The organism is Flectobacillus roseus, assembly GCF_030056595.1.
GTDB classification, from domain to species: Bacteria; Bacteroidota; Bacteroidia; order Cytophagales; family Spirosomataceae; genus Flectobacillus; species Flectobacillus roseus.
This window is the reverse complement of sequence record NZ_JASHIF010000009.1, coordinates 173014-230684: the sequence shown is the minus strand read 5'-3', so window position 1 is coordinate 230684 and position 57671 is coordinate 173014. Positions and strand designations below refer to the sequence as shown.

Annotated in this window: 56 protein-coding genes and 1 other RNA gene (2 of these 57 only partly in view); 11 read left to right on the top strand and 46 right to left on the bottom strand. The window is 38.8% G+C overall.

Annotation, left to right across the window (positions count from 1 at the left end; translation table 11 throughout):
- Window positions 1–1530, top strand: partial view of a glycosyltransferase family 117 protein gene (locus QM524_RS11895; protein WP_283344767.1) — the 3' portion only. 1440 nt of this gene lie to the left of the window's left edge; 1530 of the gene's 2970 nt are visible here — the last part of the coding sequence; its start codon lies beyond the left edge, outside the window; it ends in the stop codon at window positions 1528–1530.
- Window positions 1531–1895: 365 nt separating this feature from the next.
- Here the strand turns inward: QM524_RS11895 and dnaJ are convergent, their stop codons facing one another.
- From dnaJ to QM524_RS11880, 3 genes are all read right to left on the bottom strand, one after another.
- Complete coding sequence (gene dnaJ / locus QM524_RS11890) at window positions 1896–3053, bottom strand: molecular chaperone DnaJ (protein WP_283344868.1); 1158 nt, start codon at window positions 3051–3053, stop codon at window positions 1896–1898.
- A gap of 45 nt (window positions 3054–3098) precedes the next feature.
- On the bottom strand, window positions 3099–3647 hold the full coding sequence (locus QM524_RS11885) for a nucleotide exchange factor GrpE (RefSeq protein ID WP_166577111.1): 549 nt from the start codon (window positions 3645–3647) through the stop codon (window positions 3099–3101).
- A gap of 145 nt (window positions 3648–3792) precedes the next feature.
- On the bottom strand, window positions 3793–7761 hold the full coding sequence (locus tag QM524_RS11880; RefSeq protein ID WP_283344766.1) for a sialate O-acetylesterase: 3969 nt from the start codon (window positions 7759–7761) through the stop codon (window positions 3793–3795).
- 245 nt (window positions 7762–8006) lie between these two features.
- On the opposite strand from QM524_RS11880, the gene queG reads away from it, so the two are divergent.
- Window positions 8007–8951 carry a tRNA epoxyqueuosine(34) reductase QueG gene (gene queG / locus QM524_RS11875; RefSeq protein WP_283344765.1) on the top strand — a complete coding sequence of 315 codons (945 nt, stop codon included), beginning with the start codon at window positions 8007–8009 and terminating at the stop codon, window positions 8949–8951.
- Between the two features lie 60 nt (window positions 8952–9011).
- Here the strand turns inward: queG and QM524_RS11870 are convergent, their stop codons facing one another.
- Window positions 9012–10037, bottom strand: coding sequence for a GntR family transcriptional regulator (locus QM524_RS11870; RefSeq protein WP_166549137.1), 1026 nt, complete (start codon window positions 10035–10037; stop codon window positions 9012–9014).
- Between the two features lie 670 nt (window positions 10038–10707).
- On the opposite strand from QM524_RS11870, the gene QM524_RS11865 reads away from it, so the two are divergent.
- Window positions 10708–11562, top strand: a complete 855-nt coding sequence (locus QM524_RS11865) for a substrate-binding domain-containing protein (protein ID WP_283344764.1) — start codon at window positions 10708–10710, stop codon at window positions 11560–11562.
- 117 nt (window positions 11563–11679) lie between these two features.
- Window positions 11680–15756, top strand: coding sequence for a hybrid sensor histidine kinase/response regulator transcription factor (locus QM524_RS11860; RefSeq protein ID WP_283344763.1), 4077 nt, complete (start codon window positions 11680–11682; stop codon window positions 15754–15756).
- 240 nt (window positions 15757–15996) lie between these two features.
- Here QM524_RS11860 and QM524_RS11855 read toward each other — a convergent pair whose 3' ends face one another.
- Entirely contained in the window at window positions 15997–16989 is a 993-nt protein-coding gene (locus QM524_RS11855; protein ID WP_283344762.1) for a zinc dependent phospholipase C family protein, read from the bottom strand.
- Window positions 16990–17098: 109 nt separating this feature from the next.
- Complete coding sequence (locus QM524_RS11850) at window positions 17099–17593, bottom strand: GNAT family N-acetyltransferase (RefSeq protein WP_283344761.1); 495 nt, start codon at window positions 17591–17593, stop codon at window positions 17099–17101.
- A gap of 70 nt (window positions 17594–17663) precedes the next feature.
- On the opposite strand from QM524_RS11850, the gene QM524_RS11845 reads away from it, so the two are divergent.
- Window positions 17664–18275: a hypothetical protein gene (locus QM524_RS11845; protein WP_095162483.1), complete on the top strand. Its 612-nt coding sequence runs from the start codon at window positions 17664–17666 to the stop codon at window positions 18273–18275.
- A 66-nt stretch (window positions 18276–18341) separates the two neighbouring features.
- Here the strand turns inward: QM524_RS11845 and QM524_RS11840 are convergent, their stop codons facing one another.
- The gene (locus tag QM524_RS11840) at window positions 18342–18983 is read right to left on the bottom strand and encodes a hypothetical protein (protein WP_283344760.1); all 642 of its coding nucleotides are present in this window, start codon (window positions 18981–18983) and stop codon (window positions 18342–18344) included.
- A 159-nt stretch (window positions 18984–19142) separates the two neighbouring features.
- On the opposite strand from QM524_RS11840, the gene QM524_RS11835 reads away from it, so the two are divergent.
- From QM524_RS11835 to QM524_RS11815, 5 genes are all read left to right on the top strand, one after another.
- Window positions 19143–19655: a metallophosphoesterase family protein gene (locus QM524_RS11835; RefSeq protein WP_095162487.1), complete on the top strand. Its 513-nt coding sequence runs from the start codon at window positions 19143–19145 to the stop codon at window positions 19653–19655.
- 247 nt (window positions 19656–19902) lie between these two features.
- Window positions 19903–20274, top strand: a complete 372-nt coding sequence (locus QM524_RS11830; protein ID WP_095162490.1) for a co-chaperone GroES — start codon at window positions 19903–19905, stop codon at window positions 20272–20274.
- 867 nt (window positions 20275–21141) lie between these two features.
- On the top strand, window positions 21142–23205 hold the full coding sequence (locus QM524_RS11825) for a TonB-dependent receptor family protein (protein ID WP_283344759.1): 2064 nt from the start codon (window positions 21142–21144) through the stop codon (window positions 23203–23205).
- A gap of 193 nt (window positions 23206–23398) precedes the next feature.
- Window positions 23399–23797, top strand: a transfer-messenger RNA (tmRNA) gene (ssrA, locus tag QM524_RS11820).
- 88 nt (window positions 23798–23885) lie between these two features.
- Window positions 23886–25088 carry a tyrosine-type recombinase/integrase gene (locus QM524_RS11815; protein ID WP_283344758.1) on the top strand — a complete coding sequence of 401 codons (1203 nt, stop codon included), beginning with the start codon at window positions 23886–23888 and terminating at the stop codon, window positions 25086–25088.
- 2 nt (window positions 25089–25090) lie between these two features.
- Here QM524_RS11815 and QM524_RS11810 read toward each other — a convergent pair whose 3' ends face one another.
- Window positions 25091–28972 carry a phage tail tape measure protein gene (locus tag QM524_RS11810; protein ID WP_283344757.1) on the bottom strand — a complete coding sequence of 1294 codons (3882 nt, stop codon included), beginning with the start codon at window positions 28970–28972 and terminating at the stop codon, window positions 25091–25093.
- 138 nt (window positions 28973–29110) lie between these two features.
- On the opposite strand from QM524_RS11810, the gene QM524_RS11805 reads away from it, so the two are divergent.
- Window positions 29111–30412 carry a hypothetical protein gene (locus QM524_RS11805; protein ID WP_283344756.1) on the top strand — a complete coding sequence of 434 codons (1302 nt, stop codon included), beginning with the start codon at window positions 29111–29113 and terminating at the stop codon, window positions 30410–30412.
- 50 nt (window positions 30413–30462) lie between these two features.
- Here the strand turns inward: QM524_RS11805 and QM524_RS11800 are convergent, their stop codons facing one another.
- The 38 genes from QM524_RS11800 to QM524_RS11615 form a co-directional block, all read right to left on the bottom strand.
- A complete protein-coding gene (locus QM524_RS11800) occupies window positions 30463–31005 on the bottom strand; it encodes a hypothetical protein (protein WP_283344755.1) in 543 nt (180 codons plus the stop codon).
- Entirely contained in the window at window positions 31005–32378 is a 1374-nt protein-coding gene (locus tag QM524_RS11795; RefSeq protein ID WP_283344754.1) for a hypothetical protein, read from the bottom strand. Before QM524_RS11795 ends, QM524_RS11800 begins: the two co-directional genes overlap by 1 nt.
- Window positions 32375–34450, bottom strand: a complete 2076-nt coding sequence (locus QM524_RS11790) for a DUF5977 domain-containing protein (protein WP_283344753.1) — start codon at window positions 34448–34450, stop codon at window positions 32375–32377. The genes QM524_RS11795 and QM524_RS11790 overlap by 4 nt, the downstream gene beginning before the upstream one ends.
- 1 nt (window position 34451) lies before the next feature.
- The gene (locus QM524_RS11785) at window positions 34452–34928 is read right to left on the bottom strand and encodes a hypothetical protein (RefSeq protein WP_283344752.1); all 477 of its coding nucleotides are present in this window, start codon (window positions 34926–34928) and stop codon (window positions 34452–34454) included.
- Between the two features lie 17 nt (window positions 34929–34945).
- Window positions 34946–35776 (bottom strand): hypothetical protein, encoded by an 831-nt coding sequence (locus tag QM524_RS11780; protein WP_283344751.1) that lies wholly within the window; start codon window positions 35774–35776, stop codon window positions 34946–34948.
- Window positions 35770–36162 carry a hypothetical protein gene (locus tag QM524_RS11775; protein ID WP_283344750.1) on the bottom strand — a complete coding sequence of 131 codons (393 nt, stop codon included), beginning with the start codon at window positions 36160–36162 and terminating at the stop codon, window positions 35770–35772. The genes QM524_RS11780 and QM524_RS11775 overlap by 7 nt, the downstream gene beginning before the upstream one ends.
- Window positions 36159–36437: a hypothetical protein gene (locus QM524_RS11770; RefSeq protein ID WP_283344749.1), complete on the bottom strand. Its 279-nt coding sequence runs from the start codon at window positions 36435–36437 to the stop codon at window positions 36159–36161. Before QM524_RS11770 ends, QM524_RS11775 begins: the two co-directional genes overlap by 4 nt.
- A 1-nt stretch (window position 36438) precedes the next feature.
- A complete protein-coding gene (locus QM524_RS11765) occupies window positions 36439–36723 on the bottom strand; it encodes a hypothetical protein (RefSeq protein ID WP_283344748.1) in 285 nt (94 codons plus the stop codon).
- Between the two features lie 37 nt (window positions 36724–36760).
- Window positions 36761–37081 (bottom strand): hypothetical protein, encoded by a 321-nt coding sequence (locus QM524_RS11760; protein ID WP_283344747.1) that lies wholly within the window; start codon window positions 37079–37081, stop codon window positions 36761–36763.
- The gene (locus tag QM524_RS11755; protein WP_283344746.1) at window positions 37059–37700 is read right to left on the bottom strand and encodes a glycoside hydrolase family 108 protein; all 642 of its coding nucleotides are present in this window, start codon (window positions 37698–37700) and stop codon (window positions 37059–37061) included. Before QM524_RS11755 ends, QM524_RS11760 begins: the two co-directional genes overlap by 23 nt.
- A gap of 16 nt (window positions 37701–37716) precedes the next feature.
- A complete protein-coding gene (locus tag QM524_RS11750) occupies window positions 37717–38691 on the bottom strand; it encodes a DUF6712 family protein (protein WP_283344745.1) in 975 nt (324 codons plus the stop codon).
- Between the two features lie 2 nt (window positions 38692–38693).
- Window positions 38694–38888 (bottom strand): hypothetical protein, encoded by a 195-nt coding sequence (locus tag QM524_RS11745; protein WP_166549113.1) that lies wholly within the window; start codon window positions 38886–38888, stop codon window positions 38694–38696.
- Window position 38889: 1 nt separating this feature from the next.
- Window positions 38890–40185 carry a hypothetical protein gene (locus tag QM524_RS11740; protein WP_283344744.1) on the bottom strand — a complete coding sequence of 432 codons (1296 nt, stop codon included), beginning with the start codon at window positions 40183–40185 and terminating at the stop codon, window positions 38890–38892.
- Between the two features lie 10 nt (window positions 40186–40195).
- Entirely contained in the window at window positions 40196–40540 is a 345-nt protein-coding gene (locus QM524_RS11735; protein ID WP_283344743.1) for a hypothetical protein, read from the bottom strand.
- A gap of 215 nt (window positions 40541–40755) precedes the next feature.
- Window positions 40756–42303, bottom strand: a complete 1548-nt coding sequence (locus tag QM524_RS11730) for a hypothetical protein (RefSeq protein WP_283344742.1) — start codon at window positions 42301–42303, stop codon at window positions 40756–40758.
- On the bottom strand, window positions 42278–42805 hold the full coding sequence (locus QM524_RS11725) for a hypothetical protein (RefSeq protein ID WP_283344741.1): 528 nt from the start codon (window positions 42803–42805) through the stop codon (window positions 42278–42280). The genes QM524_RS11730 and QM524_RS11725 overlap by 26 nt, the downstream gene beginning before the upstream one ends.
- A 70-nt stretch (window positions 42806–42875) precedes the next feature.
- On the bottom strand, window positions 42876–43901 hold the full coding sequence (locus QM524_RS11720; RefSeq protein WP_283344740.1) for a S1 family peptidase: 1026 nt from the start codon (window positions 43899–43901) through the stop codon (window positions 42876–42878).
- 33 nt (window positions 43902–43934) lie between these two features.
- A complete protein-coding gene (locus tag QM524_RS11715; RefSeq protein ID WP_283344739.1) occupies window positions 43935–44510 on the bottom strand; it encodes an AAA family ATPase in 576 nt (191 codons plus the stop codon).
- On the bottom strand, window positions 44507–44716 hold the full coding sequence (locus tag QM524_RS11710) for a SymE family type I addiction module toxin (protein WP_283344738.1): 210 nt from the start codon (window positions 44714–44716) through the stop codon (window positions 44507–44509). Before QM524_RS11710 ends, QM524_RS11715 begins: the two co-directional genes overlap by 4 nt.
- Window positions 44717–44775: 59 nt before the next feature.
- Window positions 44776–44940 carry a hypothetical protein gene (locus QM524_RS11705; protein ID WP_283344737.1) on the bottom strand — a complete coding sequence of 55 codons (165 nt, stop codon included), beginning with the start codon at window positions 44938–44940 and terminating at the stop codon, window positions 44776–44778.
- A 293-nt stretch (window positions 44941–45233) separates the two neighbouring features.
- A complete protein-coding gene (locus tag QM524_RS11700; protein WP_283344736.1) occupies window positions 45234–46010 on the bottom strand; it encodes an N-6 DNA methylase in 777 nt (258 codons plus the stop codon).
- Window positions 46011–46048: 38 nt separating this feature from the next.
- Window positions 46049–46744 (bottom strand): hypothetical protein, encoded by a 696-nt coding sequence (locus tag QM524_RS11695; RefSeq protein ID WP_283344735.1) that lies wholly within the window; start codon window positions 46742–46744, stop codon window positions 46049–46051.
- A gap of 126 nt (window positions 46745–46870) precedes the next feature.
- Window positions 46871–47383, bottom strand: a complete 513-nt coding sequence (locus tag QM524_RS11690) for a hypothetical protein (protein WP_283344734.1) — start codon at window positions 47381–47383, stop codon at window positions 46871–46873.
- 2 nt (window positions 47384–47385) lie between these two features.
- Window positions 47386–48327, bottom strand: a complete 942-nt coding sequence (locus QM524_RS11685) for a hypothetical protein (protein ID WP_283344733.1) — start codon at window positions 48325–48327, stop codon at window positions 47386–47388.
- 15 nt (window positions 48328–48342) lie between these two features.
- On the bottom strand, window positions 48343–49074 hold the full coding sequence (locus tag QM524_RS11680; protein ID WP_283344732.1) for a GREB1-related protein: 732 nt from the start codon (window positions 49072–49074) through the stop codon (window positions 48343–48345).
- A complete protein-coding gene (locus QM524_RS11675; RefSeq protein ID WP_283344731.1) occupies window positions 49065–49685 on the bottom strand; it encodes a ParB N-terminal domain-containing protein in 621 nt (206 codons plus the stop codon). Before QM524_RS11675 ends, QM524_RS11680 begins: the two co-directional genes overlap by 10 nt.
- 7 nt (window positions 49686–49692) lie before the next feature.
- Window positions 49693–50388: a hypothetical protein gene (locus tag QM524_RS11670; RefSeq protein WP_283344730.1), complete on the bottom strand. Its 696-nt coding sequence runs from the start codon at window positions 50386–50388 to the stop codon at window positions 49693–49695.
- 15 nt (window positions 50389–50403) lie between these two features.
- Complete coding sequence (locus QM524_RS11665; protein ID WP_283344729.1) at window positions 50404–51060, bottom strand: hypothetical protein; 657 nt, start codon at window positions 51058–51060, stop codon at window positions 50404–50406.
- A gap of 21 nt (window positions 51061–51081) precedes the next feature.
- Window positions 51082–51303, bottom strand: a complete 222-nt coding sequence (locus tag QM524_RS11660) for a hypothetical protein (protein ID WP_166549098.1) — start codon at window positions 51301–51303, stop codon at window positions 51082–51084.
- A gap of 200 nt (window positions 51304–51503) precedes the next feature.
- Entirely contained in the window at window positions 51504–51998 is a 495-nt protein-coding gene (locus tag QM524_RS11655) for a hypothetical protein (protein WP_283344728.1), read from the bottom strand.
- Window positions 51999–52047: 49 nt separating this feature from the next.
- Window positions 52048–52218, bottom strand: coding sequence for a hypothetical protein (locus QM524_RS11650; protein ID WP_283344727.1), 171 nt, complete (start codon window positions 52216–52218; stop codon window positions 52048–52050).
- Between the two features lie 27 nt (window positions 52219–52245).
- Window positions 52246–52941, bottom strand: coding sequence for a hypothetical protein (locus QM524_RS11645; protein ID WP_283344726.1), 696 nt, complete (start codon window positions 52939–52941; stop codon window positions 52246–52248).
- Window positions 52942–53030: 89 nt separating this feature from the next.
- Window positions 53031–54041: a hypothetical protein gene (locus tag QM524_RS11640; RefSeq protein WP_283344725.1), complete on the bottom strand. Its 1011-nt coding sequence runs from the start codon at window positions 54039–54041 to the stop codon at window positions 53031–53033.
- Between the two features lie 68 nt (window positions 54042–54109).
- Window positions 54110–54658: a hypothetical protein gene (locus tag QM524_RS11635; protein WP_283344724.1), complete on the bottom strand. Its 549-nt coding sequence runs from the start codon at window positions 54656–54658 to the stop codon at window positions 54110–54112.
- A 41-nt stretch (window positions 54659–54699) separates the two neighbouring features.
- On the bottom strand, window positions 54700–55569 hold the full coding sequence (locus QM524_RS11630; protein ID WP_283344723.1) for a S49 family peptidase: 870 nt from the start codon (window positions 55567–55569) through the stop codon (window positions 54700–54702).
- Between the two features lie 70 nt (window positions 55570–55639).
- Window positions 55640–56038, bottom strand: coding sequence for a DUF1353 domain-containing protein (locus tag QM524_RS11625; protein WP_283344722.1), 399 nt, complete (start codon window positions 56036–56038; stop codon window positions 55640–55642).
- Window positions 56028–56447: a hypothetical protein gene (locus QM524_RS11620; RefSeq protein ID WP_283344721.1), complete on the bottom strand. Its 420-nt coding sequence runs from the start codon at window positions 56445–56447 to the stop codon at window positions 56028–56030. Before QM524_RS11620 ends, QM524_RS11625 begins: the two co-directional genes overlap by 11 nt.
- 52 nt (window positions 56448–56499) lie before the next feature.
- Window positions 56500–57671, bottom strand: partial view of a phage head spike fiber domain-containing protein gene (locus QM524_RS11615; protein ID WP_283344720.1) — the 3' portion only. 568 nt of this gene lie beyond the right edge of the window; the window shows 1172 of its 1740 coding nt (coding positions 569–1740); its start codon lies beyond the right edge, outside the window; it ends in the stop codon at window positions 56500–56502.

Genomic DNA, 57671 nt, shown 5'->3' with positions numbered 1-57671 from the left:
CCTTTAATTTTAGGATTATTAGGTTTCTATCTTTTATATCGTAAAAATGAAAAAGATTTCTTAGTAACTATTCTGATGTTCTTACTGACAGGTTTGGCATTGGTTGTATTCCTAAACTCGCCACCAACTGAGCCACGTGAGCGTGACTATATTTATGTAGGTTCGTTCTATTTCTTTGCTATCTGGATTGGTTTGGGTGTGATGCAATTGGCAGAGTGGTTGACAAAGTTCTTGAAAAATGGTGCTTCGAGTGGTATTGCTGCTACAGCGCTTTCTGCGATTGTTCCTGTGATATTGATTCAGCAAAACTGGGATGACCACGATAGAAATCACCGTTATCACCAAGTAGATTTTGCGAGAAACATGTTGAACTCTTGTGCTCCGAATGCTATCCTATTTACAGGAGGAGATAACGATACATTCCCATTGTGGTATGTGCAAGAAGTAGAAGGCTTCCGTACAGACGTACGTGTTTGTAACTTATCGTTGTTGGGTACAGATTGGTATATCGATCAAATGAAACGCAAAACGTATGAGTCTCAGGCTTTGCCGATTTCATTGTCAAAAGATCGTTTCTTGGAAGGTGTTAATGACCAAATCTTGTTTTACGAAAACCCTAACGTAAAAACAGGAATCAATTTACAAGAGTACATGAAATTGGTGAAGGATGATAATCAAGCAATTAAAGTACCTTTGCAAGATGGTTCAATGATCAATACGATGCCTTCTGAAACAGTATTTCTGCCAGTGAATGTAGACCAAGTGAAAAAATCTGGTATTGTTCCAAAAGATATGGACCAGTTCTTAACTGATCAGATTAGCTGGAATGTAGGTAAAGGTGGGATTATGAAGCCAGAATTGATTCAATTAGACATTATTGCTCAAAACGCAGCTGAAGGTTGGAAACGTCCAATTTACTTCGCTACAACATTGGCAAGCAGTAGCTATTTGAATATGAAAGAATTTATGCAGTTGGAAGGTTATGCTTATCGTTTGATGCCATTTAAAGTTCCTGGTGCGAAAGATGGCTTTGTCAACACAGACATCATGTATAACAACATGACTACTAAAATGGCTTGGCGTGATTTGGATAATCCTAAAACGTATTATCATTCAGATTTCTATTTGGAAGTACCAGTAGTGACGGCACGTTTGAGCTTCTTGAGATTGGTAGACCAATTGGTACGTGAAGGTAAATTGCAAAAGGCAAAACAAGCGTTGGATTACGAAATGAAGGTAATGCCTGATAAAACGATTCCTTACGATCAGTTGAGTGCAAATTATGTAGCTTTATACTTGGCAGTAGGAGACAAGAAAACCGCTCTTCAGATTGCTGATACAATGATGAATCGTAATAATAAAGCGTTAGATTACTATTTGACAGAACGTCGTGGTAGCGATGCTAGAGAAATTCAAACAGCATTGTACGAAATGCAGATTATCGTCAATGGCTTGAAAGAAGCTAAAATGCCTGAAGCAGCTAAATATGAACAAATGTTTAATAGTCAGTTGCAAAAAGCTAGCTTATAGTTCAATCATAATATGAATCATTATTGAGCGAATTAGCGATTATGTTAAAATTTGTATTCTTGCAGTAGAGACGCAATGATTGTGTCTTACACAGAATAAAAATATCACATAGTAGTATTAAAAAAGGGTACGGGAAATATTTTCCGCACCCTTTTTTAATGAAATTAATAACATTATTCTTGTCTCAGGATTTAAGATAATGCATAGTTTATGAAAGTCTTGACAAAGAAAAAGGGTTCGATAACAAAACTGTTATCGAACCCTTTTTTGTAATTAAGTAATAGAAAAGATATAATTAGAATTATATCTGCGTTATGCATTTATTCTAATAACTGATATACTAGTCTCTAATAACTCCCTTTTACTTAATTAAAAAAGTCTTTCATTTTTTCGAAGAAAGATTTTTCACCTTTACTTGGCTTTGGTGCAAAGTTTGGTGAATTTTTTAATTTTTCAAGAATATCTGTTTCTTCTTTACTCAATGTTTTTGGGGTCCAAATATTCACATGAATAAGCTGATCGCCTGTACCATATCCATTGATTTCTTTGATACCTTTACCTTTTAGTCGTAGGATTTTACCCCCTTGCGTACCTGCTTCAACTGAAATACGAGCTTTACCTCCGATTGTAGGAACCTCCACAGAAGTACCTAAGGCAGCATCAGCAAAGTTTAGATACAATTCGTAAATAACGTTGTTGCCATCACGGTGTAATATTTCATGTGGTTCTTCCTCGATAACAATCAACAAATCACCTGCTACACCACCACGAGGAGGCACGTTACCTTTGCCACCCATCGACAATTGCATACCTTCGGCTACACCAGCAGGAATTTTGATTGGAATAATTTCTTCTTCAAGCACACGACCTTCACCAAAACAAACCTCGCAACGAGTTTTGATCATCTTACCTTCGCCATTACAAGTAGGACAAGTAGAGGTAGTTACCATTTGTCCTAACATGGTTTGTTGAACACGGCGCACCTGACCCGAACCACCACAAGTTTGACAACCTTGTACTTCTGTACCATTTTTGGCACCATTACCAGTACAAGCCTTACAAGTTACATGGCGTTTTACCTTGATTTTCTTCTCAACACCATTAGCGACTTCTTCAAGGTTTAATTTTAATTTGATACGAAGGTCAGATCCTTTGCGCACACGGCGACCACCACCGCCTCCACCGCCAAACATATTGCCAAATGGACTACCATCACCAAAAATATCTCCAAACTGGCTGAAGATATCTTCCATGTTCATACCGCCACCATACGCACCACCGCCACCTGCAGCACCACTCATACCTGCGTGTCCAAAACGGTCGTATTGCTGACGTTTTTGTTGATTTGATAATACCTCATACGCCTCAGCAGCCTCTTTGAAGCTTTCTTCAGCCTGCTTATCGCCTGGGTTTTTATCTGGGTGATACTTAATCGCAAGCTTACGATACGCTTTTTTGATTTCGTCATCGCTGGCAGTTTTGCTTACGCCAAGTACCTCATAATAATCTCTTTTTGCCATGATTTTATAATAGATAATAATGCCAATGTGGCATTATGTCATGATATGTTAGTTAGCCACTACAACTTTTGCAAATCTAATTACCTTGTCATTGAGGTAATATCCTTTTTCGATTACATCGAATACTTTACCTTTATCTTCCTCTGTAGGAGAAGGGAATTGGGTAATAGCCTCGTGTAAATCTGGATTAAATACATCACCTTTTGCGTCCATTGGTTTTAAGCCTTTGCTGGTAAGCGCATGATTTAGCTTATTGAAAATCAAAGTAACGCCTTCTGAAATTTCGCCTTCTTGTGCATTCGCAACTGCTCTTTCGATATCGTCAACCACAGGAAGAATATCTCTGATTACTCCTTCAGATGCTGATTGAATCATATCCAATTTTTCTTTTGCAGTACGCTTACGGAAGTTATCAAAGTCAGAATATAATCTAATATATTTATCTTTCAACTCTGCCAATTCGATGGATAAATTCTCTAATTGACTAGCTTCTTTATTTTCTACTTCTGGAGTATTTTCTTCTGTTCCGACTGTCTGATTGTCAGTATCTTGTTGTAAAACTTGTTCTTCCGCCTGTAATTCCTCTTTATTTTCCATATTCAGTGAACTTTTCGCTTTATTTTTAATTTTCTGAAAAATGTTCAATTTTTTTGCCATTTCATGATTTCTGCCAACTTGGCAGATTTAGAGAATTACAAAGTTACGGCTTTTCTCCCGAATGTCAGTTTTCAGTTGAAAAGTTTTAAGGATTCTGAATGAGCTGGAATTTTATTGTGTGCCAGACATTTCCTGATTGACAATTAATAAGGTAATTGCCAGAAGGTAAATTTGATAAATCTAGCTCTTTTTCAGTGCTTTGATTTAGCTTAGCATTGTAGTTTTCACGTCCTAAATAATCTATCACACGTAGCTCGCCAGAGTAAGGTTTTTCAAACTTTACTATAAACTTCCCATTATTGGGGTTAGGATACAATAGGGTTTTGCTAAAACTTGGGTCGTCAAATCCTAAAATAATCAAGGTTGTAGCAGTGGCAAAGGCATAATTAGATTCAGAGAAACTTGAAAAAGCCTTAATTCTGTAATTATACGTGGTATTCGCTTCAAGTTTAGTGTCTGTGAAAGTTATGGTATTACCATCGGTTTTGGTCAAGACTTGAAAACTATTATTGCCTGCGTCTTTTTCAATTTGATAGGTGTTGGTACCACCGATATTATCCCATGTCAATTTAATACTAAATTCACTTGCGGCTGTTGCTTTAAGTGCCGGAGTATTAAGTAATGCCGGCGTTTTTATTTCCAGCATTGTATAGGGTGACTCGGTTACTGTATTCTTACTTTTGATTCGATATTGATACGTGGTATTAGCGGTAAGATTGATATCAGCGAATGAATTTGTTCCAGCATTGGGCTGAAGTATTACTGTGTAGTTTGATACATCGGGTGTTTTACGTTCAAGTATAAAACCAGTAACGTCAGAGTCAATAGTTCCCCAATTTAATTGATTTGCATTATAGTAAGTTGCATTTCCTGTGAAGGTTGGAGCTTTTAGAGCATTGAAAGTAAGTGCTGTTATAGAGCTGTATGGCGATTCGGACGCCGCTGAGATAACTTTAGCCTTGACAGTGTACTGCGTTTTGTCCTCCAAACCAGTGAATGACACACTCAGTGTGGTGCCCGAAACAATATTCTGTTTTAGTAAAGTATTATTACCTGGCTTATAGATTTCAATGATATAGCTCGTTGCGGTTGCAATAGCTGGCCAAGTAATATCCAGAGAAGTAGCTGTTACTTTGCTGACTGACAGCACAGGACTATTTAAGGCATCAGCAATTGGAAAGTCTTTGAAACTATATGCTGTTAGACCTTGTGAGTTTTTGAGAAATGGACCATTAAATGTTACTCTCGTATCGAATGTATTACCACTAGAAGGCATGAAATCTGGAAGATAAGTCAACGTCTTGGCAGAACTACTGGTATTACTAGTGAGTGTCAGACGGTTTTGATTGACACTTCCGCTACCAATATCAGCTGACGATTTATCTTGATAAAAGTAAAAACGCATCTCATATTTATTACCATTTTGGTCTACATCGTTCGGCCATACGAGGGTTTGTCCTTCTTCAAAAATGACTGCAACTTCTTTCTTGTTGGCATCAGTGTAAAAAGCTTTCTGAACCTGTGGGCTGGTTGAAATACTAGCCTTAGTGGTGGCATACAAATCATTGTTGATGGTATTCCAAAGAGTATTGGCTATTTGCGTATAACCTTCTAATGAATATTGACCTGAAACGCCATTAAATCCATCGTAACCTAGACTTGAAAATACCTTTGTATTGGCGTAGTTATTAGCAATAGTTCTCTGGAAATCACGCATTTTACCAGCATCTTGCACTCCATTGTAATAAATATTACTCTGGAAGGTATAAAGTGGGATAGTGCTAGGAAAATCACTCCTTAGACGTTTGTAAAGTTTATCAAACTCATTAGGAAAGGAAGTACTGGCGGCACTACGCGCCTCAACATCTCCTCCCCACCAAAAGGCAGCTTTGAGCTGGATACCAACTCCAGCTTTTTTTACCCTATATAATAATCGCCCGTAAACAGTGCTAATGTCATCGCCAGATGAATTAGTAATGTTTTGCTGTGAAAGAGGTGTCGATATTGCAGACTCATTGATAATGGTACTAGGAATACCATATTGCTCAGCTAATTTTCTTTGAAGTTCCATAGCCCAAACACCAACTTCTGAACGAACATCTCCGCTTATTTTCCATGTTGTATCAGACAAAGCATAATTGGTATTTGCTTTTGAACCAAAAGTTCGGCAATAAGGACTGTAGTAGTTGTAGGTTACAGTATTATTTTCGCTATGCCATGCTTTTGCATTATTTTGTCCCATCACTGTAAAGAAATCTCCCGATGCCAAATCGGTTCTTGTAGCCAGCAAAACAGAGTCAGAGCCTGTTATGGCATAGATACTGAAGCCATAAGTAGCTAGTTCAGCTTTGATAGTAGTTTTTAAACTAAAATCAGTTTTGCCATTGTTGTAGTTCAATGCCGCTTTGGTATAGCTATAATTGACACTACTTCTTTTGGTTAAAATAGAGACATAATCATACTTTATTGGAGCTTCTTGTAAGCTAGCCTTTACCTCTATTTCAGAAGTATTATTGCTGTTACGAGGAAACATCTGTAAGTTTTGAGGAATTTTACTAAATGAAATAACAGGGTCTGTATTGCCTGGAATCACGTTTTTGGGGTCATACTCTCCAATAGGATATTGATAAAAACTAAGCGCACGCATTCCTGACTGGTTGGTGATATATGGACCCACATATGGAAACAAAGGGTCTCCTTTATTCACAATAGGGGGTAAGTAGCCAATTGTAGTAGAGGGATTGGTATTGTATAAATCAAATAAGATAGCATTTTTGTAGATAGTCCATGATTTGAAATGCCCGTTTGTTCCATTGAGATAAAAAAAATCTATCATGTTCAAGCCATTAACATTTTCTGGCCATTTGAGTGATTGTCCTTTCTGAAAAATAACGGCAATCTGATTTCTTTGAGGTGTGGTATAATAGGCCTTTTGTATATTTGGCGCAGAGAAGTTTCCGTCGTCCATGGCACCTAAAATATCTCGTTTATACAGTCGAAATAATTCGTTTGCATTTTGTTGATAACCAAGTGTAGAATAATGAAGTCCATCAAAGCCTGTGGTACCAATAGATGGCACCACATCAACAAGAGCATTTTCAATACCAACCTGTCGCTGTTCTTCTCTTACCGAGGGAGCATATCCTATGGCATTCTCGATAATATCAATTTGAAAGAGATAGGCTTTTTTGATTGATGGTAAATCTTGTGCTAGATTGGATAGCGTGATATTGAAGTATTTTTTGAAATCACTACCCTCTCCGTAGGCTTCGCTTTCTCCCTGTCTATAGATAAATGCTTTTACTGCATTTTGCAATCCTGCTTTTTGTATTCTGTATAATAATCTGCCATAGGTATTAGTTAAATCTGCTGGGTTGGACGCTGTTCGGTTGGCGTGTTGCTGTGCGTTGCTCCAATGTGTGCCACCGTTAATAAGGCAGGTTGGAATGCCATAATTGTCCAAAATAAGTTTTTGTAGTTCAAATCCCATGGTTCCGACATTGTAATCATAACCATTTTGGTTAGACAATGTCCAAAGTGTGTCTGCGGGGTTATAATTGGCAGTATTAAAGGTATCAGTGATTTTTCCGAAGGTTCTACAAAATGGATTTGTTCGAGTTTCTGTAAAAAAGCAAGTTGAGTTAGACTGACCCGTAATCACAATCACTTCCCCTGAAACTACGTTGCCAACACTTGTTACCAAAGAAGAGTCACCAGATGATAATACTTGATAGATGCTGAAATCATAATTGGCTTGCTCTGATTTTATGATAAGGTTGCTGAAACTAAAACTTCCTTTTCCAGAGATATAACTCACATTAGCTTTTTGGTAATTATATTTTTGAGCATTTCGGTTAATAAGTACTGAGTAGTAACTCACATTGGCTCTGGTAGTACTCCCACTGATAGGGACGGTACTTTGACCACTTACATTTCGTGGATATAGTTGATAATCTCGTGGTAGTGCTGAGAAATTTGTACCGCCAATAACTTGTCCTATAGAATTTAGTGAACATAAGAATAATATCGATAGGAGTAATAAACTTCGCTTCATACAATTGATGATTTTATATGCTTGATAAATAATTTGATATGGGTACTAATAAAGACATCTTTTATTGGAGAAAAGATGTTTCTAAAGCTAAAAAAAATGGAAATTGGCAGCAAGAGATGTGAAATAACTAACCTATGGCATTAGAGATAACTGAAACTCTATCAAAATTACAGATTATCACCTGATTTTTCAAGTTTCACAATTCCAAACTACCTTTGTAATAGAACAAACGGGCTTTTGATATTATGAACCAACTTCGACAACATCATACTCAACTCATCAAAGAACAAGCAAAATTGCTTGGATTTGATTTTTGTGGGGTATCAAAAGCTACTTTTTTGGAAGAAGAAGCACCTCGATTAGAAAAGTGGCTAAACAATAATTATCATGGTGCGATGACTTACATGGAAAATCACTTTGATAAACGTCTTGACCCTCGTTTGTTGGTCGATGATGCTAAGTCGGTGGTGTCGTTACTTTATAATTATTACCCAGAGGAAAAACTTTCTGAAAACGAGGAGGACTATAAAATCTCCAAGTATGCCTACGGAATGGATTATCATTTTGTGATAAAAGACAAACTCAAACAGTTGCTTGATTTTATTCAAGAAAACATTGGTGAAGTAGGAGGGCGTGCTTTTGTTGATTCTGCCCCTGTCATGGATAAAGCATGGGCCAAAAAGTCAGGCTTAGGCTGGGTTGGGAAAAATGCTAATTTGATCAATAAAGGTCACGGTAGCTTTTTCTTTATTGCAGAACTCATTATCGATTTGGAGCTAGAACCTGACGGTCCTGTCAAAGATTTTTGCGGTACTTGCAAACGTTGTGTAGAAGCTTGTCCGACCGAGGCGATCGTAGAACCTTATGTGGTTAATGGTTCAAAATGCATTAGCTATTTTACCATTGAACTCAAAGACGCAATTCCTATCGAAATGAAAGGTAAATTTGATAATTGGATGTTTGGCTGTGATGTTTGCCAAGATGTTTGTCCTTGGAATCGTTTTTCAAAACCACATAAAGAACCCCTTTTTAATCTACACCCCGACTTGAAAGATTTTACCAATAAAGATTGGGAAGAAATAACCACAGAGGTTTTTAATCAAGTTTTTAAAAAATCTCCAGTCAAACGAACCAAATTAGAGGGACTGAAAAGGAATATTGATTTTATTGGTTGGAATGACAAAAAATAAGGCACAAAAAAAAGCAACAATCCAAGGGAAAGTTGCTTTATTATTTTCTAATATACCTTATTATAATGAATTTCTTAAAATGATTTGCATTGGCATTTGTGTGCTAGTTTTTTTGCCCTCAACCACAACAGATGCTGCTATTTTGCCAACTTCCTCTAATGGACTTGAAATTACCGTGATACCACCCGCAAGGATTTCTTTGTAACATGAATCATTGAGTGAAATCAAGCCAACTTCTTTTCCTAAAGTAAATCCTTGCGTTGTGCTCGACTTGATAGCATATACCAAATCGGTATCATCCATCGTCAAATAGGCATTTCCTTCTTCTACTTCTTCGCCTTCTAAGCCATCCAACACTTGGAAATCGAAGCCATTATTTTCGCAGAAGTTACGGAAACCTGTAATCAACTCAGCATCGAAGTATTCTTCTTCTGTTAGTACCAAGTTGAGTGTTTTATATTTCTTAAATACCTCTAACTGGCTTTGCATAACATTACAAATCTCCTCGCCTGAATTATTTACGATTGAAGAGTTAGTACCGTTAAGATTTTGGAGAGATTTGTCCAACAAAATCAAGCGTTCGCCCGAAATTTTCTTGAGGCATTTGATGTTTTCTTCGTTTTCCTCGATTAAGTGAGGCATAATCACATAGTAGTGATAATTACCTAGGTGGTTGTTGATAATCTCACGGAAATTATCACTCTTGTAGTTATAAGTAAAAATATCTACAATCACTTCTTTACCTGCTGCATTTACAAAAGCATTGAAGATGGCTTTGTTGCTTTCGGTAATTTTACCAACCAAGAAAAAAACTTTAGTTTTCTTTTGTGCAGATTTTCCAGAAATAAAATAACCTTTTCTAAAGATAGACGTAATCACACCCAAACGATGTAACTCGGCATAAGCACGTTCTACGGTGTCTCTTGAAAGATAGCATTCCTCGCTGGCTTCGTTGATAGAAGGGAGACGCTCTCCAACTTTCAGGACTCCCGACTCAATATCGGTCAAAAGCGAGTTTACCAATTGTTGGTATTTCGGAGTTTTCGAGTCGTGCTTAATTTGGGCAAATTCTACAAAAGTCTTCATTACGTTAATTTTTGGAATTACTATAGTTTTTATAAGGTATTGGGTACTCGACGAAAAAGGGATCTCAAAAAACTGGTTTACCTTATAACGATACTTACTAAAGTTATGATAGGTTTCAAATGCCTTTGAGTTGTATTGAGGTAAGACTAAAAGGGCTTTTTTAATTTTTTACTGAATTGGATAAGTACCGAAAAATTATGATAAAATCCAGTTTTTTGATGATTCAAAGATAGACCAATATTGCTCGATTCTGTTAGGACACATTTGGCAAATACTAGTACATATCTTGCAAAAAGTTCTTTTTTTGAATCTGGTAGGACATATATTGCAGATTGTGTAAAAAATGTCAGAAGAAAATACGGTTTGCTACAAGTAAAGTGTAGAAATGTTGAAGTTGTATTTTTCTGGGAATATTCCTGAAAACAAAAAAGTCCTAGACCAGAGGTAAAGGACTTTAATTAACAAAAACTTTAAAACTTCATTGAATTGTTGAAGTAAGTTTTTGAACCAAAACTTTCTGTCAAAGGTAGACTTTCGATGATCCAAGCCCTGTCCTGAAATGCCCTGCTGTAGGTGGCTGTCATGCTTCAAATTTTATTTACGGCATAGTGCAGGACATTACCTATATTACCTACTGAGTATTTTTGAGTAAGTAGAAAAAAATAGAGATTTGAAAATAGAAAGTATTCCATCGTACCCACATATACACGTGACAAAACCTCAAACTATTCTCGACAATCAGACTGGTGTCGCCTCCATGAAGGTGCTGCTAGTTTTTAACAAACTGAGTGATTTTAAAGATAAAATCTACCAAAGTTTTCTCGAAAAATTGGGAGAAAAAGCTCATGTCGATGTATATGTTCATCAGGTTACACCACTGTCAACTCAGCACTTTGATCAAGTGATTCGTGAAAGAATTACCGAATATGATCATGTGGCGGTGTTGTTGCATTCGTCCTATCTTCATGAAGATGTTCTGAAAACACTTAATAGTATTCCTAAGGAAAAACTACTAATTTTGGATAAACGAAACGAGTTTATCCGAGGTGAATATGCTTGTGTGTACCACGACTTTGAGGAGGGAATTCAGCGAATATTTTCGGAGATAAAAGATTCATTAAGTAAATATCAAACCATTAATTTGGTTGTGAACGAATCCAATACAATTGCCAAGTCACTGGAAGAAGGAATTCAGAAGTTTGCAAAACAATATTCTTTTGACTTTCATGTAATAAATGAAATAAAAGAAGAGGTTGTTAAACCAAATCAAGTATTTTTGATCCTTTCAGAACAAGGTCTTGCCGATATTTTGAAACTTTGTACCAAACGCCAGTTATCATTAGGTGAAAATATTGGTGTCATTTCATACAATGAAACACCTCTAAAAGAAGTTTTATTTGGAGGAATATCTGTGGTAACCATCAATTACGAAGAACTTGGTCGACAGGCAGCTAATTTAATTTTACAACGTAAAAAAGAACATATCAAAACACCTATTCGCTTTATTCAACGAAATTCACTTTAATACATTCGTATCTTATCGAGCGAACGATAGCAATGAACTAAGAGATTTAGTCAAAAGGCAAAAAAGCTTCGAAAATTGCGCTTTTACCCTTAAATTGCATCAAGGAGGTTTAAATTAATGAAAGTCAGAAGTTTACTGATTATATTGATAATACTACAATACGTACACACAACCACAGGGCAACTGAGGTTTAACCGTATTGGTACTCAGCATGGTCTTTCTCAAAGCACTGCTTTCAATATTTTTCAAGATAGTAAAGGCTTTCTTTGGTTTGCCACTTCTGATGGTCTCAATAAGTACGATGGCTACAGCTTCACCGTGTATCGTCACGATTTTGACGACCCTAATTCTATTTCTAGTAGTAATATTTCTTGTATCACCGAAGACCCCGACGGTAATTTATGGATTGGGACAATCAATGGTGGTGTCAATAAGCTAGATGTAGCTTCAGGAAAATTTATTCGCTTCAAGCAAGCCAAATATCAATCTAATATTAGTGATCGAAGTATTTCGGGCATTGTCGCTACCAAAGACCGCAAAATTTGGGCAGCTACCTATGGCTATGGTTTGCTGTGTTTCAATCTCGAAGATAATACCATTGCTTGGCGTCTAACAGAATCTCGTCAGCTCAATGCCAATGATATCACACGCTTTTACAAAGACAAAAGAGGCAACCTTTGGCTTGGAGGGCACTATGGCGTAATGACCATGCTCGATGCTCAGCGAAAAGCGCATACTTTTAGGCTGGAAAACGAGTTACCACCTCAAAAAAATCAAATCAATTGTTTATTTGAAGACCTCAATGGCGATTTGTTGGTCGGAACTCGTGGCAATGGTCTTTATAAATTTGACATTCGTACCAAACAATTCACGCGGCTACTGTACAATCCTTATGTAACGGACAAAGAAAACATCATTACCTCTATGGTACGTGATAAGGAAGGTACATTATGGATTGGAACAGACAACGGTGCCATTTTGGTCAAAAGTTCTGACTTTGCCAATATCTCTCGTGTACAGGCAAATCTTGATTCAGATACTGGATTAAGCTCGTTTTCCATCATGTCATTATGTGTCGATAGAGACAATAATATATGGATTGGGACTTGGGAAGGTGGCGTCAATGTACATTATAGTCGCCATTCAAAATTTGCTTTATATCGTCATAAATCTAACTCACCACAAAGTTTATTAAGTAATCGTGTGACCTCTATCAGTTGCGAAACCAACGACCGTATTTGGGTTGGTAGTAATAGTGGTTTGACCTTACTCGACCGTGCCAATAATCAATTTACACATTATATCAACGACCAAGAATCTGCTAAAATTCAGAATAACAATGATATTGTCTTTCTTCAGCATGACCGAGATGGCGATATGTTTGTGGGCGTTTGGGGCGTTGGTTTGAGATTATTGAAGAAAGGAAGTGGGGGTTTTGAAAACTTTACCTACTCAAGAGGTAAGTATGGAATGAATATGACCGCTATTGCCTTGTCAAGGTACCCCAACAAAGTGTGGTTGGGTACACAAGGCTCAGGCGTATTACTTTTTGACAAACAAGCGAAAACGTTTACACCGATTCCCGAATTGAATAAAGTTGGTCGACTATTAGGAGTAAATGTCAATTCCTTGATGGAAGATTTTCTAGGGAATTTGTGGGTTGGTTCAAACAACAACGGCATTTTCGCCTATAATCCTCGCACTCGTCGGGTGACTCATTACCAGCAGACTGACGCCGAAGGAAGTTTGAGAGGAAGTGCTGTACTTCGTATTTTTCAAGATTCTAGAAAAAGAATTTGGGTAGGGACAAATGGCGGAGGACTAAACTTGTTTTATCCAAATACCAGAACGTTTAAAAGTCTAACAGTCAAAGATGGTTTGCCAAACAATGCGGTAAAGGGTATTATGGAAGATGGTCATCAAAACTTATGGCTTGCGACCAACGAAGGTTTGGCTGTTTTTGATACCAAAAAATGGAAGTTCAAAAATTTTGCTGAGTCAGACGGTTTACAAGGAAAAGAATTTTTGATTAATGCCTATGCCAAAAACCAAAAAGGCGATATGTTTTTTGGCGGGACAGGCGGTCTCAACGTTTTCAATCCTGATAGCTTGAAAGGAAGCAATGAGGTGCCTCATATTTATTTGACAGGGGTAAAATTGTTTAATAAGCCTGTTTCTATCGGAGAAGATTCGCCTCTGGAACAAGATATTTCAGTAACAAAAGAAATTGTTTTTAAATCAAGTCAGAATGTTTTTGCCATTGATTATGTAGCCTTGGATTTTCAACAACTCAAGAATAATCAATATGCCTATATCATGGAAGGCTTTGATCAAGATTGGAACTACGTTGGTAAGCAGCGAACTGCCAGTTACACCAACCTCAACCCTGGCACTTATACCTTCAAAGTAAAAGCTACCAATAATGATGGTGTTTGGAATGAAAAACCAGCCGAAATACAGGTAGTGGTATTGCCGCCTTGGTATCGTACTTGGTGGGCATTTTTCTTGTATGCCATGATGTTGGTTGCAGGCTTGGTATTTCTTCGTAGAATGATTGAAATGCGTGAGCGTTTCAAATCTGATTTGAGATTGAAGGAAAAAGAGAAAGAGCAAATTAGAGAATTAGACAAACTCAAAACCAATTTCTTTACTAATATTTCGCATGAGTTCCGCACACCTCTAACGTTGATTATTTCACCGTTGGAACGATTCTTTGCTGAAAATCCTGATTTACCCGAAAAACAGAAATCTCAGTTTAAATTGATTCATCGCAATGCCAAACAGTTGCTCAAATTGATCAATCAACTGTTGGATTTGTCAAAATTGGAGGCAGGTAAATTCACTCCAGAAATATCTCAGAGTGATATTGTAGAGTTTTTAGAAAAGCTTACTTCTTCTTTCAAAAACTTAGCAGAACAAAAGCAGATTGATTTATCATTTGTGACAGAGCCAAAACAGTTGATGGCTTTTTACGATGCAGATATTTTAGAGAAAGTGGTAACTAATTTGTTATCAAATGCCTTTAAATACACCCCCGAAAAAGGAAAGATAGAGGTAAGCCTTGAGCCAATTTATCAGTTAGAAGGGCAGTTAGATAAGGTGCAAATTTTGGTAAAAGATACAGGTTCGGGTATTGCTCCACAGCATATATCAAATATTTTTAACCGTTTTTATCAAATTCAGGAGTCTACTCAACCACAAATTGTTGGGACTGGAGTAGGATTAGCACTTTGTAAAGAGTTGATTTTATTGCATAGAGGCGACATTTCTGTAGCGAGTATTCCGCAGGAGGGCAGTACCTTCAAAGTCATATTACCTGTGTCGGCAAATTCTTTTGAAAGAAGTTGGATAAAAGAAACAACGAAGGAAATAGGTATTGAAACACCTACTATTTTGAAAAAGGCAGTTTCGAAAAATGATAAGGTGAACGTCAATGCTGAAAAACCAATTGTCTTAATTGCTGAAGATAACGAAGAGCTTCGTGAGTACATTAAAGAAGTTTTGAGTGAGAATTTTGAAGTTTTAGAAGCCGACAATGGTAAATTAGCTTGGGAAAAAGCCCTCAACTTTATTCCAGATTTGATTATTTCGGACTGGATGATGCCAGAGTTGACAGGTGTTGAGTTTTGTGGTTTGGTAAAAGAAAATGTCAAAACTAGCCATATTCCAGTGATTATTCTTACTTCGAAAAGCAATAACGAAAGTAAGATTGTAGGTTGGGAAGTTGGTGCCGATGACTATATTACAAAGCCATTTAATGCAAATTTATTGGAAGTTCGTGTCAAAAATCTTTTGGAAATTCGTCGTAAGCTCCGTGAGCGTTTTACACAAGAAGTCGAAATTCAACCTAAAGAAATTACGCTTAATACTGCTGATGAGCATTTTCTTGAACGAGCCATTCGCACGGTTGAAGAGAATATCGACAATCCAGCTTTTGATATTCAGCAATTAGAATCTGAATTGAAGATGAGTAATATGCAGTTGTATCGAAAACTCAAAAGCTTGACCAATCTTTCAGGAAATGAGTTTATCAGAAATATTCGTTTGAAGCGTGCAGTGCAATTGCTCGAAACAGAAAGTTATACCGTGTCCGAAATTGCCTATAAAGTAGGCTTCAACGATCCATCATATTTTACCAGAATATTCAAAAAGGAGTATGGCAAATCACCTTCCGAAATGAGAGATAAGGTTTAGTAATTGAGTGAATCAATCTCTGTAGAGACGCAATGATTGCGTCTCATAACTAGAATTATTCTTCAAGTTTTTATCTATCAAAAAAAGGCGGTCGAAATTAGTTTTTCGACCGCCTTTTTTTGATACTATATTTCAGAATGACATATCTTTAGACGCAATCATTGCTTCTCTACTGATGAAACATAGATTTAAAGAATAATCACTCATTCATTCAATCACAAATCACTCAATAGCAATAACCTAGTTCTCAGGAGTTGCTTTGCGAGATTGAAGTAAGCCATTCTTTAAAAGCTCATTTTTCTTCCAAGCTTTACTTTCAGTCTTGATTTTTTGTTTGGTAGCGTCCATGTTTTTGGTAATATCACTCAAATCAGGACAACCTGCATCCACCCAACAAGTGTACCAAAAGTCAGCCACACATTGCGACGATTCTAACAAACGCTCATTTACTGAGTTGCCAAGACGTTTGGCATAGGCTTTGGCAAATTCAGGCGTGTAGTTTTTGCGCATTTGACCAAATCTTTCTGAACGTTTAAATTTTTGAGCTTCAGTAAATCCTTCAGAAGCCTTAATTTCTTCTTCAAAAACAGCCTTAAGCATTTCGCTTGATTTTTGGGCAACTTTCCAAATCTCAGCTTCAGGGTTTTTCAAATAATGAGCTTTGTGCTTTTGATACAAATTATATGAATCCAAATGGAGTTCTGGAACAGTACTTTCCCACAAAGAGTGCAAGCCCTTTTGGTTAGTCAACTGACCATCATAATTGTAACTAGTGTGCAAAGGCACGTGCGCATCCGAAATATAATGACCCATATCGGCCGCATAATACAAAATACTATCTTTTTGTTTGTTCTTAAATGCGTTGGTGAGCTTATCTTTGAGCCACAAAACCTCCCAAGGTACGGTACCGTATTTGCGAAGAGTATCTTCCGAGTATTTTTTTACGGCATCTTCCCATTTGTGAGGAATATTGTCAAGACCTTCTTTGCCAAAAACCGGCGCATCGCCATCGATGAAGTGTTTGGTTTCCTCTTTTGGGTCATCTTTGCGACGAACATCAGGGCGAACAGAATTGTAAACGAGATAATCCATTTCGCTTCCAAAGAATAATTGCAATGGTTTTGGAAGTGAGTAAATTGAAATTTGGTGAATTGTGCGGTGGACTAAGAATCCCCACGAGCCAAGTGCCAAAAGCAATACAATGGCTGAAGAAGTGATGAATAGTTTTTTCATTAAAATTTTAAATAACAACAAAAGTGTTGTAGGTAGTGTGATAAAAGCAAAATAACAATAGCGCTTTATTTTTGTTTGTTATGAATAGATAAGCATTAAAGCTATTGGGCTAACTCTCAAGTTTGGATTGAAAATAGTCCTCTAAGTTTAATTCAAAGTATAAAACATTGTCTAACGGATTGTAGACATAAGGTGCTGTTTCGACAAATTTCATCGAACGATACAGTCTGATGGCGTCTGTTAGCGTGGTGAGGGTATCTAATTTCATGGTCGAATACCCTGCTTTGTAAGCAAATGAGACTAATTCGTGGGCTAATTTTTTTCCATATTTTAAACCACGAAAATCAGGACGAATATATAGTCTTTTCATTTCACAAACTCCCTGACCTATAGGCTTCAGTGCTACACAACCTGAAGGATGTTGTTCATGATACAATATAATTATGCAACCCATCGGTGGAGCGTAGACTTTTGAGAGCGTTTGAAGTTCTTGCTCAAAATTTTGGAAACATAGATCTATTCCTAGTTCACGCGAGTATTCTTCAAATAACTCCTGAACTACAGCAAGCTCCTGATTTGAATAGTTTACATAATGAAATTGCATAAAATAAACAAAGTATTTAATTTTTTGATGAAGAAAACCACAGCATACTGCGATTAATATATTTTTGAATATGAAATTACAAGAAATTTTAGGAAAAGTCGTATCCGACAATGCAATTCATGCTCGTTTTTTGAATACTTTGTCGTTGATGGAAAACACTGGTGCTAGAAAAATTTCAGCATCTGAACACAAAAGAAAAGTTTCTTATATTGTGTTAAAACACGCCGCTGAGGAGGCTCGTCACGCTTTTTATCTAAAGAAACAAATTCAGAAAGTTGCCCAAATTGACGATTATGCAACTTATGATGATGAGTTCTTGATAGCTCCTTTTGCTAGTTATGCTTATCTGAATCTCCTTGATTTACAGGTTTGTAAATACCTAAAAGCTACTTTGCAATTATCAGGGGTTGAACTCAAATATGCGGCTTATTTATTGGTGACTTATGCTATCGAAGTTCGTGCCGATGAATTATATCCAGTTTACCAAGAAGTACTAGACCAAGCCAAGTCAAAAGTCAATATGAAATCTATTATTGTGGAGGAAGAGGGACATTTGGCGGAAATGATTACTCAATTAAAAGAGTTTTCAAGTAATTGGGAAGATCACGCTTCAGTAGCTTGTCAATTAGAGACCAAGTTGTTCAATGAGTGGATTGAGTCAGTAGGACAGTCTATCAACTAAGTTGTTGTTGATACAAGGCAATAGGTAAATAGTCTAATATTGCCTTGTATCTATCATACAAAATTCTTAATTATCTGATACATACATCAAAAATCCCATAAGCCTATCAAATTTTTGAAGTTCTTCTTCAGGAGCTACTGAAAAAATAAGACCTCGTTGATGCTTTTCGAATAAATCCTTAAAGTTATCGTCATTTACCAATTTCGCTACGATTAATCCTTTGAATCGTCTATGTGATTGATTATAAACATATTTACAGGAAATCTTTGGTGTCGCATTAAACATATGATTTATGGCTTCAAGCGATGAATGGGTTTCTAAAAACTCAAAGCCATGTGTTAGCATAAAACTTCGTACTTCTTCACAAACATCATCCAAATCCGAATCAGTTTGAATTTTGTACCGAAAGTTTTTGGAGTCGTTGAATTTTCCGATAGAAATCACGAAGGTGTTGGCATCTCCCCAGTAATCACGCGAGTTACCAAGGTATTGTTGAGCAATTTGCTCAATCTTTTCATTTCGGCAACCGATATTTACATCCAGCAAAATTTCGTTCTCGTATGAAGTGCAGGTAAAAATAACGTTCAGAAATCCTGAGCTTGTAATTTTTCTATACTGCTTTTTATCTACCATCAATAGGTAATCATGCTCAAAGAAAAACTGGTTGAGTTTTTCATATAACTGTATTTCAAATGCTTGAGTGCTCATATTGGGATTTACAGAATGTTAGGAAGTCTTCAAATCTGAAGAGAGATTGCTTACCTGCCAATTTTGTTTCTCTAGTCAATGAATGTAATTCGGTATTATATGCTTAAATGTATAAAATAATCACAAAAAGTACTAACAAAAATACGACCGAGTGATCATATGAAAAAAGTATTAATTATATCAGATACACATAGTTATCTTGATCCAAGGTTGATGGAACACGTAGAATGGTGCGATCAAATTTGGCATGGTGGTGATTGGGGTGATGTAGCGGTATCCGATACCTTGACAGCACTTAAGCCAGTTTTTGGGGTGTATGGTAATATTGATGGCACACCCATTCGTCAGACTTATCCATTAATAAACCATTTTTATTGCGAAGAAGTTTTAGTAGGTATGACACATATTGCTGGTGCTCCTTCCAAATACAAACCAGATGCACTGAAATGTTTTGAACTAAAGTTGCCAGAAATATTTGTTTGCGGGCATTCTCACATTCTTCAAGTTAAAAGAGATTTGAATAGAAAAGGTATGTTGTTTATTAATCCAGGTGCCGCAGGGCAGCATGGTTTTCACCCTGTTCAGACAGCAGTTCGTCTAAAAATTGATGGTAAGCGTATTTTTGATGTAGAGGTCATAAATATGCCAAGAACTAAAACGAGAGTCAGTTAAATATTAGTGCAAAATAAAATGGTATCAATACATTATGAGCTGTAAACCGTTGGAGTTACGCAAAAAAGCTTCTTTGAACTGGGAATATTTTTGCCAAAAGCCCATTGCTGAAAGCCAAAAGTTCAATGTTGGAATTTAATTTTGCCTACTAACTGAGTTTTCTCTAAATCTATATTAATTTTTTGAGTAAAATATTGTTTAATTTTGCACAGAAACAAATTTTCCTAAAATAGAAAGACTAAAAGAGATGATTACGACAATTGGTGGTATCAATACTTTGGATAAAGTGATTATGATGGGTGATAAAGTGTTAGTTCGCCCACAAGAAAGTAATGGTGTAACTCGTTCAGGCTTGTTTTTGCCTCCAACAGTTCAGGAAAAGGAGGAAATATTAAAAGGATATGTGATAAAAATTGGCCCAGGCTTTCCGATTCCTGCGGTTCAAGAAGATGAGCCTTGGAAAGATTCAGATCAAGTGCGTTATATTCCTCTTCAGGTAAAAGAAGGCGATCAAGCCTTATTTTTGAAGAGAAATGGCATTGAAGTAGAAGTAGATCATGAAAAATATATCATTATCTCTCAGTCGGCAATTTTGATGATTGTTCGTGAAGAATGGTAGTAAATATGCAGTTCGTAAATTATTTTAATAATTCGTGAGTTATCCTAAAATATTTTTCTAAACCAATATAAATCATAGTAATTTTGGGAAGAATTAATACAAAGTACCTCAATCTTATTCATTTGAATGAAAAGCTCCAATAACTTGAGCAAAAGGTAACACTTGGATATTTTCATTTCTTTTCTTCCATTTGGCATGAAGATTGTATTTTTAGAAACATAATCGCCTTGGAATAACATTGAGCCTTCAGTTATTCTAGTTTTTATTCCATCCTTTTGCCGCTACAAAAGCTTATGGAGTTGCTAGTAATTTTTTGTATTCGCCTAATATACAAAGAGTTTGTTAGCTAAAATTTCTTTGAAAAATCGCCTTTTAGAAAAGGTGCTTATGTGCTTTAAAGAAAACTTCAACTAATCTTAACTTTTGATATTGTACCCAAAATTATTTTGGATGTACAGCAATATACTTTTGTCTTTAATTCCTATTTCGCATGATTGCTGATAGGCTGATGATATTTGGTTTCTGTAAAGAAACCTACAGTCTATATTTTGGCGTCAGTCTGTTTTAATTGTGCTTTTGCATTGGCGGATGTATTAAGCATATAACAGTAAATTGAACCAATGTAGAACGGGTTTGAATTGGTGGGGTTTTGTAAACATTGGCGGATGTTTTGACTTTGAACCCCATCTTTCATCCTTAGGATATTAGAATGGAATATAAATTTTTTATTCACCCAAAGAATTTAATCCTTACTTCCTTAGTAAATACCTAATCAAATAATAAACCTCGAAGAGCTAAACTTTTCGGGGTTTTGTTTTTTTGATTGTACCTTTATGCTTTGAGTTACTGTAGTCTTAATGCAACCAAATGAATCCTTCTTTTTCACTCAAGCACATGAAATACGCCACTTTGCTATTTTTAATTCCTTTCAGTATTTGGGCCCAAAAACCATCTCAGGATTCTCTCAATATTGTAAAAGAATTAGCTCCTGTTACGGTACTTTCATCACGAATTCCTCAAAAAGAAAATCAACTGCCAGTATCAGTCACAACAATAGGAAAAGCTCGTTTGCAAATTGGTCAAACAAAACTATCTCTGTTCGATGCTTTGAATACCGTACCTGGAGTTTTTGCCATGAATTCGGAGAATTTTGCTCAAGACTTAAGAATATCCATAAGAGGATTTGGCGCTCGGGCTGCTTTTGGGATTCGCGGGCTGAAAATTGTTCTTGACGGCGTGCCAGAATCAACACCAGATGGAACCGCCAAATTGGGGAATATCGATGTGGGTTTGATTGAAAGAGTAGAGGTGCTAAAAGGAGCTACTGCTGGGATTTATGGAAATGCCTCTGGTGGAGTTATTTCATTAAATACCGAAAGTATGCCAAGTAAGCCATACGCCGAAATATCAAGCACATTTGGTAGCTATGGTTTAAAGCGCTATCAAGTAAAGTTTGGTTCTTCTTGGGGAGCATGGTCGGTATTGGGAAGTGTATCTCGTTTGGAAAGTACGGGGTATCGTCAAAAGAGTGCTTTAGAACGTAATTTATTGAACCTCAAGATAGGATTTCGTCCGTCTGAAAAAACAAAATTAAGTTTATTGTCTACTTATATTGATAGCCCCAAAGCCGAAGACCCTGGTGGATTGACTATTGAAGAGGTCAATAAAGACCGAACACAAGCCCGCAAAGCTAATGTAGATTATAATACAACAGAGTCCTTCAACCAGTTGAGAAATGCGTTAATTCTGGATCAAAAGTTAGGAGAAAAAAGTGCTGTCAATGCACGAGTTTTTTTGATAAATCGCGATTTTAATACCAATCAAGCTTTTGAAGCTAGTGGTCAAATAGCCTTTCAACGTGTATTTTGGGGAGGTGGACTAGCGTATCAGTTTGCTACCAAGGGATACAAATTGAGTACTGGTTTGGATTTGGAGAATCAAGCTGATAATCGTCAGCGATACGACAATAAATTAGGCGTACGAACAACTCTTCGTCTCGACCAAGACGAGAGCTTTGATAATACAGGAGCATATATTTTACAAGAATTTGCCCCAATATCAGCTTTGAGAGTAGTATTAAATACACGCTATGACTGGATTAAAATAGGTGTTTCTGATAAATTTTTATCCGATGGCAATCAGTCGGCTCAGAGAGATTTTCAACGATTTAGCCCTATGGTTGGCGTTTCATATAGTCTTTCTCCACGAAATACCTTGTACGCTAATTTCACGAGTAATTTCGAAACACCTTCTCTCAATGAGTTGACTAACAACCCCACAGGTCAAGGAGGCTTTAATCCAGACTTGAATCCCCAAAAATCGCAAAATTATGAATTGGGGTATAAAGCGTGGTTAGGTAATAAAACCAGAATTGACTTAAGCATTTTTCAGATCAATATTCAGGGTGAAATTGTCCCTTATCAATTACCTAATCAAGTTGGGCGTACTTTTTATAGAAATGCAGGGGAATCTGTCCGTAAAGGGATAGAATTGGGATTAAGCTATCAAATTATCCCAGCACTGACGACTTATCTCAATTTTACCTATTCAGATTTTGTGTACACAAGTTATAAAACCTTAGCAGGAGAATTTGCAGGAAATCGTTTGCCCGGAATTCCTAAAAATCAAGTGTATGGAGAATTAAGATATTTCCCTAAATCGGGTGTATTTGCGGTTGCTCAATTCCGAAGTATATCGTCGATGTATGCCAATGATGCCAATAGTGTTTCTGTTGATGGATACCAGACTTTAAATTTGCGAGCAGGTTGGCAAAATCACATAAAAGGGATTTTAATCGAACCATTTGTAGGCGTAAACAATCTTTTTGATACTGCTTATTTTGCCAATATCCAAATCAACGCAACTGCTAACAGATACTACGAGACAGCCGCGGGAAGGACGATTTATGCAGGCATAAAATTGGGAATATAATATGAATATTTTATGGAATCTGCTTTGAATAACAAGCAAAACAGCAAGTGTAAGATAATGTCTACTAGTGGATTAACATATTTGAAAATCTTATCAATCATTTGACTTAAAAGAGCAGTATTGGCATAATTGATTTGAATTTTAGAAATTGATGAAATATTGCTATATTTGCACTTTATTAAGACAAAATACTGGGGACGACCGGTATTGACAGCTTGTGTATTCTGATAGTAAGCACGTCGGGAGTAGGGTAGACCTCCTGTTAAAAATCAACTCAAACAATAACTGGCAATACTTCGTATGCCATGGCAGCTTAATTCCTAATTTAGGATAAGTCTTAGGTCGCTTTCAACTAGGTTGATGCTTCCTGCCACATCCCTCCATGCCAAACTCTGCCGTGTGGAATTGGGGTGACGACAAGCAGAGTCGGGTTTTACTGATGTCTCTGAGTAAAATTTAGTATACCGAGTCTAAGGAGTATTTTTGGTCCGGCTTGAACCAAAGTATTCCCGACAATTAATCAAGACTAAACGTGTAGAAAGCTATGAGTTTCCTTGTCTGGACGAGAGTTCGAATCTCTCCGTCTCCACTATTAAAAACCGCTTATACGGCCTGTATAAGCGGTTTTTTGCGTTTATACCCCTCGGAATGGCAAAAATTTGGCAGTAAACAGACAAAAAATGGCAGTAAAAGCATCAAAAGAGGAATACAAATACGAGTTTAGATTACCCCGTTTGAATGACTACAACGGGGATATTTCTAAGCCTTGGTTGATAACTTTCTATATCTGGAATATTGATTTAGCGAAGCTGGAAAGGAAACGTTTGACCTCTAAAGGAGCCACAGCACAAGAGCGTTATAAGGATTCTAGAAACCTTATTAAAGAGATAAGTACCTGGTTGAAGAATGGAGCCTATACCGTTGATAAGAAAAAGAAGGTTTTACCCGCAAGCCCTCAAGCTGAAGAAAAGAAAAGTACCGTCTTTGATTATGTTTCTTTGTTTCTCAAATTTACCCAAAATACCAAAAAGCGAAATACCCTACGGACTTATAAATCACATCTTAAACGCTACACGAATTTTCTGATTAAGTACTATCCAAATTTTAGAGAGGTTACGGAGTTTTCTAGTCAAATGGCTTTTGAGTTTTTTGACCACCTTCTGAAGACTAGGAGAGAAGGTGGTTTGGAGCTCTCGAATAAGACCACCAAGACAAGCATTGGAACGATGAGTATCTTCTTTAATTTTTTGATGCGTCGAAAAATTGTAAAAGAGAATCCCTTTACTGAAATGGAAAGCCTACCTATTGAAATTGGGAAACGTGTAGCATTTGCAGATACCGACAGAGCTTTAATTAAAACATATCTGACAGAAACTAATCCAAATCCTCAATTGTGGTTGTACTTGGCTATTATGTATTATACTTTCCTTCGCCCTGGGGAAGAGGTTCGTAATTTGAAAATCGGGGATATTGGAGAGCACTATATTAGAGTACGTTCAGATGACGCCAAAAATAGAAAAACTCAATATGTTCAGATATCGAGAGGGCTAGAAGAGTTGATACAAGAATACAAACTCCGAGATTATGATCCAGAGCTTTACATTTTTACTTTACAAGGTCGCCCAGGGTTGAAGTGTCCAGGGGATAGATGGTTTTATCTTCAGCATGCGAAAGTACTTGATGCGCTGAATTTGAAGAATAAAAATTACTCTCAATACTCGTGGAAAGATACTGGTGTAATTGCGCTCTATCGGGCTACCAAGGATATTAAACTGATTCAAAGAATGTGCCGTCATAGCTCACTTGAGCAAACTGATAAGTACTTGAAAAGTCTGGGAATGTTCCTTGAATCTGAGATTTTGGAATCATTCCCAGCATTATAGGATTACTTAAACTTACTAGCAATAACCGCCAAAGAGCTAAGGTTAGCCGTTCGGTCTGCTGTTTTGGCGGTGTTTGAATTAATACTATTCAATAATCGATTCATGTCACCTCGCATTCCTCTAAGCTCGGACAAAATCTCTCTTTCGGTTAGATTACTATCCTTGAGTTCTTGTACCGTGTTGGTAACTCCTGAAGCTATTTCCTTTTGAAGTTTGGTATTTTCGGCAATGGCTTGTTCTTGAGCTGTGGTGTCGCCCATGCCATTATTTGCCGCTGGACTATTGCCATCCCCTGCAGTAGTATTTGCTTCGGCTTGAACTGCATCACTTTGCTGTTTTTCTTCTTGTTGCTGTCTTTCAGCTTCTCGTTTTTCTCGGATACGGTCTTGTACACTTTCGTCAAGTGTACCTCCGTTGTCGAACATCAAACCACCATCTCTATAAATAGGGGCACCGTTTCGGTGTAGGGAGCTGTGCAAAAGCTTATCTACTACGGGTCTGTTGTTTTGGTAGGTGTTCCTTGACAAAATCATGATAGGCTCACCTCCCTCCATTTCTCCAATTTCTTGGCCAGTAGTACGGTCGATTAGTTGGATACCTGCATCTCCGTATTTATTGCCATGTCTAGAGCCTTGAGGCACACCAGCGTTTTTGATGACTGCTCCTTTTTGGGCAAAAGTTCTGGAGCTGATAGATGCCACTTGTACTGCTGTCATTACTCCAGCCGCTGCCGCTGCAATAAGACCAAAAGGCCAACCAAACATCGCTAGAGATTTTACTACTGCCAAAGCGCCATTAATCAGTGCCTGAGCAATATCCATTTTCTTTTGCTTTTCGAAGGCCTCTTTTCTTAGCTGTTGTTCTTTTGCAGCATATTGTTTGTTTAACTCGTCGGTTTTAGACTCATACTCATCTTTACTGATGAGTCCTTTACTGTACTTTTCCTCCCAAGCTTTAAGCTGTGTTTCTTTTTCTTTGTTGAGGTTATTTACATCTTGTTGTAAGCGCAAATCACTGAGTTTTTTCAAAAAGTCAAAACCCATATTGGCGTATTCTCCTACCTTATCGGTATGCTTTACAAAGTTTTTGGTTCTAGCATCTAGGTTTTTGGTATCAGCTCCGAGTTTGGCGGTTAGCCCAGCGATAAAACCATTGTAGTCGCCATCCATTAAAGCTTTGAGACCTGCATAAAACTTCTTATGATTTTCTTCTCTTAATTTGTTGTGGTCTTCTTGCTCCTTGGTTTTGGCTTGTTGATAATTGGCGATTGCCAGTGAACTTTCAGCCAAATATTTTTGGTCGAGGCTCATTTGGTCAGCTCGGTATCTTCTATGAATTTCGGTAGTATCTCGTCCAGAGGCTGCCGCTTTGGCAACTTCAGATTCATACGCTTCCTGAAGGGTTCTTTTTTCGGCTTGTAATTCAGCATCGAGTTTAGCCAAGGTTTCTCGCTTTTCGATATCAAGGCGCTGAAGCTTTAGCCTCTGAATTTCGTTTTGATTATTTCGAGCCGTGAGTAACTCAAACTCATTAATGGCTTTTTCGGCATCGAATGAGTTCTTTATTTTAGCTTGGCGTTTGGTATCCTGGTCTTTGGCGATTTCACTAGCTGCCTTTTTCTCATCGGCTACTTTTTCGTTTCGAGCTTTGGTTTCTAAAGCATCAATATCACGAATGAGTTTATCGTTGAGGGCTTTTTCCCATGCAGCTTTGGTAGTTTGGCTAGCCTTGGACTGGGCGATTTGTGCCAATTCTTGTTGGTGCTTAAACTTGAGCTGGGCTACTTCTCTAGCATTTTCGTCTTTGATACGCTCAATATCCATCTTTTTGATTTCATTGAGCGCTTGATTTTCTTCTTTTAATTGGTCCTCACGTTCTTTTTGTGCTTTTTCTTTGGCACGTTTTATTTCCTCCTGACGATGTTTAGCCGCTGCTATTTCCTTTTTTGAAAGGGTTTCTTTATGTTCCGAAACGTCATTTTCGGCAATAGTTTTAGCTGTTGCCTTGGATGCGTTGGCTGTATTGTTGAGGTGTTTTTGATTATCCGCTTCATTCTGTTTTCGGAGCTCCGTCATTTTGGCATTATATCCTTCGTTAAAGCTATTCCCGATTTTTGTAGCGCCATTTTTGAATATATCGCTGAGCTTTGCAAAATCAAAAGTTGTAAACGCTCGGTAGGCGTCAGAAACTACAGTAATGAGGGTTTTGATAGTATTCCAAAGACCAGATACAGAGGCTTTGACTGTATCACTTTTTTGATACCAGGTTATTAAAGCACCCACTAAAATACTTATGGCTGCTATTACAGCACCGATAGGATTTGCTCTAAGAGCTGTATTCAATAAATTCTGTGCAATTACACCACCTTGAGTCGTTATAGTTCTTACTTTTTCAGCGGCTGTATGGAGCAAACTAGAGCCAGTTGCTAAGATTAAGTGACCATTGAATGCTAGAATAGCAGCTCCCAATGCAATTACCATTTCTTTGTTATCTCTGATAAATGCAGGTGTGGCTCTAACAATATTTACAAACGAGATGAAGCTAGCAGTTACTTTAACTAAGATTGGTTCAAGACCTGACCCAATTTCTGTTTTAAGTGTTGAAACGGTCGAGCTTGCTTGTTTGGTTTGAAAATCAAGGGTATTCGTATTTTTAGCGGCTTGAGAATAAGCCTCAGAAGTACCAGTAAGTTTCTTGGTTAATTCAGTGATTTCTTTACCATGTGTAATGATATGTTGTGCAGCCACTACGTTTTCTTTACCGAAAAGCTTGGCAATTTCAGCCGTTGAAAGTTGCTTATTACCCAAGTTTTCAATGGCTTTGTCCAGACCTACTACCTGTGGATTGGTTTCTTTAGCACCTGCGGATAGGGTTAGCAATACATTTTTTAGCTGATTACCAGCCTCGCCACCTTTAAGGGCAATCGTACTGAGGGATTGTAAAATGGCATTGGTTTGCTCGAAACTAACTTTTGAAGCCGAGGCCACAGTACCGGAATTTTTGAGAGCGGCTGCCATTTCGTTGATTTCGGCTGAACCTTCTTTGGCACCTGCTGCCATTACGTTAATGAAACGACTGGCTGAGCTGGCTGGTTCGCCGAACTGGTTTAAGCTACTGGCAAGGGCATCGGTTGCAGGACCCAGCTCCATTTTACTAGCTTGGGCTAATTTTATAGCCTCGTTGGTGGTAGAGGCAAGTAGTTCTTTTTGGTCAAGTAATTCTGGCTTTGCCGAAGCCATCATTTTGTAGGCTTCTAACATTTCGTTTCCCATCATGCCAAACTGTGGAGCAGTCTCTTTGGCAGTATCGGTTAAATATTTTAGGTCGTCACCTGTGGCTCCAGTAACGGCAGATAAATCAGCCGCTGCACTTTGGAAAACCTTAAATTCTCTAACACTGTCTGATACGAAATCATAAACGGCTTTTCCTGCTTCAAAAACCGAAACCACAGAAAAGGCACGAGTAAAGTCCTCCTTGAATTGTTCCCAAATACCTTTTTGCTTTTCGGGTTCGTTGCCAAGGCTACGCATATCGTCACGTACGCCTTGTAGAATGGGATTGATTTCAGATAGCCTTTGAGCCGCAGCATTATATTCTTCAGAGCCGACAACACTGTCCTTCATTACTCTAACCATGTCACGCTGAAGGTCGGTGAGCTGTTTAACGGTTAGCTCGCTAAGGTCCATTTGGTGCCGAGCTGTTTCTACGGCACTGGCCAGCTCACGGACAACAGCCTTTTGGTCTGCCCATTCTTTGGTTCCTTTTTCAAGGCCAGCAAGTTTGTCTTTGGCTTCTACGAGTTGAGCTTCTACTAGGGAGAGTTCGCTAAGGAAGGGGCGCCCATCCAGGCGAAAAACTACGGTACTTTCTTCTACAAGATTCATTGGTATAGAATAGTTTTATTATTCTATACCAAGTTGAAAATTTAGTAAAAGACATAATAGGAAAAAAGTTTTGATTTAAGTTGTGGGAATGTAGTGACAAGTATGTATATTCTAGTGTACAATTAACTCCTATTGTTTATGACTGACACTTACCAAAGAATTAAGAGATCTTTTGATGAAATCAAAATTGGAATTAGCGCAAATTCAACTCGCGAAATGAATTCTTCCATAAATACCATTTTCTCAAATACACTACCTTTCATTACAATTAAGGAAATTTTTGAAAAAATGGATGAATTGGAAAAGATGATCGAAAATCTAGAAAATAACTCTGAAACCATTCAAATTCTTGAGAAGGTTTATAATAAACTAGTTACCTTTTCAACAATATCAATCACATATTGGATTAATGACCCATTATTCAATGGAGGGTATCCTTTAAATCATTTTCTCAACTATCTTGGACAAATAGAAAATATACTTCTAAGAATTCAGATTAATAGAATTCTTACTTTCCCTAACGCATTGAGTTACCAAGCTGAATTTCAAAATTTTCAAAACATTTATAATGAAGTTTTATCTCATCAACAATTAATTACAGATGCAAGTAATACTTTATTTGATTTTAATCAGTGGCGAAATGATTTAGATTTTAACATGAGTATAATTTCAAGTGGTGTAGAAAATTCGAGAAAGGAAACTGAATCAATCAATAAATTATTGTCAAATGCAAATGGTTATATAGCTTCAATGAACAGACTTGAAATTGAAGCAAAAGGAATATTAAAGTCATGCAATGATGCCTTTAGCGCATCTACAACCGTAGGTCTAGCAAAATCATTTTCAGACAAAGCCGCTCAACTTCAATGGATTATGCTCGGTTGGGTCATTTTGCTGTTTGGAGCATTATATGTGGGTATAAACTTTGGAACCACTAGGTTGGATACATTAATTAATGAATTGGATGTTGTAACCAAAGTATCAAAATCTATACCTACTGAAACTATTACAATAAATTGGTCTGTGGTTTTAATTAAATTAATTCTTGTAATTATTTCATTTGGTGGGACAATTTGGGCAGCATGGTTAGCGACTAAACAGATTGGAATGTACTTCAGGCTATCAGAAGATTACGGATATAAGTCGGCACTTGCAAAAGCATACAGCGGTTATAAATCAGAAGCTGGAAGGATTGATGAAACTCTATACAACAAACTATTTAGCATAGCCCTAGACCGGCTGGATGAATCTCCTATTAGACTTGTAGATAATAAAGAGGATAAAAACACACCAATTCAAGAGTTTCTAGAAAGTAAGATGTTTTCTAAAATCATTGAGGTTGCACCTCAATTAAAGGACGACCTAGTTGCACTACTAAAGTCTTACGGGAAAAAAGATGTTGAAAAGAAATCAGAGGTAAAGGAAGTGAAAAAAGATTAAAGAGATTATAACTGGACTAAAAGAAATAGGCAATGTTAATGTTGCCTATTCTAGTTTATTTCCATCTTCTTTGCAATCTCTGAGGTAATTAACTCCGCAATAGCTCCCTGCATCCTTCTCCTCACATCCCTCACAAACATTGACCTTCCTTTGTTGTACCAGCCGTCGCCACGACGTCTTACTGTTCCTCTGTTTACTCGATTGTATGCCATTGCGTAGGCTAGGCGGTTGATTGCTACGCTTGTGATGGGCATTCGTTTCGCTCCGTAGTACCCAGGGATTCCATTGAAATCTGATAAGCCTTTAAAAGCGATAAATTTTTTTAGCCCTTCAATCAATGCTCCTTCAGGGTCGGGTTTGCCCCCTCTGAACTGCATCGTTTTTAGATCCAAAAATCTTCCGTAATGATGGAAACTGATTTTTACCTCAGCGTACAGCTCACTTGCCACAACAATCACTGATTTTTTGAACTGTTCGTGTAGCTCATTGGTAAGCACCAAACCCCGTTCTTTGATAAATCGTTGGAAATACAAGACGGCAGCATCTTGTATTTCGTTTAGCTCTGTTTCGAAAAGTTTTTCTAATTCTTCCATCAATAAACACGGTAAGCAGTGCCAATACAGCCTTGAGAGAGGTTGTGTAAAGGACACTCGATTTGGTCAAATAAATAATTTACTCCGTTGATATGTACCTTTTGGTCGGGTGTCCATTGTGCCAAATCACTTTCAGTTAGGTACAAGGTTACTGGGGGTATGATAAAGGTGTTTTGGTTGAGCCATTCTTCTTCTTGGTAATAGCGATTGAAAAGCCCATTAGAAGTATTCCAAAAAAGCTCAAGGGAATTAGTTTCTGCTTTTGCCAAGGGAATACCATTTTGTAAACCACTCCATTGTAAAATCCTTGGACTAAATGTTTTGTCGTTTTGCCCTGCTGTGATGCCCTGTTGGAGGGTATAAGGGAGACCGTTAACCGTAGGGAGGGTACTCCAAACAGTTTCGATTTTGGTGATATCCTCACTGGCTCCTGTACTTAGGTAGCTTTCAAGAGGCATAAGTTTTGTGACGCCGTCGTCCGAATCTTCGGTAAATAGTAACTCCAAACCAGATGATCCAAATGGAATTTTACCTTTGATGGGGCTTGCCTTTTTGCTCCAGTCCAAGGTACATTCAGATTGGTAAATACTTTTTCGGGTTTTGAACTGGAGGGTACGATTAGGTACATCAAAGAACAGCGCCGAATTGGTAAGCTTGGCAAACTCCATTAAAAATTGCCCTACTGTTAAATCTGGTAAATGATTTTGCGGTAAAATCGCTCCCAAAGAATCAAGGCTTTGTGTGTTATAGATAATCCAATGGTTGATTTCGGGTGTATCGAAACTAAAAACAAAGCCTGTGAGTGAGGCTATTTGTTCGAGAATATACCTGACAAAAAACATGGGCACTTTTGGCCCGGTGGTATAGCCATTGTTATACTCATTGATTTTGCCGTTGAACCCTTCAGGGGGATTTTGATAAAATTCGGGAGACCAAATACAGGGAAATACAAAACCGCCATTTTGGTAGGTATTGGTAAGGGTATTGTTGTAATTGGTCGGTAAAGCAATGCCTCCAAAGTCGATGCTTCTTAAACTTTTGGTTCTGATATTGCCAAAAGCATCTGCCAAACCAGACGTGTAAGCCAGTCGATAATTATCAATCGCCTCCATTGGTAGCACGTAACCACGAGTAAGCATATTGGTATTTACATATTGCTCACAGTACATTCGTTGGATGGCCGTGGCTGACTGTGGATGCCTAAAATATCCTAAAATCCTATCGTTTTGTAAGGTAAAAGGTAAGCTGATTTCCTCGGCATAATCGCCAATAATTTCATCTCGCTGAAACACCGGACTTTTTCGCACAAGGTTGATGGCTGTATCTGGAGAAACGTCTACCGTTTGCCCAGCAATTTTTATGAGTAGTTTCATAGGGTTTCGAACAAGACAAAAACTTTAGCTTGAGAGGGAATAGCTACAGAGATTTGATAGATATATGCACCTTCACCTGCTTGGAATTCGGCTGGAGTTATGGTTTTGGTTGCTAAAGAAGTTCCGTTTGCATAAATCTTCACTCTTACCGATTTATCCCAACCATAAATAGTCAACATATAAGACTCACCACACGGCAGTAAAATATCATTTTTACCCACAGGATACACCTTGGAATTTGGGTTGGTATTGTTCTGAATCGCCCAGTGGTTACCAAATACCAAATCGGCATTATTGCCCGAAGCCGCACCAAGACCACCGTTAATTTGACAGTTCATAGTACTAGGTTTGGTTACATAGCGGTAATTGAACTGATTGACTGGTGGTTGTGGATTTATGGTATAAAATTCTGGCGCCGCAAGACACGAAGCATACAGGTTGGCGTATTCTTGCGTATTGAGAAATGCCCATCTTGCTTTAGCTCGGTTGTCTGCTTCCTCTTGAGACTGTCCGCCAAAGGTATTAGCTGGTACAGTTATCGTGGCGTAATCTCCGTAACTGTTGATACAATTGTTACGGGTATAAGTGCCTTTTTGAGCAATTACAGTGTTTTTAAAGGGTGCATTGCCAGCGCTACAAGCCGAAGAAAGGGCAGGAGCAAAGTACCCTTCAGTGCCAGGGAAATTATCTTTAGGAGGAACACCCTTAACCTTTTCACCAGTGTCTTTATACGCCAAAACCAATTGCGAAGCTGCCTGAAAACCCGTAGTCAGACCCGTTTCGGGGTCATAGATACAGTACGGATTTGAAGGAATCCATACCAGCTCACGGGTGGTTTGTTGGGGAGCTGTAGGTAGGTCAGAAAAAGCATTTTCGGTTTTGGCAAATTCAAATTCAAAAGTACGTCCAGCCAAATCCTCATTGTCTTGCGTATAATCGTAGGCATCACTATTGAGCGTAACAGGAATAAAGTCATCGTTTGACACCAAATAGATTTCTTTGGCAAACATCAGCTCGTTTAGATAGGCGGTTTGGTCGCCATCAAAATAGCCTGTATTGAGATTGAGTACCTTTTTGCCCGTGATTTCGGTTACAAATACTTCAGCACTCGAAGCCTGATAATTGCTTTCGAGTACTTTTTCGCCCTTGGTACGGTTGACCTTGAGGCTTCCTTGACCCGTTCCAGTGGTTCGGATAGTATCATAACCTCCCAAAGAATTGACAAAAATGACATACTTCTTATTAGGGAAATACTGGGTTTCGAGGGTGTAAGTTCTTATTTCTGTCAAGCGCTGGTTGACATCATTGCTTAACCATACTTGATAATCCACTACTTTTTTGGTGCCAGTTTCGAGCAAATCAAGCCCCAAGGTTACAAATCCTACAGGGATACAGTAAACGGTGTATTGGGTAGGATTTACCAGAAATTGAGGTGTGAGAACAGTAGTGTTGCCATCCGAAAAACTCACTTCTACCCGAATATTGACTTTGCTAGGTTTTGGGAGCAGATTACAAAGCCAGTATAAGAATTCAGGTTGTTCTCGGTCAATAGTTTTTTCCCTGGGATGGAACGTTAAAAATGGTTTGTTCTGGTCAAAATAATTGGTAAAAAAGTTGTCTTTCCAGCCAGGGTATTGATCGGCGCTTAAACCTGCTTTGATGGCAAAAAGTGTATCTGAAGTAGAAACAGTACCTAGTACCCCAGTATTATTTTTGATAGCGCTTTTGACTTTAAAAGGTATCGTCATGGAGGCGCAAACCATGATTTGGGTTTGGTTGTACTTGGGTGGGCAATAAGACAATAACCCATCCAAAATAGAATCAATCTCGAAATCAGTCCCATAATAAAAAGGCGCACCCGATAACATTTGCATGGGGCGTTCGCTGGCCACACGCTCAGCAAGCTTGACAAATTCGGCAGATTGGTAAGCTTTGGGCGTATGAATTTCGATATAGGTCAATAGGCCAGCTCTAAGGGTAACCAATGGGTCGAAGGCATCCACATGATAGGTAAGCTTATTTCTACTAAAACATAAAGGTAGGTGACTGATTCCAGTAGCAAGTGAATCCATACTAGTTACAATTACAATGGTTAAAAATCTTGTCGATGTTGTAGGTAAAAATGATTTCGTTACGCCAGCCCATCGCGTTGGAGTTGGTGATTTTAGAAACTTGATGCAGTTTGTTTTCTATGATTCCACACTCAAACCAGTCCGAATTTTCTACATTAGCTTCCTGCTCCTTGAGTTTCGAGAAGAAACGAATGCTCGCATCGAGGGTTTCGCTCCAAATAGCATCTTGTTCTACAGGGTCGTTGGAGTTTGGTTTCATGAGTACAGTCACACCCAGAGCAAAGGAGATATTCATGATATCGTATTCGATAGGTTGCAATACTCCTTCTGAAGTATCCAAAAAGAGACAAGCGCCTGGCGCGTAATTGCTGGTATAATACTTCTGAATACGCTCAATGATAAATTCGGCTGAGCCTACATGACGAAAATCCACTATGCCCGTAGTGGATTTTGCTTGAGCCTCTAAAAAGGCTAACATTTGGGAAAAGTTTGATATCATGATTTGAGTCTTTGGGCTTCCATTAAACGTTCTTGTTCTTTTGCCTCAAGGGTATCATCAAGGCATTTGGTCCATACGAGGTGTACATTTTGGTGACAAACCGCCTCGAAATTGCCAAAAGTTCCTTTTTCGGCTACAGACATGAGCATGGTGACCCATCCCATCCCGTTTTCGTATCGAGGCGCACGCCCATCGTCACCCATCATATTGGCATAGGATTCTAAAAACAGGGTGTTTTGAGATTCGAAATACTGGAGTAAAGCGATTTTGATACCGATATCTAGGCTTTTAAATTCCTTGGCACGAGCTTTTACCCGTTGACCATTGTATGGTTCTCTGATATCACCGTCCCAGTCCTTGGATAATTGGAAATCGTGGAGATCGTTACGAGCAGGACGGCACAAGGTTGCCAGTAATTCGTCGAGCGCATCGAGATTTGGTTCATCAGGATTGGCAAAAGCTAGGTACTGCATATTTGCCCAAGCAACGTCCACCGCATCAGAATTCGCAAAGCTTTCTTCAAAAACATAGTAGGTAATTCCCTGGTGTTTGAATTCGGCAAAAGGTCTTTCGACTATCTTTTGTTCAAAAGCAAAACGGGCAATTTTTACCAAGGCTTGGTATTGCTGGACTTCCAAGGTTAGTTCGTTCCAGAACTGAGGACTACAACCCAAGAGGATAAAAACAGCATATTCCTGTTCCGTTTCGGTGATGTCTTCTACTTTCCAGTGTATCAGAGGAGAGAGTTTGGCGATTTGCTCAAGAGAACATTCCTCCCAGCGTTCGGGCATATCAAACTCCCATGCGTTGAATTGAACCTTTACCATAAACCTACAATTTTGAGAACTATCACCGCTCGATACGCCCAAACCTCGATGGTTTTTAAGACCGTTTTGGTTTTGGACTTCTTGAGGGCTTGTTGTTGAAGGATATCCACATTAACTCTTTCAGCTATTTCAACTTTCTGGTAGCTAATGATGGTGTCTTTTAGGGCAATAACCGAATCACGAATGATTAACTGTTTCTTGAGAAAATCAGCCTCCATTTTGGCTTTGAGGACATCCTTGGCACCCTGTTCGGTCAAGACATAATACCCTTTTGGAAGGAGCTGACGAAGACTATCGGTAGTTGTACGCTGAGTCGATTGCGCTTTGCAGGTTGTTGCCAGACATCCTATCAATAAAATCACTTTTACGCTTAAATTGAGCTTCATCGTTTTGCTTTGTCTTTGATAAATCTTCGAGTTTCTTTTCGGCTGAAGTAGCCTTTTGGTGCGCCTGCTCTGCTTGAGTGCGGTGCTGTTTGGCTGTTTGCTGTAAGATCTGAACTTGAGACGATTTCACACGCTGGCATTTGTTTAGGATAATTATCGACAGGATAATCGTTGCCAAAATGAACAGCTTGTATTTGATAGCCCAGTTTTTTACAGAGTTCCCAAAGCCAAACAGCCTCGCTGTCGTTTGGGAGGTCAATAGTGATTCGAGCCATTTCATCTCAAATACCCCTTTTCGGCTTTTTCGGAGGTGGCATCCACAATGGCTTTGGTGGTGTAGTCCACTGTGAGCTGTGAAACCAAGGCAGTGAGCAAACCGCTAATCCAAACGGATTTGTCACCCACTAAAAGTAACCAGTCAGGAAGCTCCATTTGTGCTTGGAGTTGGGCGATACTTGCACCGATGGCAGCCAATACCAGGGAAATATTTCGGATGGTTCGGAAAATGGACGGGGTAGGAGAAGTAAGTCTCTCGATAACACCCAAATTTTGATTGAGCATACAAGCAATAGGATTAAAAGATGGAACAGTTTGAGCCCTAACGCCTAGCTATCCGCTTGCGGTTGAGTATGGCATCGTTTTGCTCAATGAGTTTACTCATTTCATAGTTTTGCTCCGAAATACGCTTGGCCAATAAACGGTTCTCGATAATTACCGTTTTGTAGGCTGCCACGCAGGTATCGCAAAGCCCTTCAGAATGAGTGTCGATACTGTCGATAGTCTTACGAATCGTAGCGATTTGGGTAATTTTTTGGACAGAATCTTTGTGAGGATTAGTGCTTTTTACGGTATCATTTAGCGAACCGAAAAAGGTAAAAGCGCAAAAAATAAAGGCGCTAAAGAGCAATGTAATTTTCATCGGTATGAGCGTTTTTTAGTGTAGAAATTCGGTTTAACCAGCCTTTTAAAAACTTTCGTTGAGTACCTACCCCTATCTTTTTGTAATAATTGGATCGATACTGGTAAATGAACTTATAAAGCTTTGAAGGATTAGCCTTGTTGATGGCCTCAAGGGTTTTAGTTCCAATGATACCATCCGCCTTTAGACCGAGATATTTTTGGATAGTCTTGACGTGTACGTGGTTTCGACCAGTCCCGCAGTTGATTATCATATCGCCTATGATTTCGGCAACTCCTTGGTTATGGACTTCACTAAGCCGATGGAATTCCCAGTATCGAGTAAGATAAATCGGCTTGACATCGAGCAGGGTCGTTATCCGTAAATCATTTACCTCCAGTTTACCGTTTTTGTCTTTATCGCAACTGATAAGAATTAGTGTAGTACGATTGCACCAATTTTTGTACACCGCGTAGGTGATTCCAAACTTGGTGGCACCTCCTTTATCGTATTGAACCATGACAAAGTAATATCCTTCAGCTTGAATCAATCGAGGAAAATACAGGTCAAAAACAGAGGCAAAGCCATTGAGATTTAATAATAAAACTAGGGAGAACAGGGCAATAAGTTTTTTAAACATGGTGTAGAAAAATTTACTATTTCATCCTAAAAATTGATTTATACTTGCTGTTGTCGGGTAGTCGCCCACGTTCTGGCTTGTACGCTGGTTGATTCGCAAAATCGGCGAAGGTTGTTACATTCTTCGATAAAAAGCCTATCAAATCGTTGTACGCCCCATCGGTTCGGTTTTGAATACCCCGTTTGTATTCTGCCCAAAGTTTCTCATCGGGTGCTTTGGTGTTGTTGATACCGTCAAACTCACTCAAGACTCTCAAGGACCCATTGCCGAGCTGTACCACATTCAAAAAAAGTAAGGCTTCTTCATACGCTGCCCAAGCGATATATTGCTTGAGTAATCGACAAGCATTGACCAATACCTCATCGGTGGCGTTGTTGATATGCGCTTGTTTGATTTGTGCTAAAGTCGCCGCTCCCACCACTGGTAAAACCTTGGATACCTCAGCCCAAACAAAGTAGCGGTTGATACTAACGAACATCCTATACGAACCACCTACCAAGGGCAATACATCAGTAAGATGGGTGGCAGTTGGAAACCAAACACTTTTGAGCGATAAGCCGTAAGGAGTAGTCCAAAAAGCTTGGTAAGTAGTCTTATTCTTGAAAAGCTCCAGTAAAACTGATTCTAGTGCATTCGAGGCGTTTTCAATCGTTTCTCTCTGGCGTTTTTCAAGTACCCCGATTCTCAAAGGTTTGGTATTATCGGATTCGGTTTCTTGTAAACCGTTGTCGCTATCCAAGCCGATGGAGTAGGGCAAATACTTGTGATACGCATAAAATGCCAAAGCTCTGCGGACAAACGGTAATATTGGGTTAGCCTCATTATTTTGTGCTTGTGCTTCCAAAATTGCCCAGTATTCAGCTCCCAAAGCTTTGACCAAGTAATCTTGTTGCGCCAGCTCAAGGTATGGTTTTAAAGAATCAAAGGTGAAATCAGAGGAAATGGCTCTTCCTAAAAATGCCCTCATTTCCTGTGTGGATTTGATTAGCATGATTAAAATAGTTTATCGAAGAACCCACCAAATAATAATAAGATAAGGTCAATCCCAAAGTAGACGCAAGTACCCATAATAACACCAGCCGCATTGATTACGGAAATGTCACCACGTTTTACCTGTACTCGTGTTCCTATCCAAATGACCGTAAGGATTATAATTCTTAACACAATCCAAATAATTTGTGCTACCATCTTAAGAGGCGTTTGAGGTGGTTTTCTGCGTTCCCGTTGGGTTTACATCCAAGGTTTGCAGAATGATATTTTTATAAGCAAAAACTACATTGTTGGGCAATTCCAACACAGGTTTGATTTTGCGGTTGAGTACTCGCAGAATCATTTGGCGTTCGCGTGGAGTTCGGTACTGTTGTTGGAACTCCGCCGAAACACGAAGTTCCGAGCCTGAGCCACCCATTACCTTACCATTGGAAACCCCTGCAATGTTAGATAATATTGATGAGGCGTTTGAAATCGCTAACATCACAATCTCGTACAGCTTGAGATACTCGTCACCTTTAATACCACGTTCTACGGGAACAATCTCGATGTACGGGGTTAACTTTCCATCGGGCCCCACGGCACATTCATCAGCAAGCATTCGGTTTGAGCCTTGTTCTCCACTTAAAAGCGAATCTACATTTTCCCAAAACTCCTCTCTAAAGGCATCTTCACCACCTTCATATTCAGCGCCGAACTTGCTAAAGTACTCACTAGCAACACGAACGATATTGGCAGCGTTGTACTGGGTATCTAGCCCATTGATATGAAAATCCCAAAGACGATTCGCAATGGAAATGGCTTTTTGGACTGGCCACCACGTCGCATAGCTGTAATAAAATTGTCCTGTTTGGGTTCGCTTCACGTGCATGATATACTCACCTTGTTTGCTCAAGTCAGTATCCAACTTGAGGGAAGGTGTGGCGATGATATCCTTTTGTGAATTACTCGCCCATTCTCCACTAATCAGATAATTTTGGACAGCTCCCAATTTGAGTTCCTTGTCTGCCCGACACAAAAGCGGGTCAATGGCAGTGATTAACGGGACTTTATCCTTTTCAATGCTCACATTAGTAAATAGGTTTGCCGTATCTACTATATGGCATCCAGCCGATTCGTTGAACTCGCTGAGGTCGTTTTTCTGGACAAAATCATGGAGTTTTTTATATTTCTCCGTTTCAATCGGGGTTAAAATCTCCGTTCCCTTATCAAAAGTTTGCTCGAAAACTCCAATACCTGCACCAAAAAGAAAGTCCTTTCTAGCTTCCAGTAGGTTGATTAAGTCGCTATTGGAGGCAAGCAAGTCCATCATTTCATTGGGCTTTTTGTTGTTCATTCCCCAGGGAAATATCTGATAGCTTTTCTCGCCAACCTTGACGTTTTTCTTTACTTGAGTTGAGCCATTGCCAACGTTGGAATCCGAACGAGTTCCAACATTGACAGTAGCTTTTCTTTCATGGGAGCTAAATACAGCTTTCCCGACTGAATTTATCATAGGTGTACAACTAAAAACGATGGTCAATAGACTCGCCATTGAAGGCAATAATGCCACAGGCATGAATTTCGAATTTTCCGACAGTGGGGTGCCATAAATACCATTTCCCAGCTACACGGTTTTCATGTTTGATAGAGCTTAAATCTCTTTTACTATCAGGGTTTGGATTTGAGGGTCTTCTACTACAGCCCTTTTTTTCTCCAAATGTTCCATCGACTTTGGTATAAATCAAATCGAAAGTGTCTGGGAAGCCTGAGCCTTTTCCCGCCATTTGGTACTGATGATAAGCATCTTTGAAATACATACGAATGCCGTTTTGATGATTCAAAGTTGGGATTTGAATCAAAAAAATCATAGGACAAAACTTTTAGGGGCGAAATAGGGGAGGATTTGAGCGGAATTCTACTCTACAAAAGGGTGATAAACTTGATAGTCAGGAATTTAGCCCCGTGTATGGGGCTAAAAATTCTACTCTTTTCACAATTCCATGCTCGCACAGGGACAAAATGGCGTGCGCCAAAAAGATTTTTGGGAATATATGAAACCTGTAACTGAGTAACGCCAAAAAATTTAGCTCGCCTTCTTGAATAGGAAGGGTCTGGCTTTGGCGCTGATGTAGGAAAGATATTTTGAGAACTTTCTAAACATAATATAATCGAATGTATCGCTTAAGTGTGTGGCGAACTCTTGAGGAATGTCTTTCTTTTCAGAGCTTTTATCTTTCTCAAAGTTGTCTCCAACAATTGGCGCATCTTGTAAAGACATAACCATGGCTTTAGCAGACCAGCCATTGATAAGGATGGTAGGTACCTTTGCTATAGTACCTTTTAGTATCTCATTAACTAGCTTATAGCGTATGTTGTAAGGTGGATACCCTGTTTGTACCTCATCAAATATCACCCATTTATCCTTACGGAAGGCCGTTTTTATATCCTCAAAATAGGGCTTTCTATTAGCGTCCTTTTTAGAGCCTCCATTATCACCATATAAAACAACCCGCTTATTGTGGTGATTTTTGTACCTCGTAATAAGGTCATTTGTGAGCTTGTTTACTAAGAGTCCGTCTGGAGCTTCCTTGACCCAAAGCACATCGATACACTTAAATTCATTGCCGAAATCTTGCCAAACAGAGACTGAAGTAAATTTGGCGTTAAAGTCCCAGCTAATTTCCAGAGGTCTATTGGGGTCGTAATCTAGCCTTTCATAGTCCATGTAAACGTGTCTGTCCGAAAAGGCTGAATAAAAAGAGTTTGGATTTTTTGTTCTTCTTTTATTCAAAATCTCGACATCAAAACTGAGTGGATCCAAAACCTCTCTTTGGTCTTCGATATAATTCCCTGGTAAAAACATGAGATTGTCATACGCTGAACCCTGCATATAGTGATATTTGTAGGGTTTTTGTTGAGCCAAATCTTCAGTTTTGTAAATCCATCTTCCTTCTGCGAGCCAAGGAGCAGAGGTAAAATCAATAATTGCCCAGTGTAGCGGATGGTTAAAGCCTTTCCTTTCTGGTCTTGTGTCTTGGTAAGCGTATTTGTTTGCTCTTACTGTTGGACGCAAGACTTTATTAAAGATTTCCTCTTTGATGGTTGCTGATTCATCAATAAATAACTGGTCAAGGCTTGTACCTCTTTTGGCTTGTATTTGTCCTACAGATAAGAAATCGACGGTATATCCATTGGCGAAACAAATACAGTTATCATATTTTCGAAGAGGATATTTGGCTTTTTGCCAATGCTCTGGTGGACGTTGATTGACGGTGTAGCAACCAGTACCTGTCTTTGAATTGTATTCTTCGTATCCCCAAGCTTTGAATACTTCAGCCGATTGGCTCAGGATGATATCAGAAACTTGGCGCAGGGTTAAACCCACCAATCCCGCACGTGCGCCTGGCAGCTCACTGGCAGATAGAGCAATAATATGACAGAGTAGATGGCTTTTCCCAAACCCACGACCACATTGAGCGGTAGCACGCCAGCCACCAGTGAAACCCCAACCTCGTGGGTCTTTGGGGTCGGGTGTGTCTGCTAGGTTGTTGAGAAAGGCTTCCAGAAAGTCCGCTTGTTTGTTATTTAGCAGGATTTCGGACGTATTACTCAAGTTCGATTGTGTCTGCATTTTCTTCTGGTGTAGATTGATAGTTGTTGTTTACCGTTACCCGATTGAAGACAATTTGGCGTTTTGGCATCAAATCGGCAGGGTTGAGCTGTGGTTGATCGGAGTAAACATTGGATAGTTTACCAATTTCTTTTACCGAAGCAATTACCGCATGGGCATCACGTTCTTTGATGGCAAGACTCATGGCGATATAGAGGTTTTCGACTAAAATACGCTTGGTACCTTCCTTGTCTATTTCCTCAACACGCCCGTAGAGTTCTGTTGCTTCTTGAAGGATTCTAGCTGCTTGGGCATACTGAGTACCATCATCTTGCATGAGCATCTGTTTTACGTGTTGAGGTGAAAACCCTTTACAACGCCAACTAAAGGCTTTACGGTATTTTTCGAGCATGGTTTGCTCTGACGGAGAGAGTTTGCCTCTACCTAGTAGGTAATCTTTGTACTTGTCTAGCTTATCTTGAGTTTTGGCCAGACTCTGTTCTTTTTTCTGAAGTTCTTCCATAGGTGTAATAAAAAAGTCCGCCATAAATGTATGACGGACTTTGTAAATGATATAGGACAATATTTAATACTTACAAATAGTTGAATTTTTCTGAAATAAAATCCATGATGATCTTGCTTGGAATTGCAGCATAATAAGGTAGTTTACTGTTCTTATACCACTCTTGTTCTTCTAATTGTTGTGTAATGATTCCTAAAACATTTCCGTAACTATTAACAACAGGGCCACCACTATTCCCTGGATTTGTCTTTGCACTAAAAATAAAAAAGTCAAGATTATTGTATGTCTGGACAATGCTGTTTATTTCACCTTTATGAAGAAGTAGATAGCTATCTCTTGTGAATGGTACAGGAGGGTATCCTATTGTAAGTATTTCTGAAAGTAAAACTAAATCGTTACTAAGTTTAAAAGCTACGGCATCACCATAACTGTCTAATTTAACTATAGATAAATCTCTTTTCTCACAATATATCAGGTTATTAACAGTGTATTCATGATTATCAATATCAAAAACCTTAAAATTGGATATTTTAGAACCAGTTACGTGAAAATTACTTATTAAAAAGGTTTTATTTAAAAAAGTACACAAAAAGGCATTTCCTATATTAGTGTTAGAATCATCATCCTTAATATCAATCTTAAAAACGGACTTATTATACGTTTTTGCAACATAATTAAATCCTAGAACTTTTGAAAGTAGCATGTGTTTATCGTTGAGAAATTTAGCTATAGGAACACAAGCTTTATAATATCGTTCTCTAGGAGTCATATTATAGTGATCTGTAATTTGAATTATATGATTAGATTCAAATCTATTTAGAATCCGATTTATTAAATCATCGGGGATTCCATTTGGGTATAATTTGATTCTATCTTTTTCTTCGTAACAATTAAATACGTAGTGCATATAGTCTGAGCAACTGAAATACCCAAACGCTAATCTTGCTTCGTAATTAATGTTTAATTTAGCAATTGGATCTGTTAAAACATAAGCTTTTATCCTTTCAAAGAGTTGTGGATTATTTGCTTCTGAAGTAAAAAAATTAAAAACATCGATTATAATATCGGTTTTTGTAGATAAGACTAATTCCTCCATCGTAATTTTTTATTTAAAGTTATTGAATAAAATTTACTCAAACAACTTCAACCCACCACCTTTACTCTCAATGGCATCCTTTGCTAAGTCTCGATAGGCTTCTTCGCTTAGCTGTGGTTCGTGGGGTTCTAGTAGCGTTCCTTCTTCGAAAAAGTGACCGAAGCCTCTCCCTAATCTTCTGCCTCGTTCGGTGTGTTTGTCCAGGGCGACGTCTGGGACTTGTATTCTTCTGAAGGGATGAGTGAGCCATGCCCATATCAATGCCCAATCTATCAATCTACTCTTTTTGGCTCGACAGAGCTTGATTACTGCATGGGTTAGGAACAGCCTTTGTGGCTCGTTCTTATCGTCTTTCTTTTTGGCTTGTTCGCGATACATTTCGTATAAAGCCCAAATCTCTGAAGAGATATTTGGTTCGGCAAGTCCTATATCTTCGCTTGACATTATCCTGAGACGCTTAAAGCACCATTCTCCGTAACCGCTATCATAGAGCTCCACTGCCCAGAACAAAGCTTCACGTTCCAAACCTCTTCTGATACATTTTTGGAGGGCAGATATTACTTCACTGCCCTCATAGCCTTTCTTGGTTGTTATTTTATGTTGACTCATACTGTTGCAATCTTGATTAGGGCATGACCACCCTCTAATTTTTCAAATGAAATGTTGACTGTTTCGCCGATTTTGAAGCCTGCTTCTCTGAGATATTCACCCGATATCACAATCTTTGGTACTCGGCTTTCTTTCCAACGGCTTCGTACATATCGCCTAGAAATTTTGATATTTCTAGCTTTTTGGTTTAAATTTGAGCTGTTCATTATTGTAATGTATTTTACAGTAATTAAAAGCCCAAGCTCGTCCCTTGGGCTTTTTGATTTTAGAATAGTGTTGTTTGTTCGTCCTTTTTAAAAAGTGGCAAATCGCTGTTACGTTTCTGCTCTGATTTGCGCTTGGTTACTTTTACTTGATAATTTCCCACAAGCTCTAGGAATAACTTTTGCTCTGCTGGTGACATTTTTTCGAAATCTCTGCGCTTCATCATTTTCTGCCTCCTTTCATTGATTTGTAAACTTGAGATTCAGTAAGTAGATTTTTGGCGATTTGCCAACTTACTTTTAAGGATAGCGAAAAGCTGATTAGCCCATCTCTAAATAGTTTCCAAGCTCGCTTCATTAGCTTCTGGAAGTCGTACGTTTTACTGTCTTTTTTGTTCATTATTGTATTGATTATCAGTTAATTATATTGTTTTAACTGATGTAAATTTCTCCCGACAGAACGGATATAAAAAGCGTTTTCCCATTTATTTTTTTAAATAAAATACTGATTTTCAATGGTTTAGAAAAGGCTCATTTGCCCGTTGTTTAAAACCTTCGCTTCAGTTTTCGCTGGTACAAATTCACCTCTAGGTGCTACCTTGGTTTGGGCTTTAGTCGGTTTTACATAAAAGTAACTATCCTCGAATTTTTCGATTTTTATCAGGGTTGGATGCCCTATGCTGTTGAGGTAGGTATTGATTTTGTAACCAAAGCGCCATTCGTATGCAATAGAATCCATGCACGAAACTTCACCCACACAACCATGTACTAGCATATTGATGGCGGTCATTTTGGTACAAATAGGGTCAATGTCTGCACCGAACTGAAAATTCCCTGGAGCTTTAGCGTGTGAAGCAATCAACATCCTTCCTGAGCCACAACATGGATCCAGAACTTTCTGCTTTTGACCAGTAGTGTGAGTTTGTTTGAGCATTACCATTAAATCCACAATAGATGGTGGTGTAAAGAATTGCCCCATCGCTGAGGACTTCCATCGGCTCGCTATGGTTTCGTAAATAATGCCCAGGGTATCGTACCAGTCGATATCAGAATGAATACAACCATATTGGCAGGACATATAGGCTTGAAGGAGCTCTTTGAATAGTTTATATTCTGCACCGTACTTCTTTTGCAGGCGGTTGGCCAGTTCTTTGTCGCCAGTGGTGAGAAAACACGCAATGGTAAAATCTAAAAAATCACTGAAAACTTCGTTGTAGCTACTGTGACGGTAGGCAATCTTGTCGAGTATTTCCGCAAACTCCTTGAGTTCTTTAGGGACGTCTTGAATGAGGCTCATGGGCAATAAAAAAGCCCCTCGGTCGAGGGGCTTTGGTCTTAGAATGGTACGTCTTCGGTTTGGATGGTTTGTGTAAAAGTGTTGGCTTTAATCAGGTGTTCTGCGTAGTAGTCTTTTAGCGCAAAGGATGTGAGTTCTTTAAAGCGATTTTCTAGGGCTTTAACTTTCTGTGCCGCTGGTGAGCTGTAGGTATTACGACGATAAATTCTGACAAACTCCAATGCATCATCGATGCTAATTTCAAGCTCGTACAGGTGGTTCATTTCTTGGATTTGAACATCGAGGTTTAAACCTTCTTTGTTAAACCAAGACTTTGATACATCGGCTAACCAATTCTTATCGCCCCAACGTTCGAAATCAGTTTTTGGGAATGGTTTTAAATACTCGTTGATAACGCTGTTTTTATCGAGCCAAGCATTTTCCTCAGTTTTGGCAGATTGCCAGAGCTGGGCAATTTCTAAAGGGTTTTGAGAATGTTCGAACAAATAATCTGCTAATTGTTCCTGTGACATTAAATCACTGATTTCGGTAGTAAGGTAGGAGAGGTGCGAAACTGAGTAGATATTCATGGTAGCGCAAATCAATTTATCGAGGGTATTGATGTGCATTTTGCGACCTACCTGTGTAGCCCAAGCTTTGTATTCCGCTTCGGTTTTTCCAGTGTTTTGGATGTAGCGCTCAAGGTTAGTTTGAACCTTTGATTTGTCTTTGATTTCCGTCGTCTGAGTGTTCATTATTGTATGATTTTACAGTTAATTGTTTGATTTATTGTACTGTAAAAATCTCCCGACAGAACGGATTACAGAAAAAAAAAGCCTGCTATTATGGCAGGCTGAGGCAGTTATTTTGGCAAGAATCCTTTAAGGTTGAGTTCTCTGTAATAGGGGTTTAATAACCCATCCATAAAAACCTACAATAGTAAAAATAGTACCTAAAATTATTAAAAAAGTGGAGTATCTCCCAAATGACTCTGCTTGGCTTTCAAGCTCAATAATTCTTTGTTTATTACCTTTTAGCTCTATTTCTTTGACTGAAATACTATCAATTAATATTTTATTAAGTTGCGATTTTTTTTTTATTTCATAAAATTGATTTTTTAATTTCAGAAACTTTTTGGAATTGCGGTTCTTAACTTTACTTAATTCTAAATTAATTTCATTTGTTTTAGTTGTTATCTTATTTACCTCATCACTCAAGTTCTGAATTTGGAGATTTAACAGTTCAATTTTTGTATTATGTTCTACTATTTGGAGTTTATTCTGATTTTTTTTGTCTTCAGGGTAAAAAATTGCACAGACAATCATTACTAACCCAAGGGTTAAGGAAAACTTGTTGGGATTTTCACCGGTTATAAAATTTAAAATTCCTTCCATAACTATTTGAATTTGTCATTTTCAATATTGTCAAGAATTACCTCATTCTTTTTGTAAGAGTGTACTGTTGAATCTAATAACGCCTTGTTAATTTCGACAAATTTTGAAACAGGCTTACCGTTAACTTCATGATGAGTATCGTCAGCTCTTCCGCAACTACACAACGTAATAATTAAACATAATGTTGCCAAACTTATTCCTCCTGGAACATTAAAAGTAATTGTACCCTTTGATTGTAGGTTCACTTTAATTGAACTTTCGTCAATGTTCTCACCCAATTCAAAAAAATCATTAATTGTTTGAAGTAAGGAATTATTTTGTTGCATTAACTCTAACAAGTCATTCAGATTTATATTACCTTCTTGATTCACATGCAATACAAAATTTCCTGTATTATTCTTGAAATAAAATGAAGACATCACTCTGTCGATATAATTTGCATATTTGGTTATTTGGCTTATCGAATGTTGACTAATCTTTATTTCGTAGAATTTAGACTCTAGTTCCGACATGGGTTTTACAATAACCCAATCAATTTTTCTTCTTTTCAAATATTCACAATCATCGTTTGGATCTAGTACTGTATAAATGGAGTCATCGGCAACTATACCAAATGCCAATCTGGATGAAGAATGACTTGGAATAATAACCACATCCCCTTTATTTAAGTTGTGGAATCTCATGAGCTTATTATAATCGCGAGTTGCTTTACTTTTTCCTCTCGATTTAGTTAAGTCGTATTTTTTTTCAAGTGCAATTTTTTGTTGAACCTCAGATGGTGAAAGAAATATCAAGTCTTCGTGATAAATGAAATTCCACCCTATACCTATAAATCCATTATTATAAAATGTTTCAAAATGATATCCACTGTCAGTCCTTACAAACCAATAATTAATATCTGGGTCAATAACTTTTAAATTATCAAGAAAACTCGTTAGTTCCATTATAAAGGTTTTTGATTAAAACGGTAATTTCAAACTTTTTTGGTACTCATGTCCTTTGCCAGGACTTTTTCTTAAAGTAACAATTTCTTTTCCAAAAACACTTTGTAAGTACTCGAAATCTTTTTTTTCGGCATCGATGTTCCTGAATTCTGCCAAACCACCTCTATTGACAAAGGTATCTTGTTGGGCAAAATAAAAACGGCTGTCCTTATAGGCTCCACGGTGATAGTAGGCATTGAGACAGGAGATCCAATAATCTTCGTTACAGATGATATCAGGATTGTACCAAAGTTTTGAGCCACTTAGCACGCCGTGCGCACAACCTGTAAAATAGCCTTTGAGCTGAATCGGATTAAACGGGTCAAAAGCTATGGGGCTTGGAGCGTTGGAAAACCCAAACAAATAAAACCCAGCTTCTCGACAAGCTTGGGCAGTTATTTGGATAATATCGTAAGCTGTTTCAGGTTCTACATTGGTTTTCTCACCCTTTTCACTGTACACTCTACGCATGGCCTTTATATCATCATCGAGCATAAAGACGCTGCCAAAGTGTTTGATAATCCAGTCTCGTTTGAGTGCCAGACCCTTTACCGAATCAGGATGAGTAACTATTTCGGTGTTGGGGTGGTGTTCTTGATAGAGTTCTCTTTGAGATTCTTCTACGCATAAAATCGTATTGTCTACAGCCTTGTGAGTCAATACACGTTCCCAGCGTTTGTGGGATGGAATAACCAATTTTACTTCCATAGCTCAATGACTTTTTTAGCGTCCAACACATGACTTACCCCAACGTTTGAGCTTTTATAGCATTGCATCCTATCGATGCCAAAACGTTCTGCCAAAAAGTTCTCGTCGATTTCGTTGGTGCAGACAATCACAAAAGCGGTGTACTTTTCTGACATTTTCTGCACAATGGGTAGTTCGGGTTTAGCATCAACAGTTGCCTCTTTCTCGTGAATCTTGGCGATGGCATCGAGTTGGATACCATAATCCTCCAGCTCCACTACTTCAGCAAAATGTTCTGCTAGCATTTCGCCAACAAAATCACCCTTAAGGGCATTCGAAATAATGTTATATTCCTTATACTCCTGTTCGGTGAGCTTACGGTTTGGTTTACGAACGTCTGCCAGCTCGTCGCCGAAGCCAGTGGCTATCTTTACAGAGTGACGCTGGTGACCAGCAATAATCATATTATCGAAATCCAGTACAGGGATTTCGACATCGCCAAACTTCTCATAGCTTTCACGAAGCTTCTGTTTGGTCTTTACGGACATCTTACGAGGATTATGCTCGTAAGGAATCATATCACGCCAGGCGATACGCTCAACGTGCCATTCTAGTTTTGTTGGTGTAGACATATTGACATTATATTAACTTTTCTAACATTTGACCAATTACACGGTCTAATAAATGGTATACTTGATGTGTGCTTACTATTGAGTTTTCATCTATTTCTCGGTAAACCTCAGAATTATTTACGATGGCTCTACACATTATCTTCATGTCCGGAAGTGAGATAAATATTATTCCATGAGTGAAAATATTTCTATTTGCTATAAATCTATCATAATATTCAAAAAAAGCTTCTCTTTTTTCCAGAGTCTCAAATTCAGCAATACTCTGGAATTTTCTGTCATTTTCGATTATGTATTTCAAAATATTGAATAGCTGCCTAAAAGTTAATTTGTTAAAATTGTGTAATACATTGTATTTAGCAATTTCTTGTGTTGCTTTATCACGCTTTCTAAAAAAACTTTTGTATTTCCGATTCAAAAAATATTGATTGATAAGTCTCCTTAATCTATCAAAGTTAACTTCTGCTAACCGATTAATTTTCCCAACACTATAACAAAGGTCTTCGTATATTTTGATATTATCATCTTTGATATGCTCATTAATATAGTAGTCGATCCGGGTTATATTTTCAGTATCAAATTGTTCTTGTGAATATATTACAGGTATGATAATGGTATCTACTATAATACCAGATTCATCTGTTTTGGTTTGAGTGTAAGTAATTTCGGCCGTTAAGTTTTCGGGATTAATATATATTTCTTTCATGCTTTGGATTTGTTTTTATGATTGAGTAATTCTCTCCAACTCCTCCTTATAAATCAAAAGCTGCTTTTGCCATTCCATCATTTTTTGCTCTACTTTATGAAAGCGCACGTGCTTGGTGGGGTCGGCTATCTTTTTTTCTAGTTTAAGGATTTGGTCTCTGATTTGTTTACGCTTTTGTTGGAGTTCAAATTTTTCGAGCGGCTCCGAGCTGCTTTGAACAGGTGCTTGAGGCTCTTGAGGTAAATAACCGTTTCGCTCCAAGAATTTCTTTTTGTCCCATACATCCTCTACTTGTCTGCGCAAAGTCAAGGCATTTTGCATTAAGCCGTACACATTTTGCTTTGAGTCCTGTTGATAGGCTGCCACCAGTTGGTTACTGGCTATAGCCTGTTCGTCGCTAAGCTGCTTGGCTTGCTTGGACAAAGCTGCTTGAGTTTCCTGATAAGACGTACCCACCAATGGAAGCACCTCCAAAGCTGCTTGCTTGGGCGCTTGAGTAATAGGGGTTTGTGCGGTCTGTTCAGATGGATATCCTTGCTTTGCCAATCTCAAGGTATTGAGACGATCCGTAGCCTGGTCTATTTCGGACTGAGTACAGCGGTTTGCCTTGAATAAAGTTTTTTTGAGATTCAGTGCCAATTCGGCCTGCAAGATTTCGGTGTCAAGATTCATAGTATAGAAAAATCTAAGTCCCTACTCACATGAGCCACCGATAGCCTCTAAAAATTCGGTTATGACTTGGCGATAATATACAGCTTGATGGTCGGTAGTAGGGTCAATTAGGAAGTGCTCAGATACAACGTAGTCGTTTTGGGCTAGATAGGAAATAAGGGCTTCTTGTAGTGTAGATACCGAAACGCCACTATTTTCTAGGTGGTCTTCTAAACTATCGAAATGTTCTGGAGCAGGTATCATAAAAAAGCCGATTGGTCTCTGCTAACATTAGTACCGAAATACCTCCATCACCGTACTTACAACGGCAAGCCAATCGGCAAGACCTTGCCGATTGGAGATATTTCGAAAATGTAAATAATGTTAGCGTTGCAAATATACAAGGTTTCTGTTTTTTACAAACAAAAAAACCTAACAAGCGTATAGCCTATTAGGTTTTGATTTTATGCTTGAGTTGCTGGAGCTTCAGGAGGTGTTGGGTTTTCACCTGTTGGTGGGTCTCCTTCAGGAGCTGTAGCTTCTGAAGTTGGCGGAGCTGTTTCCTGTACTGGCTTTTTCTCTTGAGCTGTGGTAGCTGGTGGAGTCGCTTCCTGTACTGATGTTTTCTCTTGAGCCGTGGTAGTTGGCGGAGCTGTTTCCTGTACCTGTGTTTCTTCTTGAGCTGTGGTAGTTGGTCGCATCGCTTCCAAACGCTGCTTCATTTCTTCCTGAAGCTGTTCTTGTTCTAGCCTTTTCTCTTCAGCTTTTTGCGATTCAATTTCCTCATCGCTCATGCCTTCATATATCTTGGTCGATTCCAGATGCAGTTTGGTTTGCTTTAATTGGTTCTGAGCCAATGCCAACAATGATACCGCAAACTCTCTTCCATAGACACTCTCCAAGCTCTTTTGGGCTTTGGCTACATCTGCCACCGCCTTTTCAATTTCCTTGATATTCATTTTGATAAAGTGTTAATAGGGTGGGATACCCCAAATAGACAACGATTTACTAAGCTTCCTTAATATACTGAAGGATGTTTTCATCCTTGGTCTTAAGAAGACGCTCAGCCTCTTCGTCAGTCATTTCTTCAGGGTCAAGAACAATAGTTCCGATACTGCTTTCAAACTTGAGCTTGCCCTTTTCGGGTAAGTTGACAAGTTTATATTTTTTTAGAGCCATCTTTTAAAATGCTAAAAGGTTAAACACCTATACCAATACAGGTACGTTGACAGTTGGCCCCAAAATCGGAGGCGCTAGGTTCAAGCCATCAACCTCCATCTTTAGGGTAAATTCACGCTTGTCGCTACCTTTTAGCCCAGTAGTATGGGTTTCTTTCATCGAAAAACCATCTTCAGAGTGCGCATACACCACCATTTGATTATCACCATGTTTGGCAATCAACACAAAACGCATATTTAGGTACTTACGCAAAGCCAACCATTGTTCTGAGCCATAGCCCGAAACCTTACTTTCGGCCATGTGCTTGTAAGATTGGTGTCCCTCGTCACCTTCCTTAGCGTAGTCTGCTTTGGCGGTTTTATCGGTAAACTCAATTTCTGCAAAAGCCTTTCCTGGCTTGAGGGGAATCGTTCCAGTTAAATACCCATTGGCATCCACGTCGGATTCTTCTGGCCATGCACGGGTAAAGTCTTCGCAACTAGCTGCCAACCATTTTTTGTTTCCACCGGGATTGGTCTTATTACAGGGCGAACGCTTGACGGTGGTAAGCGAAAGACAAAAAAGCCAAGAAGGAGATAGCCCCACGGGACTCGCTTGAGCCATAGCCGAAGTAACAGCCCCAACCGCCAAAAGACCCTCGATAGGATTGGTAGTACTCATAAAGTCAAGGCCAAGGGCAAGAGCCATGACACTAAATGCAAAAATTAAAAGCTTTTGTTTCATTGTATGGATTGAATTTGTGGGCTACTTATTCGGTAGCCCAGTGTAGAAAATCGCTTTTCAAGGGTTGCCTTTCGTCCTAGAGCAACTAATTATTTGGAGTTCATCACAATCAGACGACCATCGGCATAGTCCACGCCGCCTTCGCCGTCCAAGAAAATCTTGATGGCACGGTCTGCCTTTTCGACTTCCATCGATGCCACGTCTTCTGGCGCACCTTCAGGAGCCAAATAAAACAAGTTACCTGAAGGCGTCCAAAGGTGCTTGTCGGTACCATTGAACATTGGACGGTATTTGATAGTGGTGTTTGGCAATAATACCAATTTCCAATTGTTACCATCCTTAAATACTACTTGGTTACCTGCCGTAATTGGCAATGCCGAAACAGCATTAATCATCATAGCGTAGTGCTTGAATGGCATGTAATAAGTCGCATTCTCTTCTACATACTCCTGAAGTACCTCAGAACCTACAATGGCATCCACAATCTTTTGGATTTCGGACAAGATATTCGCTTGAGTAATGGTAGCCGCTGCCGTTACCATATTGCTTACTGGAATATCGCCAATACCGCCGTTACCTACGGTCAATACTCCCTTGGTAACTTTAAAGCCCAACCCATCGAACAAGTTTACGCCACCAACGCCACCAGCCGCATTGTACACACCTTTGTACAAGGCATTGGTCATATCGGCACCCGAACGAGCATAGATTCTACCCATGTAGTAGTTCATTGCCTCAAAAGAGTAGATATCCGTTGGATCGGTTGGTTTTTTGTTTGCCAAATATGATTTTGACCAAGCATACAATGTTAATTCGTCCAATTTCAAATCGGCTTTAAACGGTTTGATTTCACCGATACGGCTACTTAACGAAACAACATCATTGGTAAAATTGGTAGATCCTGTACGCCCAGGTTGTAAGATTGGCGAAACAGTGTCACGCACCAATGGTACTTTGTCTTTGGTCGGGATAACCGTAAAGTCTCCATTACGTTTTTCGTCGAAACCATTAGACATTTTAAGCCCAAAAATGGTGGTGTAGTCTTTGATATTGCGTTGAAGTTCAACGTGCAAATCACTGATTTTAAATGAAGAAGCCATAAAGCTTATAAAGAATAAAAGGTGAAAAACTATTTTGAAAAGGCTTGCTTGTCAGAATACCACTAATGTTAGACCATATCTGACATTAGTTCAGGATACGCCTCTGACAAACGATTGATTTCGGCTACACGAGCCGCATCCTTTTCTGCTGTACGGCTTACTCTTTGGTTCGTAGGAGGTACACCAGTGTTTTCAGTTTGGATGGCTACATTACGAGGACTTTGAGCAGTTCTAAACTCCGTCAGCTCTTTGTTATCAGCTTTCAAAGTTTGGTTTTCTGTTTTCAAGCTCTTTACCTCAGTTTGTAGTGCTGCCAATTGCTGTGCTATTGTTTCCAAACTCATTTGCTCGGTTGGTTTCGCTGAAGCTTGAGCTTCTGGTGTCACCGTTTGGGCTGTAGGAGCTGTTCCTTGAGAGGCATTTCCTGTATTTGCCTCTACAGTAGTGGCAGAGGCTTGAGCATTTCCTTGAGAGCCGTTGGCCTCCAACATTGATTTAACGGCCTGTTCGTCAGCCGTCATCGCACTTTCGATATCCTTGGCCATGCTTTCATGTAGGTTTGGATTACCTACTAATTTGCCCATAGCCTCACGAAGTTTTTTGAATTGAAAATCCATAGGTATAAAATAGTTAAAAATGAAAATATCCTGGTTAATTGCTACGCACCACGTTTGTACTGAATACCCAGTACATCGGCACGTTTAAGGGCATCCATAAATGGCAGAATCCCATCTACGAAGCCCATTTTAACAGCTTCTTTTCCGTAGAAAATACCGCCTCCTGGGTCTTCGGTTAGGCCTGTACGTTTGGCTTGAACTTCCCCTAAAAACACTTTACGAGCGTTATCCACCAATTGCTGTTCTTGTTGAAGTGCCTTTTGTTGCATTTCACCCGCAAAAGATTCCAAGCCGTTCAAAGGGTTTTTATCTTCCGAACCTTTACTACGAATAATGGCGTATTTCTCTCCAGCCTTTTCGTTGGCCTCTGATACATCACGATAAATAGACATAATACCAATACTGCCCACGGCTGTAAACTCATTTTCGATATAGCATTCTTTACATTGCGACAAATACCAAAACGCCGCAGAGGCTGCCATATTAGAGCCCCATCCAAGGATTGGTTTGGGCGATGTTCGGATGGTTGCTGCTAAACCTTGAGCACCATTCACGGCACCACCGGGACTATCTATTCGCAAGAGCATAGAGTTTACCAAGGGATTACCGTTACAGATATCTATCTGTTGAGCTACCCACTCTGTCCCATCCTGATACCAATCCGAATAACGCTGTGTAGCGCCTCTGATGGTAATCATGGCAACTAGTCCATCTTTGCCCTCGGCAGTCTGTATGCCAAGCCATCCAAGTTCTCGTTGGGTATAATTATTGATTTGAGCAGAGGCAAACATCTTGACAGGCTCTTTGGTGATCTGACGAGTTTCGGTTACCTGCCCAGCCTTGTGAGATTGCAGAAATTGGAGATAAGTAAACGTGTCTATTGCTAGGGGTTGTCCGATTAAATGTAACATAGGTGTAAAACGTAGTACTTTTAAGTTTTCTTCAGGGCGAAATTGTGCTAAATAATCTTTAGTCAAAAGGTTAGAATTTAGATGCTCTCCAAGCCTTTCGACCAAACCACCGTACCATCAAATACATGATATAATGGCGCAAAGTATTTTTGGGGTCTACCCGATTAGCCAAAAATAGGAACTGTTCGTCCGCAAACTTTCGAGCCGCTTTTTCGCCTATTTCCTTCTGTCGATACTGAAGGTCATACAAAAAATCATGCACCACAGCCGCACGGTTGTATTTGCCGATGGGCGGAAAAGCCGACCACAAACATCTGGGTACACTAGCAAAGTCGGTTACATAACCCGCATTGATAATGAGTTTGGTACCATCGCTCAAGTGTTCCTCCAGTGGTTCATAAAGCTCCCACCAATCTGATTTGTCGGTGGGAGCTTCACGATACTTTACAATCAATGGACTATTCGACATCAGTAACCGAAAGTCTGAAATCTGCCAAACTTCCTTCGAAGCCAAAGCCCTGAAGAGCCTCATTGATAGCCTCTAACAATTCGGTTTGTTTGGTGGCTCTGTACTGTTCAATAAGCAAATACAGCGCAAACGGAATAACCTTAGACCCGTTATCGAAATTTACTGGAGTAGTAAAATTCGCAATGGATTCCTCCAATACAGGTTTACCCGATTTTAAGACTGGAGCACCTGTTTCAGGGTTTAGCTTCGGAACCATCTTGATGTACTTTTCGCAAAGGATTTCGAATTGAATTTCGCAAAACTTTTCGCCCTCATTCTCAAACATATCACGTTTGAGGGAGTAGCGCATAGAGGTCGGAATTACGGGTACTGTGTAAGGTACCGCAATGTTGATGGTGGCACGTTTCATAATAAGTGTTGAATTAAAAGGTATAGAGCTGGCACCATTGGCCAGCTCAAGTTTAATATTCGAATACTGGAGTAATGGCGTAGGTCAATGTTTTACCCACAGGTGCTGTAAAGGTCAGTGCATTATCCGTTCCAGCGGTACAGCTTGAGGCTGGTTGTGCGGTGATGGTACACCCAGAGCTATCCACGATTTCAAAAGTAAAATCATATCCTCTACGGATATTTCTAGTTACTGAAGCCCCTGTGCCATCTACTGAAAATTCCTGTCTGCTTTTTGCCGCCAAAAGTGTATTCTTGTCAATAAAAGCGGAATTTGAGAAGTCCATTTTACTGGAGTACTTTCTGTCGGTATTGGACAACTGCTTTGACTCGGTATCCGAAAGGGTACGTTTGTAGAAATAGATATTCTTAACAATCAAAATACCTTGAGAGAATATTTTAACTCTATCAATATTTTGAGGCATATCAACAGTGTTATCTGTGTTGATTAAAGCCCCATTCAAATACATAGTGGATACATTGTAGCCAAAATTTACAACCACATTGTTAAGTGTTGCCACAGGTGTATTCGAAATCATAGATGCTGTTGTTGTGCCATCTTTGATATTGTCATATCTACAGTTGCTTTGAGTAGCCACGATTCTAGCAACATTCCATCCTGTTGTATCTGGTCCTCTAAGTTCACAAACAGTACATTCATTTGCTCCGATAACAGTGTATGACAAAGCAAGCGCTCCTTCTTTATAGCTATCAAATACTTTTGCAAAAGCATTTGATGCCATATTGAAGACCTCAGCATCACGAGTTACCGCTACGGCAGAGGTTGGGATATATGAAGTAGAGTAACTACCCTCTTCTAACTGGGTCATTCCAACAGTAAACGTTTCTATTTTATCTACTGGACCAGCATGTAACAAGGCGGTATCCTCATCGGTTGCTACCGTAAATGAAATTTCATGTTTGTAAACTCCAATAGCTAACTGAGTGATAACGAAATTATTCAGGATACGCATCACCACACCACCGTTAGACTTTACCAATCTGATATAGCCTATATTCGTGCTAGAAGAAAGGTAACTATAGGTGTAAGTCTTACCAAATGTTACAGCCGCCACTTTAGCCACAAAGGCGTTTGCAATAGCTGAATTGGTAAAAGTATGGGCACTGTAACCCAATAAAGTAGATGCCCCAACATAAGAAGTACTCCCGCCTCTTGTCCAAGTAC

What these genes read in the sequence shown, in the direction of transcription:
- QM524_RS11620 (WP_283344721.1), bottom strand. Translation starts at nt 56,447, where the DNA reads ATGAAACGTGCCACCATCAACATTGCGGTACCTTACACAGTACCCGTA.
- QM524_RS11885 (WP_166577111.1), bottom strand. Translation starts at nt 3,647, where the DNA reads ATGGAAAATAAAGAGGAATTACAGGCGGAAGAACAAGTTTTACAACAA.
- QM524_RS11695 (WP_283344735.1), bottom strand. Translation starts at nt 46,744, where the DNA reads ATGAACACTCAGACGACGGAAATCAAAGACAAATCAAAGGTTCAAACT.
- QM524_RS11855 (WP_283344762.1), bottom strand. Translation starts at nt 16,989, where the DNA reads ATGAAAAAACTATTCATCACTTCTTCAGCCATTGTATTGCTTTTGGCA.
- QM524_RS11785 (WP_283344752.1), bottom strand. Translation starts at nt 34,928, where the DNA reads ATGTTAGCCTTTTTAGAGGCTCAAGCAAAATCCACTACGGGCATAGTG.
- QM524_RS11750 (WP_283344745.1), bottom strand. Translation starts at nt 38,691, where the DNA reads ATGCTAATCAAATCCACACAGGAAATGAGGGCATTTTTAGGAAGAGCC.
- QM524_RS11650 (WP_283344727.1), bottom strand. Translation starts at nt 52,218, where the DNA reads ATGGCTCTAAAAAAATATAAACTTGTCAACTTACCCGAAAAGGGCAAG.
- QM524_RS11805 (WP_283344756.1), top strand. Translation starts at nt 29,111, where the DNA reads ATGACTGACACTTACCAAAGAATTAAGAGATCTTTTGATGAAATCAAA.
- QM524_RS11690 (WP_283344734.1), bottom strand. Translation starts at nt 47,383, where the DNA reads ATGGAAGGAATTTTAAATTTTATAACCGGTGAAAATCCCAACAAGTTT.
- QM524_RS11790 (WP_283344753.1), bottom strand. Translation starts at nt 34,450, where the DNA reads ATGGATTCACTTGCTACTGGAATCAGTCACCTACCTTTATGTTTTAGT.
- QM524_RS11830 (WP_095162490.1), top strand. Translation starts at nt 19,903, where the DNA reads ATGATTACGACAATTGGTGGTATCAATACTTTGGATAAAGTGATTATG.
- QM524_RS11795 (WP_283344754.1), bottom strand. Translation starts at nt 32,378, where the DNA reads ATGAAACTACTCATAAAAATTGCTGGGCAAACGGTAGACGTTTCTCCA.
- QM524_RS11715 (WP_283344739.1), bottom strand. Translation starts at nt 44,510, where the DNA reads ATGAGTCAACATAAAATAACAACCAAGAAAGGCTATGAGGGCAGTGAA.
- QM524_RS11625 (WP_283344722.1), bottom strand. Translation starts at nt 56,038, where the DNA reads ATGTCGAATAGTCCATTGATTGTAAAGTATCGTGAAGCTCCCACCGAC.
- QM524_RS11725 (WP_283344741.1), bottom strand. Translation starts at nt 42,805, where the DNA reads ATGGAAGAACTTCAGAAAAAAGAACAGAGTCTGGCCAAAACTCAAGAT.
- QM524_RS11825 (WP_283344759.1), top strand. Translation starts at nt 21,142, where the DNA reads ATGAATCCTTCTTTTTCACTCAAGCACATGAAATACGCCACTTTGCTA.
- QM524_RS11630 (WP_283344723.1), bottom strand. Translation starts at nt 55,569, where the DNA reads ATGTTACATTTAATCGGACAACCCCTAGCAATAGACACGTTTACTTAT.
- QM524_RS11850 (WP_283344761.1), bottom strand. Translation starts at nt 17,593, where the DNA reads ATGCAATTTCATTATGTAAACTATTCAAATCAGGAGCTTGCTGTAGTT.
- QM524_RS11720 (WP_283344740.1), bottom strand. Translation starts at nt 43,901, where the DNA reads ATGGAGGAATTAGTCTTATCTACAAAAACCGATATTATAATCGATGTT.
- queG (WP_283344765.1), top strand. Translation starts at nt 8,007, where the DNA reads ATGAACCAACTTCGACAACATCATACTCAACTCATCAAAGAACAAGCA.
- QM524_RS11845 (WP_095162483.1), top strand. Translation starts at nt 17,664, where the DNA reads ATGAAATTACAAGAAATTTTAGGAAAAGTCGTATCCGACAATGCAATT.
- QM524_RS11860 (WP_283344763.1), top strand. Translation starts at nt 11,680, where the DNA reads ATGAAAGTCAGAAGTTTACTGATTATATTGATAATACTACAATACGTA.
- QM524_RS11810 (WP_283344757.1), bottom strand. Translation starts at nt 28,972, where the DNA reads ATGAATCTTGTAGAAGAAAGTACCGTAGTTTTTCGCCTGGATGGGCGC.
- QM524_RS11840 (WP_283344760.1), bottom strand. Translation starts at nt 18,983, where the DNA reads ATGAGCACTCAAGCATTTGAAATACAGTTATATGAAAAACTCAACCAG.
- QM524_RS11670 (WP_283344730.1), bottom strand. Translation starts at nt 50,388, where the DNA reads ATGAAAGAAATATATATTAATCCCGAAAACTTAACGGCCGAAATTACT.
- QM524_RS11770 (WP_283344749.1), bottom strand. Translation starts at nt 36,437, where the DNA reads ATGGCTCGAATCACTATTGACCTCCCAAACGACAGCGAGGCTGTTTGG.
- QM524_RS11745 (WP_166549113.1), bottom strand. Translation starts at nt 38,888, where the DNA reads ATGGTAGCACAAATTATTTGGATTGTGTTAAGAATTATAATCCTTACG.
- QM524_RS11765 (WP_283344748.1), bottom strand. Translation starts at nt 36,723, where the DNA reads ATGCTCAATCAAAATTTGGGTGTTATCGAGAGACTTACTTCTCCTACC.
- QM524_RS11800 (WP_283344755.1), bottom strand. Translation starts at nt 31,005, where the DNA reads ATGGAAGAATTAGAAAAACTTTTCGAAACAGAGCTAAACGAAATACAA.
- QM524_RS11835 (WP_095162487.1), top strand. Translation starts at nt 19,143, where the DNA reads ATGAAAAAAGTATTAATTATATCAGATACACATAGTTATCTTGATCCA.
- QM524_RS11880 (WP_283344766.1), bottom strand. Translation starts at nt 7,761, where the DNA reads ATGAAGCGAAGTTTATTACTCCTATCGATATTATTCTTATGTTCACTA.
- QM524_RS11685 (WP_283344733.1), bottom strand. Translation starts at nt 48,327, where the DNA reads ATGGAACTAACGAGTTTTCTTGATAATTTAAAAGTTATTGACCCAGAT.
- QM524_RS11640 (WP_283344725.1), bottom strand. Translation starts at nt 54,041, where the DNA reads ATGGCTTCTTCATTTAAAATCAGTGATTTGCACGTTGAACTTCAACGC.
- QM524_RS11740 (WP_283344744.1), bottom strand. Translation starts at nt 40,185, where the DNA reads ATGATAAATTCAGTCGGGAAAGCTGTATTTAGCTCCCATGAAAGAAAA.
- QM524_RS11645 (WP_283344726.1), bottom strand. Translation starts at nt 52,941, where the DNA reads ATGAAACAAAAGCTTTTAATTTTTGCATTTAGTGTCATGGCTCTTGCC.
- QM524_RS11755 (WP_283344746.1), bottom strand. Translation starts at nt 37,700, where the DNA reads ATGTTTAAAAAACTTATTGCCCTGTTCTCCCTAGTTTTATTATTAAAT.
- QM524_RS11675 (WP_283344731.1), bottom strand. Translation starts at nt 49,685, where the DNA reads ATGTCTACACCAACAAAACTAGAATGGCACGTTGAGCGTATCGCCTGG.
- QM524_RS11775 (WP_283344750.1), bottom strand. Translation starts at nt 36,162, where the DNA reads ATGAAGCTCAATTTAAGCGTAAAAGTGATTTTATTGATAGGATGTCTG.
- QM524_RS11710 (WP_283344738.1), bottom strand. Translation starts at nt 44,716, where the DNA reads ATGAACAGCTCAAATTTAAACCAAAAAGCTAGAAATATCAAAATTTCT.
- QM524_RS11780 (WP_283344751.1), bottom strand. Translation starts at nt 35,776, where the DNA reads ATGGTAAAGGTTCAATTCAACGCATGGGAGTTTGATATGCCCGAACGC.
- QM524_RS11680 (WP_283344732.1), bottom strand. Translation starts at nt 49,074, where the DNA reads ATGGAAGTAAAATTGGTTATTCCATCCCACAAACGCTGGGAACGTGTA.
- QM524_RS11660 (WP_166549098.1), bottom strand. Translation starts at nt 51,303, where the DNA reads ATGATACCTGCTCCAGAACATTTCGATAGTTTAGAAGACCACCTAGAA.
- QM524_RS11815 (WP_283344758.1), top strand. Translation starts at nt 23,886, where the DNA reads ATGGCAGTAAAAGCATCAAAAGAGGAATACAAATACGAGTTTAGATTA.
- QM524_RS11730 (WP_283344742.1), bottom strand. Translation starts at nt 42,303, where the DNA reads ATGCAGACACAATCGAACTTGAGTAATACGTCCGAAATCCTGCTAAAT.
- QM524_RS11655 (WP_283344728.1), bottom strand. Translation starts at nt 51,998, where the DNA reads ATGAATATCAAGGAAATTGAAAAGGCGGTGGCAGATGTAGCCAAAGCC.
- QM524_RS11700 (WP_283344736.1), bottom strand. Translation starts at nt 46,010, where the DNA reads ATGAGCCTCATTCAAGACGTCCCTAAAGAACTCAAGGAGTTTGCGGAA.
- QM524_RS11665 (WP_283344729.1), bottom strand. Translation starts at nt 51,060, where the DNA reads ATGAATCTTGACACCGAAATCTTGCAGGCCGAATTGGCACTGAATCTC.
- QM524_RS11870 (WP_166549137.1), bottom strand. Translation starts at nt 10,037, where the DNA reads ATGAAGACTTTTGTAGAATTTGCCCAAATTAAGCACGACTCGAAAACT.
- QM524_RS11635 (WP_283344724.1), bottom strand. Translation starts at nt 54,658, where the DNA reads ATGGATTTTCAATTCAAAAAACTTCGTGAGGCTATGGGCAAATTAGTA.
- QM524_RS11705 (WP_283344737.1), bottom strand. Translation starts at nt 44,940, where the DNA reads ATGATGAAGCGCAGAGATTTCGAAAAAATGTCACCAGCAGAGCAAAAG.
- QM524_RS11735 (WP_283344743.1), bottom strand. Translation starts at nt 40,540, where the DNA reads ATGATTTTTTTGATTCAAATCCCAACTTTGAATCATCAAAACGGCATT.
- QM524_RS11760 (WP_283344747.1), bottom strand. Translation starts at nt 37,081, where the DNA reads ATGAAAATTACATTGCTCTTTAGCGCCTTTATTTTTTGCGCTTTTACC.